Genomic DNA, 57,083 nt, shown 5'->3' on the forward strand with positions numbered 1-57,083 from the left:
TCCAACACCGATCCTCGTAAACACCTTCCTTGACATCGACTCGCTCGTTGCAAACGGCTTCATTGATGCCGGTACGGAAGCTGAACTGCGTCAACTCGATGCTTCTGAAACTGGTGCAGATGCCAACAACGGCACTGTCGATGTACAGATCCGTCGTCGTCTCGAAGAAGCTGGCGGTCGTCGTAACCTCGACGAACGTAATGCTTTCCGCATCGTAACCGGTGCACGTGGTGACATCACCGATTACCTGCAGTACGATGCGTACTACATGTATTCGCGTACACGTAACGCTAACATCCAGCAGGGTAACGCGTCTGTTTCGCGCTTCACTGCTGCGGTAAACGGCACCGGTGATACGCAGATCAACATTTTTGGTGCAGGCACGCTTACACCAGACATGGTCGATGTTTTCCGCATCCAAGCGCAAAACGGCGATATCTCTACTCTTGAAGTCGCTTCCGGCGTTCTCTCGGGTACATTCGGTGACTTCGCTCTTGGCGAAGCAGAGCCAGTCGCATTCGCGTTTGGTACTGAATACCGCGCTGTTAGCTCACGCTTCATCCCTGACGAGTTCCTCGCTTCGGGTGACGTTGCTGGCTTTAACGCTGGTGAGCCAACTGAAGGTGCTTACGACGTCACTGAATTCTTCGGTGAGGTTAACATTCCGTTTGAAACCGAAAGCGGTATCCGCTTTGAATTGAACGGTGCTGCACGTTATTCCGATTACTCGCTCGACACAGTCGGCGGTGTTTGGACATACGCTGGTGGCGCTCAGTTCCAGCCGATCCCTGACATCACGCTTCGTGGTCAGTATCAGCGCGCTGTTCGTGCACCAAACGTAGGTGAATTGTTCCAGGGTACAGCCATCGGCTTCCCAGGTGCCAACGATCCATGTGCGGGTGATGGCGGTGCAGGTAACGCTCCAACTCCTACCGGTGCGCTTCTCGCACTGTGTCAGGCGAACGGCGTTCCAGCTGGTAACATCGGTAACAACGCAGTTGTTCAGCCTGACGGCCAGATCGCTGCTTTGTTTGGTGGTAACCCGAACCTCGGTGAAGAAACTTCGGACAGCTACACCTTTGGTGTCGTGCTTCAGCCGTCGTTTATCCCTGGTCTGACGATCACAGCCGACTATTTCGACATCGTCGTAAAGGACGCGATCACCACGATCAGCCTCGAGCAAGCTTTGGACCTCTGCTACAACCAGGCACAGGATCTGAACGACCCGCGCTGCGCTACCTTCGTTGGTACACGTGACGCACAGGGTGCATTCAGCCGTGACAACCCACCTGTACTCGGTGGCGCGAACATCGCTGAATTCAGCACTTCGGGTATCGATCTTCAGGTGAACTACGGCACTTCGGTACCGTTCTCGCTGACTGGCGATGGCGACTCACGTTTCGACGTGTTGTTCCTTGGTACTTGGACAGAATCGAACGATACTCGTCCAGACGTATCGGATCCTACGATTGTTGATCAGTGTGCCGGTCGCTTTGGCCTGACCTGTGATGATCCACAGGCTTCGTTCAAGTGGACTTCGCGCTTTAGCTGGACTGACGGTCCTATGACCCTCTCGACCCGCTGGCGTCACCTGTCGGCAGTGAACGATGACACCGATGCGGACGACAACTTCGTCGAGCGTATCGATGCATATGACCTCATCGACCTTACACTGTCGTTTGATGCTTCGGAAAACCTGACCGTCTCGGCTGGTGTCAACAACCTGTTTGACACATTGCCTTCGACACCGATTTTCGATGCGAATGGTCAAGTGATCAACGAGACGAACACGCTTCTCCTCGGTGACTTCAACAACGCTGAGCAGTCGAACACATACCCGAGCACATACGATGTTCTGGGTCGTGACTTCTTCGTTTCGGCACAGTTCCGCTTCTAATCAGATTGGTGTCCCCGGCCTCGGTCGGCGACACAATCGAACAAAAGGGCGCCAGACTTTTGGTCTGGCGCCCTTTTTGTATTTTTATCAGATGTCCGAAATGCTTCGCCTACCTAACCGGCAAGGCAACTAGACCCTATTCAAAGCGCACGAAGTCCGCGAATTCTCTTCCGTTCTCTTCTTTTAGAGATCGTGTCTCAGCCAAGTTCAGGTTCTTTTTCGCAAAGTGATCTACAATGGTCTGGCGACCATCGGCGGTCGCGCAGGCCCCGGAAAGAGACTTGATCCGGCCAAGTTCATTCTTTGCGTGCCCTTCTATTGTGGCAATCGTTTCGACAATTGAACCAACGCCGGACTTACGCCCCATAAGGCAGGTCCTGCGGATCGCTTCGGGGATTTCCCACGCGGGAGACTGCTGACCGAATTTCTCGGCGCCTTTCTGCGCGATCTTTCCGGCGAACTCCGCCGCCTTGTCTATTGCTGAGGGGCCTTTCTTGAGGGCCGTCTTCACTTTACGCGCAACCGCTTTCTCTTTGAGCGGCCAAAGCAATTCATCACGCCGCTGACGATTGTGCTCAAGGATCGGCCCGTCGCCGCGGTGCATGATCAGGCCGACCTTGCCGCCTTCCGCAAGCACACGGGCAATCTCTGCCGTCACCCTGGGGACATCACCATATTCAAAGCCAAACTGGCTGACGACAGCATCAAATACGCTGGCCGCAAATGGCAGTTCTTCCATCGCAATGCCGCTGCGGGTTTCGGTTCCTGTTGGCGGCATGGGGAGCGTCGGTGAAAGATCGACGCCGGTTAACGCCAGATCGGGACGTTTGCTGCGCATCCATGCGAGAACGCGCCCGTCGCCGGTTGCGAGGTCCAGCACTTTTGCGCCTTGCGGCAGACATTCGGCAAGCTCGTGCCAGATGCCTGATTGCGCTTGCTCGATAGCAGCCCAGCGCTGCGGCAAGCATCCTCCGCCTTCGCCGCTTGTATTGCCGCGTGCATTCAGCGCCCAAAAATCGCCCCAAGCATCCTGCGATTGCCCGGCATTTGTTGGCAATGTGCTCATTTCAGGCGGGACTTTCTTTGGCTTACAACATCAAAGGCAACGGTCATGCGCTCTGACGAGGTGAAGGGTGTGGTTCCGTGATACAATGTACTCGGGAAAAGCGCGAGATGTCCGGGTATTGGCTGGATCGTCCTTACCGGATCAAGATCGAGGCTCAGATCAGGCGGCGGCCGGCCAACTTCGAGACAACCATTGTGTGCGCCCTCATCGGTGCTGTCTTCTGGTACGATCAGGTATAGCGCCGAGGATACGATCCCCTTTGGGTGGATGTGCGAGGTATGAAAATCGCCACCTCCGGTCAGCCGTACCGACCATGAACCGTCAAATTTCCATGCAGCTTTGCTGTGGCGAAGCAGCGGGTGCTTTTCGTCACGCTTGGGCAGGTTTTCGCGATAGGATTCCATTGTGCGCGCAATGGCATCGCGAAGCTCGCGGATCACCGGCTCCATACGGTGGAATAGGATACCCCGTGTCTGAGTGCCCCCGCGGAGGCTTTGACCGAGCGGCATGGCCGAATGCGTATGCAATTCGCGCAAGAACGCGGTGCTGCGCTCGATAAGACCGTCTGCCCCTTCGAGCGGGAGGAATTGGACCAGCCCGTCTTGCGCATGCAGCCACTCGGCACGATCATCGCCGGCCAGCCGCCACACGATCCCGCGCAGCGCCCACGCCGCTATGTCCCACTGGTTCGCAATCAATGCCTTGTCGAGCAGATGCTCTGCGGCCTCAAGATCGTGCTTTCTAAGCCTGTGCCGCGCTTCATTGAGAAAGCGCAGCGGACTTTCATTAATCAAAGCCGCAAATATCGCCTCGGCGCGGTCCCAATCGCCTGCTGTCCCGCTATGCACGGCCTCTAGCAGGGCGAAGTGGTCGATCTGAGGAAACCGTTTGCGCGCCTGTGCCGCAATGTCAGCGGCCTCGTTTGCCCGGTCCAGACCGGACAGGACATCGCAATGCGCGGCGGGAATATTTGGGTCTTGGGGGAGTTTCGCTGCTGCGTCGGCAAAATGCGCGGCAAAGTCGGCATCGCCAGCCGCCAGCCGCATTTGGGCCAGAAAAGACTGGCCCGGAAGATAGGCGGGGCCTTGCTCTGCGATCTGACTCGCAACAGTCATCGCCCCTTTCGTATCGCCAGACACGTCCAAAGCGTTCGCCTTACCCAGCCAGATATCCGCGTCTCCTGGGTTTACGGAAATGGCCTGATCGAATCGGAGCAGCGCGTCAGCTTCGCCGCGCTCCAATGCTATTCGTGCGCGTCCATGCAGAGCGCGCGGGTGACGCGGATCAAGCGATAACGCCGAGTCATACCATTCGGCGGCCTCGTCAAGCTGGCCCAGCTCCTTATGTGAAAGGGCGCGGATGCTGGCGTATCGTATCACATTTCGACCAGCGTCCTCGTGTTTGCTTAGACGATCAACAACATCATCATGCCGGCCAAGTTGTTGCAGGGCGATAGCGTGATCGAGCGTGTAATCGAGGTGGCCTGGCACGCGCTTGGCGGCGGCTTCAAAATGCTTCGCTGCGGCTTTCGCATCGCCTGCCTTCAGCGCCAGATTTCCGCTCGTGTGGGCTAGGGCTCCGTCGCGTGGATTGGCGCGAAGCGCTGCTTTCGCAATCGCGCGGGCCTCTTCGAGATCGCCTGATTGCATCGCCATTTGGATACGCGACTGCACTTGATGCGGGGAAAGCCCGGCCTTCATTGCGAGCGCAGCCACCCCGTCACAGCCATTCGGCCAACCGGAGCGAAAGGCGGCACATAGCTGACCATGTGGGATTGCGGCACGCGGAACAGGTTGAGGGCGTTGAAACGCGGGCGGAACCCTTCAACCACGTCGCCATCATCATCCAAAAACAACAGATAGCCACCCCAATCCGGATGCCAGTCAGGCGGGGCAAAGTTCAGCACATAGGCAACTTCCCACCCTTCGGCGACATGGCTGTCAATATGGCGGCCGAGATAGTGATTGCGGGCAAACAAGGTTGCTTGGCCATCGGCCTTCACCAAGGCATCGATGCCGGTTACATCGCGGGCAAGGCCGAGGAAGTCCGGTGCATTTAGGTGCTCAATCAACACTTCATGCGGGCCGCCGGGATCAAGGCCTTCCTGAACAGCGGTCAAGATCGGGTAATGCGCAAAGCGAAAACCATATTCGCCGCGAGACGAGTTTCGCGCAGCCTCATTGGCCGCCTCGTTGATTTCTTGCTGACCCTCCGGCGTACGCATCGCTTCTACGGGGAAACTTTGGCGGTTTTCATCGCCTGCACCTGTCGCCATGCCCCACGGTGTTTCGTTGGTAAGCACGTTCAGGATTTCTTGCGCGGCTTCTTGCGTCAGCACATCGCGGACCTGCACGCGGCCCGTCTCTGCAAATCGTTTTGCGAGCGCGGCGCGGTCAAGCGCGGGATTGAGTTCAAACAGGGTCTTCATTTCGCCATCATCCGTAGCCAGACCATACGGGAATAAGCAAGCCTTTGGGAGAGTCATAGCTTGCCGTAACGGCAAGTTGCACCGGCCTGCATTGAGCAGCAATTCACCCATTGATTTGCCACGCGCGCTCACATAGTCAGTGGCAAAGAGCAACGTTTACGTAAACGAGAGGATACCCCAAATGGCCACAGCCTATATCGTCGACGCCGTGCGTACTGCTGGAGGCCGCCGTGGTGGTCGTCTTGCTGGCGTTCACCCAGTCGACCTGCTCGCCAAATCGCTTGATGCGATTGTGGAACGTAGCGGAGTCGATCCGGCTGCAATCGATGATGTTGTTGCAGGCTGCGTTTCGCAGGCTGGTGAACAAGCCGGACAAGTAGGTCGAATGGCCGTTCTCGCATCGAAACTTCTTCCCCAATCGACCCCGGCGGTTTCAATTGATCGCCAGTGCGGTTCTTCGCAGCAGGCGATCCAGTTCGCCGCGCAAGCCGTGATGAGCGGCACGCAGGACGTTGTCATTGCGTGCGGCGTGGAAAGCATGTCTCGCGTGCCAATGGGCAGCAATATGACGCTCCACATGAAAGAGGGGCTGGGCAATTACATGTCGCCCGGCGTTATGGAGAAGTATCCCGGCGTCCAATTCAGCCAGTTTATGGGCGCACAAATGATCGCCGATAAGCATGACTTTTCAAAGGATCAGCTCGACGCTTTCGCATTCGAAAGCCACAAACGCGCAATCGCCGCCACCGAAGCGGGCGCATTTGCCGACGAGATTGTGCCGGTTGAAATCGAAACGCCTGAGGGTACAGAGATGCACACAATCGATGAAGGCATCCGTTTCGACGCGACGCTTGAAGGGATTGCGGGCGTGAAGCTTCTCGCGCCCGATGGCAAGATTACAGCCGCCAGCGCCAGCCAAATCTGTGATGGATCATCGGCGGTGCTGGTTGTGTCCGAAGAAGCGCTGAAGAAATACGGCCTTACCCCGATGGCGCGTATCCACAACCTGACAGTGACGGCTGGCGATCCCGTGATCATGCTCGAAGAGCCTCTGTTCGCGACCGATAAAGCGTTGGAGCGGGCGGGCCTCAAAATCGACGATATTGATTTGTATGAGGTCAACGAAGCGTTTGCGCCGGTACCGATGGCTTGGCTTAAACATACCGGAGCCGATCCGGAGAAACTCAACGTGCATGGCGGCGCGATTGCGCTGGGCCATCCGCTGGGCGCATCGGGCACGAAATTGATGGCGACTCTGGTCCACGGATTGAAACGCCACGGCAAGAAATACGGCCTGCAAACGATGTGCGAAGGCGGCGGCGTCGCCAACGTGACTATTGTCGAGTCGGTCTAAACCCAATTCAAATCTGAGAGGAAAACCCCATGGAAGTATCAGCAAACACTCCGGCCGTCGTCACTGGCGGCGCATCCGGCCTCGGCGCGGCAACCGCACGCGCATTGGCAGCGAAAGGCGCGAAAGTCGCGATCTTCGACATGAACGAAGAAAAGGGCGAAGCCATGGCTGCCGAAATTGGCGGCGTGTTCTGCAAGGTCAACGTGACCAGCGATGAAGACGTGGATGCAGGCTTCGCCAAAGCGCGCGAAGCCCACGGACAAGAGCGCATCCTTGTGAACTGCGCCGGTATCGGCAACGCGATCAAAACCGCCAGCCGCGACAAACAAACCGGCGAGATCAAGCACTTCCCGATTTCGGCATTCGATTTTGTCATTCAGGTCAATCTGATCGGCACATTCCGTTGCATCGCCAAATCGGCGGCTGGCATGATGAGCCTCGATCCGATCAACGAAGAAGGCGCACGCGGCGCAATGGTCAACACCGCTTCGGTGGCAGCTGAAGACGGACAAATCGGCCAAGCGGCATACTCTGCATCCAAAGGCGGCGTTGTCGGCATGACCCTGCCAATCGCGCGCGATCTGATGCGCGAAGGCATCCGTGTGAACACCATCCTGCCGGGTATCTTTGAAACCCCGCTGATGAACGCTGCACCGCCGCAAGTGAAAGAAGCGCTGGCCGCGTCGGTTCCATTCCCGAAACGTCTGGGCAATCCGGATGAGTATGCGAAGCTCGCGATGTGCATGATCGAAACCGGATATTTCAACGGCGAAGACGTGCGTCTCGATGGTGCTATCCGCATGGCGCCGCGGTAAATTTTTCAGGGCCGCGCTTGGACAAAGCGCGGCCTTTCCAGCATCCAATCGGACGCTGGACACGTATTTGCTTGAGCAATCAAGCAACCAATCGACCCTCTAGGAGAGAGCCCCATGAACCTTGAATTCACGCCTGAAGAAGTGGCGTTCCGCGAGGAAGTTCGCAGCTTTATCGAAGCGAACTATCCCAAGCATCTCGGCGATACCGGTATGCGCGAAGACCTGTCGCGCGAAGATTTCGTCGCGTGGCACAAGGTTCTTGGTGAAAAGGGCTGGTCAACGCCTGCATGGCCGGAAGCGTATGGCGGCACCGGTTGGACCCCGACGCAGCGTTATATTTGGTCAGAAGAAAACGCCCGTGTGAACGCGCTTATGCCGCTGCCATTCGGCGTTTCGATGGTCGGCCCCGTGATTTATACATTCGGCAATGAAGAGCAGAAAGCCCAGCACCTGCCGGGTATTCGCAGCGGCGAAACATGGTGGTGTCAGGGTTATTCAGAGCCGGGCGCCGGTTCCGATCTCGCCTCGCTCAAGACGACAGCCGTGCGCGATGGCGATCACTATGTGATCAATGGCCAGAAAACATGGACCACGCTGGCGCAGCATGCCGATTGGGGTTTCTTCCTGTGCCGCACCGATCCCGATGCAGCCAAGCCGCAAGAAGGCATCAGCTTCATCCTGCTCGACATGAACACGCCGGGCGTTGAAGTGCGCCCGATCAAGCTGATCGACGGCGGATACGAGGTCAATGAGACGTGGCTTACCGACGTTCGCGTTCCGGTCGAAAACCTTGTGGGTGAAGAGAACAAGGGCTGGACATACGCCAAATTCCTCCTCGCGCATGAGCGCAGCGGAATTGCCGGTGTTGCCCGTTCCAAGCGCGGCGTTGAAAAGCTGCGCGAGATTGCAGGATCCGAAATCCTCGATGGCGAACCGTTAATGAGCGATTTCGATTTTGCGCGCAAAGTCAGCCAGCTTGAGATCGATCTTGCCGCACTTGAAATCACCGAACTGCGTACGCTCGCCGGTGAACAGGCCGGTAAAGGTCCGGGCCCGGAAAGCTCGATCCTTAAGATCAAAGGCACCGAGATTCAGCAGCGCCTGACGGAACTGACACTGGAAGCTGTCGGCAGTTACGGCACGCCGCTTTATGGCAATATCGCAAACGTGCCGGGCGATGCCGGGTCAAACCAGTATCCAATCGGGCCGGAATACGCGCAGCATGCCGCGTCCACCTATTTCAACATGCGCAAGACATCGATTTATGGCGGATCGAATGAAATTCAGCGCAACATCATCACCAAGATGATCCTCGGCCTCTAAGCCGTAAGCGAAACCGGAGAACATACGTGGATTTCAATTTCACCGAAGAACAAGACATGGTTCGCGACGGCCTTACCCGAATGGTCCGCGAAAATTATGACTGGGATACGCGCCGCGGAGTCGTGGCCAGCGAAGCGGGATGGCGCCCCGAGGTATGGGCGCAGCTTGCCGAGCTTGGCATTCTGGGCATGCCTTTCAGCGAGGAAGATGGCGGTTTTGGCGGCGGTGCTGTCGATTCCATGGTTGTCATGGAAGAATTCGGCAAAGGCCTGGTGGTTGAGCCATTCGTGCCGACCGTGGTTTGCGCCGGCGGCTTTCTGAAACACGCAGGTACCGCAGCGCAGAAAGAAGAACACATTGGCGGGATCGTTGATGGGAGCCGCATATTCGCATTCGCATATGCAGAACCGCGCGGCCGGTATGACTACGCCAACCTCGAAACCACGGCTAAGAAAGACGGCGGCGATTATGTGCTGAACGGGCACAAAGCGGTCGTCATCGGCGCGCCATGGGCAAGTCATCTGATCGTAACCGCGCGCACTTCGGGCGAGCGGACGGACAAGCAGGGAATCTCGGTGTTCGTGGTCGACAAATCGGCGGACGGCGTTGTCACTCGTGATTACCCGACCATCGACGGGCGCCACGCTTCCGAGGTTTACTTCGAAAACGTCACCGTTTCCCCAGAGGCCCTAATCGGTGAAGAGGGCAACGCTCTGCCACTGATCGAGCGTGTAACGGATGAAGCGATTGCTGCGCAGTGTGCGGAAGCCTGCGGCGCGATGAAAGTCGCCCACACGATGACGGTCGAATACTCCCGCCAGCGTAAGCAGTTTGGCGTGCCCATCGGTAAGTTTCAGGTGCTCCAGCACCGCATGGTCGACATGTACACCGAGTATGAGCAATCGGTTTCGCTGACTTACCTCGCCACATTGCGCCTCGATGCGGATGAACGGACGCGCCAGCTTGCCGTTTCGGCGGCAAAGGCCCGGATCGGTCAAGCGGCGCATCATATCGGTCAGGAAGCGATCCAGATCCACGGCGGCATGGGCATGACCGATGAGCTTGCGATTGGTGCCTACTTCAAACGTCTGACGATCTTTGATTCCGAGTTTGGCAATGTCGATCACCATATGAAGCGGCACATCGCGCTTTCATAAGCGGAGCAATTGATAATGTTAGAGAGGGGCGGTTCTGCGGAGCCGCCCTTTTCTATTGGGGTGCGAAGAGTGTTTGTTTGAGCGGCAGCGGCTGGCCTGTCTGCTGGATGATCATACCAACCCATTGCGCGACTTGAGCAATCTCTTCGGACAGCGTGTCTGACAGTCCTGCTTTGGATTGGGGCTCGCTACCATCGAAGCCGCCGCCGAGCTTGGAATGGGTGGCAAATGCCGGCCCGTTCACTGCGTCTGCGATGTGCGTGTCTGCGTGCTCTACGCCTGCGAATTCCAGCACCGAACCGATCGTCACTGCGCGTTCTGCGTTGAAGATATCGCCGTCCAGCACTCGCAGTCTCGGCCCAAATGCGCTGCTGGCGAGGGCGTGGAAGTAATTCTGGTTCAGGAACCAAGCGAGGCCCGCCGCCTGCATATCGGACATGCAAAACAGCTCGCGCTCGTCCATCCCGAAATCCATTCCGGCATAACTCTGCATTTCCAGCAGCAGGTTTCGCGCCCATCTGCGGCCATGCATCCCCTTTCGCGCAACGCTTTCCAGAAAGGTTTCCAGCGGATTGCTCATCAGGATTGACCGCGCATCCCCGCATGACTGGAGCAATTGCGGGATCAGCCGGTTGGAATGGTTGGTGGGTTTCACAAACACGGCCTGCGCATCGCTGCGTTTGCGCGCCAGCAGTCGCATGATCGGTTGCACCAGCGGAGCAGCCTGATCACCCGCGCCGGACAGGTTCGCAAAGATACCCGGCTCACTCATTCCAACGGACACGCTCGGAATATTCAGAGCTTTGCTGAGCAGGGTCGAGCGGCAAAACGCGGTGTGAAAAATGAAATGCAGAGGGCCGGACTCGACCTCCATTGCCATCACTTCATCAACGCTCGCTGTGGCTTTGTCCTGTGTTTGGTAGTCCGCCAGAAAGCCCGGCTTGGTAAATTCACTGCCTGGAATCTGTAGAAACTCTACCTGCCGCGCGTTCCAATCCACGCGGTGCGGTATCCAGTCGGGATTAGAAGCGATGTCAGCAGGGGATATCATAAGCCCATCCTATCCACTGGCTCGCGATGTGTCAGCCACGCTGATGTGCAAAACGGCGGACGCAAATCGGAAGTGCGGGGTTTTCTGTCGCAAACCAGTGTGTCAGACACGGTTTCAAGGAGAGACTGATATGACCGACTACACGCAAATTCTTGTCGAAAAAGCTGATGGCATTGCGACCATCACGTTGAACCGTCCTGAAAAAATGAACGCCTACACGCGGACTATGGGCGCGGAGATTATGGCAGCGATGGACGATATCGATGCAGATGACGGTGTACGGGCAGTGATCTTTACCGGCAGCGGTGATCGGGCGTTTTGTGCGGGCGCTGATCTGACACCGGAAGGGGGAGGGCACGTTTTCTCAGATCCTAACGAGGTCGACGATCTTTCGGACGAGCGCGTGCGGGACGGCGGCGGAATGCTCACTTTGCGATTGTTTGAAAGCAAGAAGCCGCTGATCTCCGCATGCAACGGTGTCGCAGTCGGCGTGGGCGCGACGATGCAACTGGCAATGGATATCCGGCTGGCAAGCGATAATGCACGTTACGGTTTTGTATTTGCGCGTCGCGGTATCGTGCCAGAGGCCGCATCCAGCTGGTTTTTGCCCAGACTTGTCGGCATCAGCCAGGCGCTAGAATGGTGCTATTCCGGCCGTGTTTTCGATGCGGAGGAGGCGAAGTCCGGCGGCCTGATCCGTTCGATTCACACGCAAGGCGGCTTGATGCAGGCGGCCCGCGAGATTGGCCGGGAAATTGCCGACAACACTTCTGCTGTATCGGTCGCTATGACCCGGGCGATGATGTGGCGGTTGATGAACACCGATCACCCGATGGAGGCGCACAAGATCGATAGCCGCGCAATCTACCGTCTATCGCGCGGCGAAGATGCGAAAGAGGGTATCGCCAGTTTCCTGGAAAAGCGGAACCCTGTTTATCCAGCAAAAGTCAGCGAAGACATGCCTGATTTTTATCCGTGGTGGGATGAACGACCCTACTCCTGACCCGGCGGGGGCTTGCAAATTGCGATGGTTTCATGGGAAACCATTCTGATGAGCAAGACTGCAAACGACAATTCAGAGCATTCGCAGGCCGATTGGCGGCTCGCCGAGTTTCTACCGTATCAGCTTTCGATCACATCGAACGCTGTCAGCGACCTGATGTCCGAGCGTTATCGCAGGCGCTTTGGCCTTAAAGTGCCAGAATGGCGGGTGATGGCGGTGCTGGGCGATAGCGACACTGATTCTGCTACGCAGCAAGCGCTCACCCAGGCGACGTTGATGGACAAGGTAGCGGTGAACCGCGCCTGTAAAGTGCTTGAGGAACGGGGCCTGATCGAACGCGTGCCCAACGAAAGCGATGGCCGTTCGCACCTTCTCGAACTCACAGAAGAGGGGCGGGCCATCCATCGGGAGGTCATGCCTCTCGTCATTGCAAGCGAAAGCGAGCTGTTCGAGGGTTTTACGCCGCAAGAACGCCAGCAGTTCCGCGAATTGCTTGGCCGGATGCGCCAGAGGGCTGCGGCAATTGGCGAACTATCCGTTTAATCTTTCCGTATGTGCAAAGGGGCCGCTCAAGCGAACTTGAACGACCCCTTCGTTTTTTGCGAGTAATCGTGCCTCGATTTACTCGTAACTCTTATTCCTTGTTGATCAGAGCATCGGAGATCGAGCAGGCCGCAGGGCCGAGGATCACGATGAAGAGAACAGGAAGAATAAACAGAATGAGCGGAACCGTCATAATCGCCGGCAGACGCGCGGCTTTTTCTTCGGCGCGCATCATACGCTCGTTACGGAATTCAGCGGACAGCACACGAAGCGCGGATGCCAGCGGAGTACCGTAGCGTTCCGTTTGAACCATGGTGGTTACCACGCCTTTGACCGCTTCGAGATTGACGCGGTAGGCAAGGTTGTTGAATGCCTGACGCCGCTCATTGAGGAACGACAGCTCAATCGCGGTAAGCGCGAATTCGTCACCCAATTCAGGGTAAGCCCGGCCCAATTCTTTCGCCACACGGTTAAACGCTGCGTCGACAGTGAGGCCGGCTTCGGCACAAATCACGAGCAAGTCGAGCGCATCCGGCAGACCCTTTTGAATCTCCAATGTCCGCTTGGACGACTTGTTCGACAGGAAGATTTCCGGGCCCTTGTAGGACAGGAACAGGATCGCAGACATCGCGCCGAGGCGTTTGATCGGGCCCCAGTCAGGGAAGAAATCGATCCAGTAAATTACAAGCGCGCCGAGAATGCCGAACACAACGGGGAGCACCGCACGTGCACCAATGATGTACACGGCCAGCTCTTTATTGCGGATACCGGCGTGGGCCAGCTTTTGCTGGATCACTTCAAGCTGGCTCTCCTGCAGCACTTTCATGCTGTCGAGCCGCTCTTTCATTTTATCGGTGCCGTCGGTTTTACGCACCAGGCTTGCGCGCTTTTTCGTACCGGCGGTGATCACGCCAGCTTTCAGCTCGTCACGGCGGGCCTCAAGTGATTTAACGCGCTTGGCCATCGGATCTTTGATCGTGACCGCGGCATAGATTGCCATGATCACAGCAAAGGCGGCGAGGCCTGCCAATATGGTGCCTACGATGACGACATCGAAGCCGAGCAGCGTTGGTCCTGCGGGTTGTTCAAACATTGTTTTATCCTTCCCGCGTTAGATTTCGAAGTTGACCATTTTGGCCATGATAAAGACCCCGATGCTCATCCAGACGAGCCCGCCAAGGCCGGCGATGATCAGTCGGTCTTCGTAGAAGAAGCCGCCGATATAGCTCGGGTTGATCATGTAGATCAGGCCGAACACGATGAAGGGCAGGGAGCCAACGATGTAGGCAGAAGCTTTCGATTCCGAACTCATCGCTTTAATCTTGAGCTTCATCTGAGACCGTTTGCGCAGCACGTCTGCGAGGTTCGACAGCGTCTCAGCGAGGTTACCACCGGTTTCGCGCTGGATCGCAAGCGTGATGCAGAAGAAGTTGAACTCCGGAATGCCGAGGCGGTCAGCCGTATCCTGCAGCGCGTCTTCCATCGTTTTACCGATCTTGATGCGCTCCACGATGCCTTTAAATTCGATCCCGACAGGGCCATCAACCTCTTGAGCAACAACGCCCAGAGTTTCCGTAACTGGCAGACCGGAACGCAGACCGCGCACCAGCAGTTCGATGCCATCAGGGAATTTGTTATTAAAACCGGCAGTCCGTTTGTTGATGAAGAAGCCTACAACAAGGTGCGGTAGGCCGGCACCGATCACCAGACCCACTCCGAGAGAGAGCAGGATCGCACCGCTTTGCATAAAGATGCCCATGGCAATAACCAGAGCGAGCCCGAGAGAAGCGTAAACGTACTGTGTGATGGTCCAACCTTTGCCGGTCCGGTCGAGCCGAACAGCCAAGGCTTCCAACCGCGAGCCAGAACCCGCGACATGGTGCGATTTTGGCTTACGCGCGGCGATCGCTTTCTTCAGCTGCGACTCCATTTTGGTGTCGGCATTTTCAGAATGGCGATAACGCAATGCGTCGAGCCGGCGTTTTTGCGCAGAGCCGACAGCCGGACCGCTAAAGGCCGAATAGCCTAAGACGATCACGGCAAAAATGCCGACAGTAATGAGCAGGGTTTGGGTAAAGTCCATTATAGCATCCCGCCTGGTTCAACACGTTGCGCTGCGCGGTTCGCAGCATTGCCTTTTCGGGCCGCAGAAACGGCCCGCCGCAGTCGGACTTGCCCGTAGTGGCAATGCCCGACCGCGAGGGAAGAGTGGCTTATTCAGCTGGCTCTTCCACTGGCGTTTTGTCTTTTTTCGCGAGCAGCGATTTGAGATCGAAACCGCCAAGCAGCGACTTCTTCTCTTCGGTGATTGAAGACAAATCGTCTTCGCTCGCGCCTGTGATACGCTCGGCAAGCTGGCTGATCGCAGCCGTTGCCTTGCTCGATTTGTTGGCTTCGACGAACACCTGACCCAGCTTGGCAGCATTGGCTGCTGCCTTCGCATCGTAAGGTACGACAACGTCAATCTTACGCTCGATCGAGGCTTCGAAATCAGACTTGCTGATTTCAGCCACGCCCGGCTGCACTTTGTTGCATACGATCATCGGATGCGCATGCGGTGCGTTCGTTTTCAGCCATGACAGGATACGGATCGTATCGCGTGCCGATGCCAGCGTCAGATCGCAGGTCAGAACCACAAGGTTCACGTCTGCGAGCAGATGCGGGAAGTTGATCAGCATGTTGCGCGGCATGTCGATGACCGTCATCTCAAAGGCAGAGCGGAACTCTTCTTCAAGCTGCACAAAGGCAGAACCATCGGTCATCAGCGGTTGGCTGATAGGAGCCTCTGCCGAGAGGATCGAGAGCTTTTCATGAGCGCGCGTCATGGCGCGTTCGATGAACAGCCCGTCAATCCGGCTGGGGTTGTCGATTGCGTCTGTCAGACCGCGGCCCGGCTCCAGATCAAGCGCAAGCGCGCCTGTGCCGAAGTGAATGTCGAGATCCAGCAGAGCTGTGGGCGCATCGTGCTCGCCGCTGAACAGCCATGCGAGTGACGTTGCCAGCGTCGAAGCGCCAACCCCGCCGCGTGTACCCACGACTGCCGTTGAAATGTGACGTTTGACTGTCTCGCCATCGCCCGCTTTCGGGGATGTGAAGACGGCCAGCGCCTGATTCAGCGAATCGTGCAGCTGCTGTGCGTTGAGCGGTTTCAGCAGGTAATCGTGGATGCCGCTCGCGACGAGGTCGCGGTAGAGGCGCACATCGTTCACCTGACCGATTGCGATCACAACGGTGCCAGGCTCGCAAACCTCGGCCAAAGCGTTGATATCGTTCAGCGGGTCACCGCTTTCCGAAAGATCAACGACAAGGATGGCCGGACTAGCGCTGACAGACAGCGACTGGATCGCGTTGCGAAGGCCGCCTTTGTTGCACTTTTCTGGCTGCCAGCCCATTTCGATGACCACCGGACGCAGCACGTCCAGAGCAGCATCGTCACAGATATAAGCCGCAAATGCGTCGCGATTGCCAGGTAGACCTGATTTCCATGGAGCATTCATAACTTACTGTCCTCCGTCGCCTTGAGCGTTCTGCAGGCCACCGGCACCGGTGGGGGTTGCTTCACGATATGTGTCGATAGCTTTTGTGCCGGTCACGATGACTTGTTCGCCTGAACCTTTTTGGCCTTCGAGAAGGTCTTCAGGATTGGCGACCATGGCAGCCAGGTTGCTGTTCACACCGCAACCGTAGCCTGGGCTACTGGCGTTCATGTAGTTTGTATCCGACTTGGCCGACCAATCTGGGCAACCCGGGACCGATGCGGTCGATCGGGTGATGACCACGCGGGCCTGACCTGGATTGAGATAACCCGAAGTCGCCGGTGCAACCTTGCTGACGATGATGCCATAACGGCCCGCCAGATCGTTGACCGCGGTTGAAACAGCGGTGCTGTTCGCCGGATCTTCGATAGTGACACGGTCACCATAGCGAAGGTCCATCGCTTCAAACCAGCCGTTCAGTCGTGATTGCTCGCCAATTGGCAGGCCCGACGCGTTGGTTTGTACGTCGAACGTGAAGTTCGTGCGTTCCACCACCGCTTGTTTGGTGCTGTAAAGCGAAGTGTTTGTCGCAACACCGCCGCAGCCTGCTGTTACCAGACCGATCGAGAGTGCGAGAGCCCCCGCGAGTTTGCCTTTTTGTGCAATGAGCATTGTTCTCACCTTTCTCGATTAGAGGCTGAAGCCGGGGGCCGCGGCATCTGCTGTGCGGCCCTTCTTCTTGCGATTTTGCTTGTCCGCGCTGCGCGGTTTCTTCGGAGCATTGGTCGGGACAATCGCCGCCGGATCAGCATTGCTCACATCAGGAAGCGGTGCTTCCTCATCGGCAGCGCGTGGTCCCGGACGGGTTTCACCCGAAACACCGTCATGCTCTTTGTTCAACAGCAACTGCTGAAGCTCAGTTGACGAACGGTATCCGTCGGTCGGCAGCTTGATGTCGCTGGCATTGACCGGCTTCACCAGGAACGGCGTGACAACAATAACCAGTTCGGTTTCGCCGCGACGATAATCGCGTGAACGGAACAGGTTGCCGAGGATTGGCACATCGCCAAGGCCAGGGGCCTTATCCAGCGCATTCTGCGAGCTGTTGCTCATCAGGCCAGCGATCATGAAGCTCTGGCCGGAGCCGAGTTCCACAGTCGTTTCAGTCCGGCGAATTGTAAGCGCAGGAACTTGGAAACCGTTGAGCGTGACCGAACCCTGCGTCGAAAGCTCGGAAACTTCCGGGCGAACCCGCAGAGAAATCCGGCCATTCGAAAGAACGGTTGGTGTGTAAGCAAGGCTAACGCCGAAATCGCGATATTCGATAGCGACATTGCCCAGACCCTGACTAATCGGGATCGGGAATTCGCCGCCAGCGAGGAACGTGGCTGTCTCACCAGAAAGCGCAGTCAGATTTGGCTGCGACAGAGTGGTGATAAGACCAAGACGTTCGGACAGATCAAGCGCACCCAGTACATCGAGGCCGAAGAGACGACCCAATCCGCCGAGTGTCGTGTTGCCGGCTGAATTGACGCCGGGGCCCTGGATCGTGATGTTTTCACCGGTTACCGGATCAACGCCCACGATAAGGCCTGGGTTTTGTACGCCGTTGCCGACCGCTAGCGGTCCATCAAGACGAAACTCACCGTTGCCGAGTGCGCGCCCTGTACCGACTGCACCGCGGAAACCGCCGGTCGAGAAATCGTAAGTGGACAGATTGCCACCGATCTCACGGACGAGGCTGCGGCTGACTTCGGCAAACTTCACTTGCAGGTTAACCTGCAGCGGGGTTGCTGTCTTCAGACGGGTGATGACATTGGCATCTTCACCAAGGAATGCTTCGACAAGCCGCTGCGCTTCGGCGGCGTCTTCAGGCGCACCGACTGTACCGGTAAGCAGAACTGTGTTGCTGCCCATGGTCGCCACGTTGATGCTGGCATCCGGCATAGCAAGAGCCATCATCTGATCGATGCTGCCGATATTGTTGCCGACACGGATATTGGCAGCAAATACGACATCACCGCGAGCGTTGCTGGCATAGATGGTTGTTTCACCGCCAGCTTTGCCGAACACGTACAGTTGACGCTGTGATTTGACCTGAACGTCTGCGACGTTTTCATTGGCGACAAATACATCGGCCATTGAACCAGGTATGGTTACGAGCTCGCCTTTACCGATCGACAGGACAATTTCCTGCGATGGTTTGACGACCTGCTGGGCTGTGGCGGTGGCCACTGGCACCGCTGCAAGCGGCGCTGCGGCGATACTCGCAAGCAGCAGTTTGGCAGTAAGTTGGCGCTTCATTTTGCGGCCCCCCATGGGTTTCCGTTTATCCGTCAAGACGGATTTCGAGCTTTGTGTTTTGAGAAACATGTGTTGTCCCCTCAGCGCACGAGTTGCGGCGTTGGACCGCCATTCGAGCTAGACCGGCGAAGCGAGCTGTTGTTCGCGCCGCGAGCCGTGCTTACGGGCACTTCGCTAGTGGCTTTGCCGCGTGTCACGCGGACCGTTGGGCCGCTGCGAACGGGTGCACCGCTAGCCGAAGACGAAACGCCAATGGCAGGAGGAGTTGGCTTCATTGCCTGCAATTGTGCTTTGGCTTTGGCCTCTTCCTGACGGCGGAATTTCGATACGTCGAAAGCAGTCTGGTAGGTCTGCTTGCCATCAACTGGACGCGTTACCGCAGCACGAAGGAGACGCTCTTCCTCTTCAGGCGATGCGCCCTCTGGGATTTTGATGTCACCGTTTGCGATTGCGCGATCAAGCTCGGCCTGATTGTCCGCAAGCGAACGCAGAACCAGGCTCAAGGTGCCCATCGTTTGCGCAACCGCGATCTTCTCGGCCAGCTTCGGAGTAACTTCGAGCGTTACCGTGCGGAAAGCGCGAACAACTGTCTTGCCTTCTTCATTAGTAACAGTCTCAGTCGACTGGTCAGTGGCGAGAACGCGGAGGTTGCGAAGAATGGTTTCCGCGCCTTCAAAATCTACGTCAGTGACTTTGTTTTCGTATTTCTGCGTAAGCAGCAGGTCAACGCGGTCACCCGGGAATACAAAGCCGGCAACGCCGGTACGGGCGGACACTGGAACTGTCACAGCGCGCATGCCAGCGCCCAAAGCCGCAGCAAGGAAGCCGCGATCGCCAGGGCTAACCAGCGACCCTTGGGTCACAGGCTCACCAGCGGTAACAGGAAGACGGACAACAGTACCGATCAACTGGTTCACATCGGATTCGCCTTCAATGAAGTAGGCGTCCTGAACGAGTTCTTCTGGCCATTGCTGATATCCCAGCGCGTCGGCTGTGATAATCGTGCCCGCGGGTAGACCGCGATTGGCGACCAGAACTTTCGGGCCTTCTGGCACAGGGGCCGCGAGGACCTCTGGCGCAGCGCCTTCTGCGAACATGCTCCGCGCAGCAAAGGCAGTACCGACCGCGATGATCAGTGCTCCAAGCAGCAGAACCAGTTTCTTCCTATCCATGGCTTCTTAGCCCCCTAATTAATGCCCCAAAACGGTTGTTGGGCGGGTATGGTTTAACTGCATACGACCTGATTGGTTAAAATCAGGTTCACGCGATGCTTGCCGTGTCCGGCATGTAATTGACGACCAGCACCCAAAGACCGCCAAATGCGATGGCCACGCCGTATGGAATGGCGAGGCGTTCTTTTTGTTGCTGAAGGAAATGCCAGGCGCCCATGACGATGGTCAGGACGCCGCCTGCGATTGCCATGATGACAAGCAGTTGAAGAAATGCGCTTGGTTCAATCCAGAGCGCGAGCGCGGTCAGCAGCTTTACATCGCCGCCGCCCATCATATTCAGCGCGAACATTCCGGCCAGAACTGCAAAAGCTGCAGCGGCAACGCCGACTTGCATCGCAATGTCCGGCCACAGGGCAAGACCGCTGCTCCACCAGAAAGCTGGCGCAAATACCGCGATTGCCAGATTCAGCTTGTTGCTGATCTGACGGCTGCGGATATCTGTGAACGCGGCAAAGAGCAGCGCGATTGCCAAGGCAATCAGCAGACCGTAATGAACGTACATCGTAAGCATGAATGCCCCCAAAGGTGGCCCGCCGGATTGTCCGGATGGACCGATTGAGGGTGTTGCTACAGGTGAGTGCTTACCAAATAGTAACCAAACCTTGAGGCGTGAAATTATCCAAGTGAGTGAAGCACAGTCCTCAACCAAACAAGCATCCGGCGACGTGATTAATCGCCGGGCCATTCCGCCAATGGCCACCGAAACAATCTGGCATGCGCCGGATGGCCACGCAGTGCGCCGGATCGATTGGCCGGGCGCAGCGGAGAAACCGCGCGGATCAATCCTGTTTCTGCCCGGACGGGGCGATGCCTATGAGAAATATCTTGAATCGCTCGAAGAGTGGCACCGTGCCGGTTGGCGCGTAACCGGAGCAGATTGGCGCGGGCAGGCTGGCAGCGGCCGCTTGGGCGGTGATGCGGTTACCGGACATATCTCTGACTTCAATGTCTGGGTTGAAGATCTTGCCGCGCTGTGGGCCGATTGGGTGGCAAAAACGCCGGGCCCGCACGTGCTCGCCGCGCATTCGATGGGTGGTCAGGTCGTACTGCGCGCTTTGGTCGAGAAACGCGTTGATCCTGATGCTGTGTTCTTGAGCGCTCCGATGCTGGGCATGTCAGGCCCGCCTTTGCCGCTGTCAGTGCTTCACGGCGTGGCAAAGATGATGACCCGGGTGGGTGATCCAAAGCGGCAGGCATGGAAATGGAGCGAGAAGCCGGGCGAGCTGCCGCTGGGCCGCGCGACCTTGCTCACCCATGACAATGACCGTTACGAAGACGAAGGCTGGTGGCGCGACAAACGCCCCGAACTCGTGATGGGGCCGGCAAGTTGGCACTGGGTAGAGCGCGCTTATGCTTCGTGGCGGGAGCTTGAAGAGGAGGGCGCGCTTGAAAGCGTGCAAACGCCGGTGCTGATAATCTCCACTTCTTCGGACAAACTCGTCAGTCACGAATCCAATGTTCGCGCGGCGCAGCGCCTGCCCAATGGCGAGCTGATGGAACTTGGCAAAGAAGCGGCGCATGAAGTGCTGCGCGAAGTTGATGCGGTGCGTGATCCAATCATGCAGAGGATCGCCGATTTTCTTGCGTCCCATGCTCCGGCCAAAGCCCACTGATACCACATGACTGGCACCGTCTACGATTTCGCGATTGTTGGCGCAGGGATGGCGGGTGCAAGCCTTGCCGCCGAACTTGCTCCTTTTGCGAAAGTACTGGTGCTCGAAGCCGAAGATGTGCCGGGATACCATTCAACAGGCCGGTCCGCTGCGTTCTGGGAGGAATGCTACGGAGGGCCCGGCGTTGTTCCCCTGACGCTCGCATCGGGGCGCTATCTGCAAGAGAACGGTTTCCTAAGGCAGCGCGGCGCGCTGTATGTCGGACGCGCACAAGACCGCGCTCAAATGGATGATTTCGTTGAGACCTTCAACGGCACGGGTGTCACGATCGAGCGGCTGGACAGCGGCGGCCTGAAAGAGCGCGTGCCTGCGATCCGCGATGAATGGTGCGATGCGATTTGGGAGCCTGCCTGCGCAGATATCGATGTGGCAGGGCTGCACCAGCATTACCTTAAACAGCTAAAGGTTGAATGCGCAGATCTGGTATGCCGTGCGCGTGCCGGCTCTTTCAGCAGGACTGACGGTGTCTGGACTATCCAGACCGAAAGCGGACAGGAATTCCGCGCTGCCAACATCGTGAACGCGGCTGGAGCTTGGGCGGATAACCTCGCGCAGCTCGCCGGTGCCAAACCAATCGGGATTACTCCCTATCGCCGGACGGTGGCACAATTGCGGGTTTCGCCCGAGGCACCAGATGATCTGCCGCTGGTGCTCGATATCAACGGCGATTTCTATTTCAAATCTGATGGTGGCCGTCTTTGGCTTAGCCCGCATGACGAAATTCCGACACAGCCTTGTGATGCCGCGCCTGAGGAGATTGACGTCGCGCTGGTTATCGACCGGTTCCAGAAAGTGACAAACTGGCACATAGAGGCGGTCGAGCACCGCTGGGCTGGCCTTAGAAGCTTCTCGCCTGACCGGCTGCCGGTTTACGGAGCCGATCCGCAAGTTGATGGCTTCATCTGGTTTGCGGGGCAGGGCGGTTTTGGTATCCAAACCGCACCGGCGGCTGCGCGGCTGGGTGCTCAGATCATTCTCGGTAGCAAACCGGACGGGCTGACCAGCGGGATTGATCGCGCTCCCTACGACCCGTCTCGATTTTTTACATCTTGAGACCCGGCGAAACTCTAGCCAAGCGCCAGCCGATATGTAACAAACTGGCCAAAGCCCAAACACCAATCACGGGAGATTAACGATGGCTCACAAGTTCGAAATCTACAAAGACAAAGCCGAAGCGTTTCGTGTTCGCTTTAGCTATAATTCTGAAGTGATGTTCTCGACGCAAGGGTATTCGAGCAAAGCATCTGCACAGAACGCGATCGATTCGATCAAGAAAAACAGCCCGGGCGCTCCGGTTGAAGACAACTGCTAAGGCAGTGATGGACCTTTGGTCCTTAGCGGGCGTGCCCTTTGCGGGGCGCGCCCGTTTCTATTCAGCGTCCGGTTCGGCCGCCGCGATTTCTTCGGCTGCATCGCTGGCCAGCTTGTCGACACGCTCGTTTTCCGCGTGGCCCGAATGGCCTTTGACCCAGTGCCAGTCCACTTCGTGACGGGCCACAGCTGCGATTAGCTCGTGCCAGAGATCTTCGTTGCGGACGGGTTTTTTGCTGGCTGTGACCCAGCCTTTGCGCTGCCAGCCATCGACCCATTTGGTGATGCCGTCGATCACATATTTGCTGTCGGAATAGATATCGACCTGACACGGTTCGATCAGTGCGCCGAGGCCTTTGATCACCGCTGTCATTTCCATGCGGTTGTTGGTCGTATCGTCCTCACCGCCTGACAGTTCTTTTTCGTGCTTGCCCATGCGTAGCAGAGCACCCCAGCCGCCGGGGCCTGGATTGCCCTTGCAGGCGCCATCTGTGAAAATTTCGACTTTCTTCATGGCTCGCTCCATGCCGCGATACGTGGAATCACGCAAATAGCTGGGCACCGTAATCATCATAATAGTGCCAACGAGAGACGAATTGCATTGGGTCCTTGCGTGTCACCAATGCATCATCGGGTGTGTCGAGCCAGTCTTCTGCGCGGCTCGCAACAAAGCGAAGCGCGGTGCCTTTTGCGATTCCGGGAAGCAGCGCGCGCTCGTTTGTTTCGAGAGGACGTACACTCTCATATCCGGCGATGATCGCGCTGCCCACATCGGCGCGGTATCGGCCGCGATCATCGAAGCTCCACGCCGCATGTGTCGTTGCGAGATCAAGCGCCATTGCCCCGGTGCATGCGAAGTAGAAATCAATCAGGCCAGTCACTTTGCTGCCAAGCATCAGCACATTGTCCGGAAACAGATCCGCGTGGATGTTGGCTTGGGGCAGGCTGCCAAGGTCAAGCTCTGCCGCTTTGCGGGCAGGTTCCAACATCGCAGGCAGGGCGGGATTGATTGAGGCTAGACCGGTTTCTCCACAAGCCTGGAGCACCCGAAGATTGTCGGCAAAGCCCATCGTGTTTGCGCGAACCAGCCCAAAATCACCGCTCGCAAGATGTAGCCGCGCCAAAACCTCGCCAATCGCGCTGGCCTGCTCAGGCGTTGGCTGGGTCGGAGAAACCCCGGGAAGAAACTCGATCAAGGCAACAGCCTTGCCGTGTTCCATCCGGAACGCGTCGCCCGCTCGGTCATGGATTGTACGCGGAACGGGGCAGTCTTTGGCCGACAAATGATCAAGCAGGCCGAGGAAATAGGGCAGATCGGCCAATTCGATCCGACGTTCATACATCGTCAGGATGTAGCGCGCGCCTTTGCCGTTAGGGCCCGTGGTTTCGATCAGCCAGTTTGAATTCGAAATGCCTTCTGCAATTCCCTTCGCAGAGACCAGTTCGCCGACGTCATAATGCGCGATCAGCTCCGCAAGCTCTTCAGCGCCAAGATGGGTGTAGACAGCCATGCCTGTGCGCGAGCCGTATTACTCGGTGAGCTCACGAGGCAGCTTGAAGACCATTTTTTCGGTCGCCGCTGTAATGGTTTGCTCTTTCACATCGCGCAGTTCGCCAATCGCATCGACCACTTCGCGCACGAGCACTTCGGGAGCGGAGGCCCCTGCGGTCAGGCCAAGAGTCTTCACGCCTTCGAGCCATGCAGCGTCAATCTCATCCGCACGCTGGATCAACTTGGCTGGGGTGCCGAGTCTTTCGGAAACCTCGACAAGGCGAAGCGAATTGGACGAATTCGGCGCGCCGATCACGAGCACCAGATCGCAATCTGGCGCGAGGTCTTTTACCGCAGCCTGACGATTGGAAGTCGCGTAGCAAATGTCTTCTGCTTTCGGCCCTTTGATATTGGGGAAACGCCATTCCAGCGCCGCGATCACTTCTGCGGTGTCATCCACCGACAGCGTGGTTTGCGTGAGATAGGCGAGCGGCGTGTCGCTATCAAAGGGAAGCTTGTCGACGTCTTCAATGTTCTCAACCAGCGTCATCTGGCCCGGCTCAACCTGACCCATAGTGCCGATCACTTCGGGATGGCCTTCATGGCCGACGAAAATGATGTGACGCTTTTTCTCGATCTGGCGCTCTGCCTGACGGTGAACTTTGGACACGAGCGGGCATGTCGCGTCGAGATATATCATGTTGCGGCGCTCCGCCTCGGCAGGAACCGATTTGGGCACGCCATGCGCGCTGAATACAACCGGCGCGTCTTCGGGAACCTCGTCCAGTTCCTCGACAAAAATCGCGCCTTTGGCTTTCAGCCCTTCGACAACATATTTGTTGTGGACGATTTCATGGCGAACATAGACCGGCGCACCGTATCGATCGAGCGATTTCTCGACGATTTCGATGGCACGATCGACCCCTGCGCAAAAGCCGCGAGGAGCCGCGATCAGGAGGTTGAGTGGCGTGCGCTCTGTTTGAGCGTCTGATTTGTTAAAGGGCGCGTTCATATCCCACCCTCTAGCGCTTTGCTGCGCGCGCCGCTAGGGCGAGTGCAACAGCTGCGAAGAATGTTTTGCAGCACATTGGATCGATAATTCGAGGACGTGTATTTCATGGCTTTTCGCACCCGTGTTCTTTCTGTCGCTGCACTTGCTGTAGGCTTGGCAGGGTGTGCCAGTGAAGGTGAACTGGTGGTGGATCAGGGCGTCGGCGTTACCGCCGTGCTCAGCTCTTGTCCTGCGGTCGGCATCCCTGACTATACCGGCGATGTGACGGCTTTCCGCACAGGGGGCGATGTGACGCTCGGCAATCTCGACATGACGGCATCAATGACCAACCTGCGTTCAACCTGCAATGACACGGGCGCGAAGGTGTACAGTGAGGCGACGTTCGATGTGCTTGCCCGCCGGACCGATGTGCGCGGTGCGCGGTCAGTAACGCTGCCATTTTTCGTAACCGTTTTGCGCGGCGGCAGCGCCGTTGTGACCAAGCGTGTTGGCGAAGTCACAATCAACTTCGCTGATGGACAAGAACGCGCCAGCGGCACCGGCAAAGCCGGATCGTTTGTCGATCGCAGTGCCGCGACATTGCCGGAGGATATTCGTGAGAAGATCACTCGGAAGAGGCGCGCCGGCGATGTAGATGCGGCGCTTGATCCGCTGACCGATCCCGAAGTGAAGGCCGCAATCGCGCGCACCCGCTTTGAAATGCTGGTGGGTTTTCAGCTAACCGAAGATCAACTAGCTTACAACGCTACGAGGTAATCCGCTTTCGGGCTGGCAGTCCAAACGGCGCGTAGTGCCGCAAGGGCGACCGCCCGTCCGCAGCGACGCGATCTTTGATCGCATGAGCGAGGAAATCGCGCGCCGGATGGCGTGCGGAAAACAAAGACAATGACAACTAACACCACTCTTTATGCTGCTTACGCGGCCATCGTTGAAACCGCACTTTCGCAGCTTGCGAGTGAGGGCGTGCTGCCTGCCGATGCCAGCTTTGCCAATGTGACGGTTGAGCCGCCGCGCGATCCTTCGCATGGCGATCTTGCGACCAACGCCGCGATGGTATTGGCGAAACAAGCCAAAACGAACCCGCGTGCGCTGGCTGAACAGATCACGGCGAAACTCGAAGCCGTTGATTCGATCACAAGCGCGGAAATCGCCGGGCCAGGTTTCATCAACTTGCGGCTTGATCCTGCGGCGTGGCTTGATGAATTGACCGCAATTGGCCGGATGGGCGGCGACTATGGCCGTTCTACGATGGGTTCTGGCCGCACGGTCAATGTCGAGTATGTCTCAGCCAATCCGACAGGACCCATGCATATGGGGCACTGCCGCGGCGCGGTGGTTGGCGATGCGCTTGCAAGCCTGCTCGAATTTGCCGGTCACAACGTTATTCGCGAATATTACATCAACGATGCTGGCGGTCAGGTTGATGTGCTCGCCCGCTCTGCGCATCTGCGGTACCGCGAGGCGTTGGGCGAAGATATCGGCACGATCCCCGAAGGGCTCTATCCCGGCGACTATCTGAAGCCTGTTGGCGCTTCGCTTGCGCAGGAATTTGGCGATAAGCACGCTGCCCAAGACGAAGCCGAATGGCTTCCAGTCTTCCGCGCTGAAGCCGTTGCTCGAATGATGGAAATCATCAAATCAGATTTGGCGCTGCTGGGCATCCATCACGATTTGTTTTCTTCAGAAGCCGCGCTGCATTTGGCGGGCAAGCCTGACGAAGCCGAAGCGTGGCTGCGCGAACATGATTTCGTTTATGACGGCGTGCTCGAAGCGCCAAAGGGCAAGGCACCTCCAGAGGATTGGGAGCCGGTTGAGCTGCCGCTGTTCCGCTCAACCAAATTCGGCGATGATCAGGATCGCCCGATCAAGAAATCGAACGGCGCGTGGACGTATTTCGGGGCCGATCTCGCCTATCACATGCAGAAAGCCGCCAATGCCGACGAATTGATCGACATTTGGGGCGCGGACCATGCTGGCACAGTAAAACGGATCAAGGCCGCCGTCGCCGCTCTGTCCGAGGGGCAGGGCAAACCGATGCCGTTCGATGTGAAGCTGGTTCAAATGGTTGCGCTGATGCGGGACGGTGAGCCGATCAAAATGTCCAAACGTTCGGGCAATTTCATCACGATCGCCGATATGATTGAAGAAGTGGGCAAGGATGTGGTGCGTTTCACCATGCTGACCCGCAAACCCGAAGCGCAAATGGAGTTCGACTTCGCCAAAGTGGTCGAGGCTTCGAAGGACAATCCGGTGTTCTATGTGCAATATGCGCATGCCCGGATCCGTTCGACTTTGCGTAAAGCGGCCGAGGCCGGATTTGCGCCCTCAGGCGATGCCCTTGCGCAGCTTGGCGATGAGGAAATCGCGCTTATCCGCAATGCGGCGCAGTTTCCGCGCATTATCGAAGCCGCGACAAAAGCCAGAGAGGCGCACCGCGTCGCGTTCTATCTTTACGATCTGGCTGCCGATCTGCACGCATTCTGGAACCTGGGTAACGATAATCCGCAAAAGCGGTTCATCGTGGAACAGGACAAGGGTTTGTCGCAGGCGCGGCTTTTCCTTGCGCAATCAATCGGGCAAGTGATCAAAAATGGCCTCGCTGTGCTAGGGGTTGAGGCAGTCGAGTCTATGTAACCAGCCTAACGCGGTGCGTGCGTGGTTGGATGTAAGGGGTGATGATCCGTGGTTATGGAACCTGAATTTGGTGAAGCTGAAGGCACCGCAGACGCGGGCGATGAGCTTGATCTGTCGGAATCCGACAGTCTCCCATGGCTTGAAGCTGACGAAGAAGACGATGAAGGCGGCCTCGATATGGCGCAGATCATCGGCTTTGGCGCGGTGCTCATTGCGCTCTTATTAGGCATTGTGGGCGCAATCTATCTGATTTCGAACAGCGCACGTGATGATGCGCCGATTGCCGATGGCAGCACGATAGAAGCTCCTGAAGGACCGATCAAAGAGCGTCCTGACGATCCCCAAGGCAAAGAATTCGCTGGGACAGGCAATGTTGCACCGGCAGTTGGCGAAGGTCAGACCCGAGAAAGCCAGATCGGTAGCGGCAATGCCAATGCCGGTGGTGATTCCGCAAACGGCGACGCCGCCAATGGCGGTGCAGCGTCCAGTGGTTCTAACGCTGCTGCGGCGTCTTCAGGCGACGGAGCCGGTTCGGCCTCCGGTTCGTCCACATCCGGCGTCGGCGTTCAACTCGCGGCTTACAGTTCACGCGCGCGCGCCGAGCAGGGATGGTCTCAGCTGGTTCGCCAGACAGATGCGCTTTCGGGTGTGCGGTACCGCGTCGTCGAAGGTGTCGTGGATAGCGGCACCGTCTACCGGCTTCAGGCAGTAGCAAGCGACCGCGCAGCCGCCGATGCGCTATGCCGGGCGATCAAAGCTGATGGACTGGACTGCGCCGTAAAATCGTGAGGTTTGCGGCCCAATGCGGCTGCAAAACACAACCTGTCGTCCCCATGGGCCGTTTTCCCCCACAATAGGTGGTGAACGCGCTTGCCTGACTGTGCCTCTGCTGTAACATTTTGGGCATGATTCCAGCGATCTTTGGATGTTCCGGCCACACATTGACGGCTGATGAGCGCGCTTTCTTCCGTGATGCAGATCCGGCGGGTTACATTCTGTTTGGCCGCAATTGCGAAACGCCGGAACAACTGCGCGCACTGACCGATGAATTGCGGGCGCTGCATGGACGGGAGCGTCTGCTGATCTCAATCGATCAGGAAGGCGGCAGGGTTGCGCGCCTGCGCCCGCCGCATTGGTCTGCTTATCCAGCTGGTGAAGCCTTCGACAAACTCTACGCCTTTGCTCCGGCCAGCGCGATCGAAGCGGCGCGGGCAAATGCGCACGCCATGGGTCTTGAGCTTTCGGCGATGGGCATCACGGTTGATTACCATCCTCCGCTCGATGTGCGTCAGAAAGGCGCGCATGATGTGATCGGCGACCGTTCGCTTGGCCATGATCCCATGCAAGTTGCAGCGATTGGGCGCGCGCTTATCGAAGGGCTGGCGTCGGGCGGTGTCACCGGGTGCATCAAACATATGCCCGGCCACGGTCGCAGCATGGTCGATACGCATAAAGAGATGCCGACAGTGCATGCGAACGCAGAGGAACTGGAAACAGACCTCGCACCGTTCCGCGCGCTCAACTCCGCGTTGATCGGGATGACGGGCCATCTCGTCTTCCCTGCATGGGACGCGGACAATCCAGCGACTCTTTCGGAAACCGTGATTTGTGACATCATCCGGGGCGAGATCGGTTTCGACGGTCTGCTGCTGACCGATGACATCGATATGGAGGCGCTTGACGGCACCATTCCAGAGCGTTCGGCGCGTGCTCATGCTGCGGGTTGCGATATCATCCTCAATTGCTGGGCAAAAATGCACGACATGCAGGGCATCTGTGAGGCACTGCCGAATATGTCTGATGATATTGCGCAACGCCTTCATCGCGCTCTCGAAGGGACACGGGTCGCTTCTGCAATCGCTGACGAACAAGCTGAACTGCTTGCCAAGCGTGACGCTTTGCTGGCCCTGCAAGAGGAGGCCGCATGAGCGAGACCGACCAGCAGGGAAACGAGGTCAAAGCCGATATTGCGGCAAAGGCAGAACCGGCACAGGGCGGCTTTATGCTGACCGGCGGCGCGCTGGGCGCTTCTGAACCGACCACAGATATGAATGCTGCTTGGCCGCAGGATGAAGCCGCGAAGCAAGGCGCGAAAGCAGGCGACAAGGCGCTCTACTTGGAGCTGGACGGATGGGAAGGCCCGCTCGATCTGCTGCTCGATCTAGCCCGCCGTCAAAAGGTTGATTTGCGCCAGATTTCGGTTCTCTCGCTGGTGGATCAATATATCAGTTATATCGAGCGCGCGGAGGAGATGCGGCTGGAACTGGCCGCCGATTATCTCGTGATGGCGGCTTGGTTGGCTTACCTCAAATCCGCGCTGCTTCTGCCCAAGGAGGAACAGGAAGACCCGAGCCCCGAAGAGCTGGCGCTGCGTCTGCAATTGCGGCTCGCCCGGCTTGGCGCGATGCGCGAAGCGGCCGGGCGTCTGATGGGACGCGACCGTATCGGACGCGACATTTTCCTACGCGGCGCTCCCGAAGGTCTGCGGATTGACCGCAAGAGAATGTGGAAGAGCGATGCCTATTCGCTGATCCAGGCATATGGGCAGGTGAAGGCCCGTACTTCTCCGCGTATTTATCACGTCGCAGACCGTCCCGTTATGACGCTGGACAGCGCGCTGGACCGTGTTTCAGCGATGCTGGGCGTGACGTTGGAATGGATGGAAATCCGCGACTTTCTCCCCGCACATGCCAATGCGGAATTGCGCAAATCGGCACTCGCTTCCAGCTTTGTCGCGGCGCTTGAACTGGCGCGGACGGGCAAAGCAGAGCTGGCGCAGGATGAGGCATTTTCACCGCTCCGCATTCGGCGGTTGAAGCAGGGGGCGGCTGCGTGAGCGATGAAATTCGCGAAGACTGCGTCCCTAGCGACGATGTGGCGTCAGATAGTGCTGCGCCCGTTATGGCGGCGGACGAGATTGAGCGCGCGCTGGAGGCAACTCTGTTTGCCTCCGAAGAACCGATGAGCGTGGATGCCTTGGCAAAACATCTGGGCGGGCTTGCAAACGGCGATGTGCGAGACGGGCTAAAGTCCCTGGCTGCGCAATATGAAAAGCGCGGTGTCCATCTGGTCGAGCGCGGCAAGCGCTGGCATTTTGAAACGGCGGCTGACCTTGCGCATCTACTCCGGCGTGAACGCGAACAGGTTCGCCGATTGAGCCGCGCCGCGACCGAAGTCTTGTCGATTATCGCCTATCATGAGCCGGTCAGCCGCGCAGAGATCGAGTCGATCCGCGGCGTTCAGACGAGTGCAGGCACTCTTGATGTGCTGATGGAGGCCGGTTGGATCAAAATGGCCGGCCGACGTGAAGTGCCTGGGCGTCCCGTAATTTACGCCACGACACTCGAATTCCTTGATCATTTCGGCCTCGAATCGCGCCGCGACCTGCCGGGAATGGATGAATTGCGGGCCGCTGGCTTGCTCGATCCGGTGGATGATGCGCTTGAGGAGGCGATGGATAGCGCTGGCAGCAGTGACCCAACTGGTGATCATGGTGATGATCAAGAGCCTGAAGAAGCGGGGGAGGAAGACATCTAAGGCGGCTGATTGCGGCTTCTTTTTGCTGGAAATGCCGGGATGACTGGCGCAGCGGGCCGTTCGCCCCTATATTGATACGGTAATTTCAAGAGAGAGACACCTCATGGGTATTGGCTGGCCGCAGCTCCTGATTATCGCGCTTGTCATCCTCGTTCTGTTCGGACGGGGCCGGATCGCTGATATGATGGGCGATTTCGGTAAGGGCATTTCAAGCTTCAAGAAGGGCATGAACGAGGAAGTTGACGACAAACCCTCCTCTAAAGGTCAGATCGAAGCGCCTGCAAAAGACCCCGCCACCGACACCAAAGCGAGCGAAAAAAGCGATTCGCCCAGCTGATTGAACTCCCCCGTGCGCTTCGTCAGAAAGCGAGGCCCGCGCGGATAGAGGTAAGCAATGTTCGATATCGGCGCCGTTGAACTTCTGGTTATTGTGATTGTCGCGATCCTTGTGATCGGGCCAAGCGAGATGCCGCGCGCCATGCGCACTGCAGGCCGTTGGATCGGTCAGGTGCGCAAAGTCTCCGCCCATTTCCGCACAGGCATCGATACGATGGTGCGAGAGGCGGAACTGGAAGATATGGAAAAGAAGTGGAAGGCGCAGAACGAGTCGATCATGAAGCGTTCCGCTGAAAAGGCTGAGCACGAAGTCGGCGAGCCAGTTATGACAGGCCCGCCGCCCATCGCGGATGATGGCGGTTCCGATCCCATGGCTGACGATCCGCCTCCATCCGCACCTGCGCCGGCGGCCGCCCCGTCTGATGATAACACCGCGCCCGAGCTGCCGCTCGATCCCGCAAAGTCACCGAAGGACTAGACGCGGGCCATGGCATTCGAAGTCAAAGATATTGACGAGACCCGCGCGCCGCTGCTCGATCACCTGATCGAACTTCGCTCACGACTCGTGCGCTGTGTTCTGGCGCTTGCCTTGGCTTTCGGCGTTTGTCTCTACTTTGCCGATCCGATTCTCGGCTTTCTGGTTCAGCCGCTGAAAGACGCTTTTCCCGATGGGGAGGGGCAGTTGATCTTCACAAAGCTGCCGGAACTGTTCTTTGTTGATTTGAAAGTCGGCCTCTTCGCAGGCTTTATGATCAGCTTTCCGATTATCGCGAATCAGCTTTGGGCGTTTATCGCGCCGGGCCTGTATGCACGCGAGAAGAAGGCGTTTCTGCCATTCCTGATTGCGACGCCGGTGCTGTTTATTGGCGGCGCATCGCTCGCCTATTTCGTGGTGATGCCGACGGCGTTTCGCTGGTTTCTGGGGTTTGGCGGCGATGCTGGCGGTCTTACGGTTGAGGCTTTGCCTGCAGCTGGTGAGTATCTGAACCTTGTGATGCAGTTCATCCTCGCGTTTGGATTGACGTTCCTGTTGCCCGTCTTGCTGATGCTCTTGCACCGGGCAGGCATTGTTACGAGAGCCCAGCTTGCCGGAGCGCGTCGTTATGTGATCGTCGGCGTGGTGGCTTTGGCGGCGATTGTTACGCCGCCCGACCCTGGTTCGCAGATCATCCTTGCTCTGCCACTATTGCTGCTATTCGAAGGGTCGCTGATCCTGATGCGCTTTCAGGAAGGCGCTGTGGCCCGCGATGCTGAGGCTGCGGCCGACGCAGAGGAAGCCGATAGTCCAGCCGAGACTTCGGCAGACTGATCCGGTTCAGAAGGCCGCGACCCTGCCCTCCTATATTTAGCCATTCCCGAATGCAGACGGCTTCACGCAGGATAAAGCGCCAAACCTTGGCCGTGATCATTCCGAAATAGCGTGAGTATCTATCGCAGACAAAAAAAGGGGCCCGCGAACGGACCCCTTCAAAATTCGTTTGTTCAGCCGTATTATGGGCTGGTTGGAAGGTCTTCACCATCATCGCTAGCGATGACAATGATACCAGCAATCACAGCTGCTGCTGCGAGAAGAGCGATAAGAATACCGTTCTCACCTGATAGCTCGCTCTCTCCTTCGACCGGTGCAGAAGCGCGGTCAAAAGCAGCTTCAGCGATAGCAGGCGATGCAGCGAGAGATACTGCGGCAGTTGCCAGTGCGAGATTACGGAATTTCATCGAATCGTCTCCTAATTGAGCTCTTAGTTAATTTCGTTCAGGTGCTTACTACTCAAACGGTCCTGCTGTGACAAGTCTTAATTTGTATCATCCTGTCATCGGCGGGGTCAAAAGAATAGTTTGCATTCAACATCTTACACGGTTCGTCGCGCAGATCGGTCGGGTTGTCTCAGCCCTCAGGCTCACATTCTTCTCGCAGTTGCACAATTGCAACTTTGGGCTTCGGTGCGTCTTTAAGCATGATTCGCGCCCTACAACCTCTGAGCGCTCGTGGGCCTATTGCCGGGTGTTGGTGACTGAAATATGAATGCGCGACGTAAATCAACGCTCTAGGGATGATTACGTATGCAACACGACCGCTGAGTTTAGCGCATCCGCTTTCCGCCAACCCAAACTTGCAGGATTTCGGTTTCGCGTATGGCGCTGGGCGATGCGAGCATTGGATCGCGGTCTACCAGTAAGAAGTCGGCACGTTCCCCAGCGATCAAACGGCCAAAATGGCCGTCTGCAAAACCGGCATAGGCAGCATCAGATGTGAACGCCTTTAAGGCGGCCTCGCGGCTCACAGTCTCGCTCGGCAGCCAGCCGCCAAAGGGCTGGCCATTGGCGTCGGTGCGGCTGATCGCGACAGCGAAGCCTGCGAAGGCGTCCGTTGGCTCGACGGGAGCGTCAGAGCCGAAGGCGAGCTTTCCGCCCACCCTAAGGACACTGCGCCACGCATAGGCACCTTCTAACCGGTCAGGGCCGAGACGCGCTTCTGCCATTGTGCGGTCGGACGTTTGATGAAGCGGCTGCATCGAAGCAATAACGCCGTGCTTTCCGAATTCCGCGAGCTCGGCCGGATCAACGACCTGTGCATGCTCAATCCGCCAGCGCCGGTCACCGGTGTATGTGTCAGACAATTCCTGGATGGCGAGCAAGACATCAGAATTGGCCGCATCACCGATCGCGTGAATAGCGGTCTGGAAATTGTCGAGCGCCGCGCGGCTCATCGTATTGCGCAGCTGTGCCGGGGTCATCAGCGGCAAGCCGCGTGTCTGCGGCTCATCCGCATAAGGCTCCTTCAGAATTGCGCCGCGCGATCCAAGCGCGCCATCCAGATACAGCTTGATCCCACCCATCCGCAGCTTGTCATCATAAAGCCACGGGGTCGGGCCGGGGCCCGCGATCAATTCCATTGTATCGCCATCGGTCGCGTAAGACATGATGCGGACATTCAGCGCGCCCCGGTCACCCGAACGGCGGAACGTCTGCCAATCCTGAATGCTCGTACCCATATCGGCGACGGCGGTGATGCCATTGTTAAGCAGGATTTCCTGCGCCTTCGCCAAGGCGGCATCGCGGTCTTCGGGGCGCGGCTCTGGCACGACTTTGTTCACGAGCGCTTCGGCTGCATCAATGAAAACGCCTGCTGGTGCCCGGCTGCCGGCCTTGCGGATTATGCGGCCGCCCACAGGATCATCATTCGCTGCTGTGACGCCAGCGACTTCGATTGCCTTGCTGTTGGCCCAGCTCGCATGGCCGTCTACCCGTTGCAGCCAGACAGGACGGTCGGAGATGATCGCGTCCAGCTCCTCGGCAGTCGGGAAGCGTCCAAGGCCCCATTTCTCCTGATTCCAGCCGCGCCCGAGAATCCACGGGCGACCAGGATTGTCTTTGGCGAACTGGTCAATCTTGGTGAGGGCTTCCTCCAGCGAGTTTGTGTCCGAAAGATCGAGCAGCAGAGCGCCAAAGCCGATTCCCATCACATGGGCGTGCGCATCGATCATGCCCGGCAGCATTACTCGGCCTTCGCCGTCCAGCGCAAAATCCACATCGGTAGGACGGTCATCGCCGCGCTTCAGCAATTCGCGAACCTTACCGTCATCATCGAAGACAAGGCCCGTGAACCGGACAACATCGCCGCTTTCATTGACAGTGATACCGTCAACATTATCGACAAGGGTGTCAGCAGCGGCGGGGGCCGCAATCAAGGCGGCGACAGCTGCCAATGTGCAGGAAACAAAACGCATTCAGTTTATCCTTGGTCAGAAGTTTTTCGCGGAAGGCGGGTGATCAGCGCGCTGGTATCGCGCCTGCCTCCTCCGGCTGATTGAACATCAGCGTAGAATTGATCGACGAGGGCCGAGACGGGTGAGGACAGACCCAGCCGCTTTGCCTCATCAAGAGCGTAGCCGAGATCCTTGCGCATCCAGTCTATCGCAAATCCGAAGTCGAATTCGTTCTTAGTCATGGTGGCCCAGCGATTGTCCATTTGCCAGCTTTGAGCCGCGCCGCCGGATATCGCTTCATATGTTCTGTCCAGGTCCAGACCCGCAGCCTCGGCCAGACGGATCGCTTCGGACAGGCCGCCCAATATGCCAGCGATGCACATCTGGTTGGCCATCTTGGCTGTCTGGCCTGCGCCGGTCGGGCCGACATGGACAATAGCTTTTGAATAGCAGTCCATCACTGGCCGTGCGCGTTCCACGGCTGCTTCTGTCCCGCCGCACATCACCGCAAGTTGGCCGTTTATCGCACCTGCTTCGCCGCCACTGACGGGAGCATCGACTGCCTCCACGCCCCGCGACTGCGCCGCCTCTGCGAGACGTCGGGCCATATCCGCGGAAACTGTGGTGTGATCGACAAGCAGAGCTCCGCTGCGCATCGCGGAAAGCGTGCCCTGTTCGCCTAGCGTAACTCCGGCAAGGTCTTCATCATTTCCAACACAGACAAATACGATGTCGGCATCCTGCGCCGCAGCGGCGGGTGTATCTGCAAAAGCAACTTCAAGGTCTTCATCGGCCCACATGCCACGCCATTTTTCGGCGCGCTCGGGTGAACGGTTGTAAGCGGTAACATGATGCCCGGCGCGGGCGAGGTGGCCGGTCATCGGCCCGCCCATCACGCCTAGGCCAATAAAGGCGACAGATTTTGGTGCAGTCATGGCTATGCGTCCTAATCCGCTTTCCCTGATATGCCAATGCGCCGAGACGCCGATCTTTCCTGCAAAGAATTTCTTGTGACGAGCCCCGCAAATCGAATTGCCCTTACGTCGCGGACGGCCTAACCCGCCTGTCACTATGACCAGCGAGAATGCATCTGCGGCTCTCAAGAGCCCGACCGAAGCCGGCCCTGACGCGCTGACCCTCGACACCATTCGTGCGGCAGCCGCACGAATTGAAGGGGCGGTTGTCAAAACGCCGATGATGCATTCGATTACGCTGTCGGAGATTACCGGCGCTGAAGTCTGGCTGAAGTTTGAAAACCTCCAATTCACCGCTGCTTATAAAGAGCGCGGCGCGCTCAACGCTTTGCTGCATCTCACCGAAGAGCAGAAAAAGCGCGGCGTTATCGCGGCATCGGCTGGCAACCATTCGCAGGGACTTTCCTATCATGGCACCCGGCTAGGCGTGCCTGTCACGATTGTGATGCCGAAGACCACGCCGACTGTGAAAGTCATGCAGACTGAAAGCGTTGGCGGGAATGTGGTTCTGGAAGGCGAAACTTTTGACGAAGCCGCTGCCCATGCCCGCACGCTTGAAAAAAAGCTGGGCCTCACTTTCATTCACCCGTTTGATGATCCTCTGATCGCAGCGGGTCAGGGCACGGTTGCTCTCGAAATGCTGGAAGTGAAGCCGGACCTTGATTGTCTTGTTACGCCTATTGGCGGCGGCGGATTGATCTCCGGCATGGCCACGGTCGCCAAATCAACGAATCCCGACATCGAAGTTGTCGGCGTGCAGGCTGCGCTGTTCCCGAGCATGTTCGACAAGATCAAAGGCGAAAGCCATGATTGCGGCGGCGATACTCTTGCCGAGGGGATCGCGGTGAAGAAGCCGGGCAAATTCACGAGCAAGGTCATTGCCGAGCGTGTCGATGATATTCTACTGGTGGGAGAGCCTGCGCTTGAAAAAGCCGTTTCGCTGCTGCTCCAGATTGAGAAGACTGTCGTTGAAGGCGCGGGCGCTGCCGGTCTTGCCGCAGTGCTCAGCAATCCGGAACGGTTCAAAGGCAAGACAATCGGTCTGGTCCTGTGCGGCGGGAATATCGATACACGCTTGCTTGCAAACGTGCTGTTGCGCGATCTCGCACGGCAAGGGAGACTGGCGCGTTTGCGCGTGACTTTGCAGGATCGCCCTGGCGCGCTGTTTAAGGTGATGAGCCTGTTCGATCAGCACAACGTGAACATCATCGAGATTTATCATCAGCGCATCTTCACCACGCTTCCGGCGAAAGGTTTGATCACCGATATCGAATGCGAAGCACGCGATGCCGATCAGGTTGAACGGTTAGTGATTGCGCTGCGGGCGAAGAATTACGTGGTCGAAATGGTCGAACTGAACTGATCGCTTCGCCGCATCGTTAAACTCGCTGCCAGACCTGTCCCGATTTGCGCCGAAGTGGCGCAAGTTGGCCTGCCCAATTGTGTAAAGTAAGGGTTTATTCACCCTGAATCATAGTTAAGGGTCTTTTACCGCAGCGCCCAAGCAGGCATAACATTGTCTTAACAGGCATCGCGCCGATTCCCGCTAGAGAGGACCTAGCCGACCCGTGACGGCACCTATTCGCTTTCCCCGTTTCTTCGTGACGAGCCCCGCTCCGTGTCCGTATTTACCCGGACGCCAGGAGCGTAAGGTTTTCACAGAGCTGAAAGGCGAGCATGCGGATCAGCTGAACGAGGCGCTGGGCAGGATCGGATTTCGCCGCAGCCAGACCGTGGCCTATCGCCCCAGCTGCCTTGATTGTCAGGCCTGTGTTTCGGTTCGTGTGGCGGCGACCGAGTTTAAACCGTCGAGCACGCAAAAGCGCGATCTGAAGCGCAACAGCGACCTTGTCGTGACAGAATGCCGTCCATGGGCCACGGATGAGCAGTTCGAATTGCTGACCAAGTATCTTTCCGTGCGGCACCCCGATGGCGGGATGTCGGCGATGGACGAAATGGATTATGCCGACATGGTCGAGCATACGCCGGTTACCAGCAGCCTTGTCGAATATCGCGAACCGACGGAAACGGGCGAGCCGGGCAAATTGATCGGCGCCTGCCTAACGGACCGTCAGGGCGATGGTCTTTCAATGATCTATTCGTTCTATGATCCGGAACACACTGGCCGCGCCGGTCTGGGTAATTTCATTATTCTTGATCACATTCGCCGTGCTGCTGAAAGCGCGCTGCCATATGTCTATCTTGGCTATTGGGTCGATGGATCGCCCCGCATGCAGTACAAAGTGCGGTATCGCCCGCTCGAAACACTGACCCGTGACGGGTGGAAGCGGATGGAACGCGACGAGCAGAGCAAACTCATCGCCGAAGCGACAGCCCCCCGAGGTAAAAAGGGTGGTGCGGTAGCTGGAAACAGGGGTAAAGACGGACAACCCGTCAAGTTTCCTGCGAGCTAACTTTTTGCCTGATTTACAATCGAATATGGTTCTCACGGCTCGGCTGTGCGCTGCAAGCGTACTGGCCTTGGCGGGAAGCTATGTTCACGCACAAGAGGCCGGCAGCAGCGAAGAAACTGTGCAGGCCGAGCAGCCGAGCCCCCAGCCAGAATCGAAGCTCAATGATCTTTCGCTCGACGAATTGATCCCGCCTGATGCGGTGAACAATGCAGAGGGCTGGGCCGGGCAAGAGAACGCAGCAGCGGCGGTTGAAGCAGGTGTCGAAGACGTTTCCGATGCCGCAGAAGAACAGCTATCCAGCCCGACCGATCCGGCGGTTTCCGCTGCGCTCGACGGATTTGAAATTCCGGAACCTGCACGGCTTGAACCCGATCCGGAAGTCACCGCAATCGCCGAAATCGACGCGCCCGATTTGGTTGAACTGCCGGAGCTTGTCGAATTCGACGTGAGCAACGAACTGATTCTAGCCTTTCCAAACGACAATGACCGTTTTCCGGAACAGACAGAGTTCATCGATAGGTTCAAAGCCCTTTCGACAATCGAGACCCTCGAAAGCGGCGAGGATACCGTGCCCCAACTCGCAGCGCGGGCGCGGGCCGATGAGGCGCTCTTGATCGAGATGCTGCGCACTTACGGATATTACGACGGCGAGGTCGTACGCCAGCTTTCAGGCGGGCGACGCGGCGGCGATGATGATAGCGAGGCTGTCGATACCGATCCGCAGGTGCGTTTCGATGTTCTGCCGGGTGAGCGATATGCCTTCGGCGAAATCGACCTCGGCGCGCTCGACACGGCACCCGACTATGATTTGCTGCGGGAAAGTTTCGCGATCCAGTCAGGTGATCCGCTGCAATCTGACCGGATCATAGCTGAGGAAACAGATCTTCGCCTGACGCTTGGCGAAAGCGGCTATCCCTTTGCAGCTATTGAAGCGCCAAGCCTGCTTATCGACCACGCCCGCAATGAAGGCGATCTCTCCTTGCCCGTTCAGCCGGGCGGAAAATACGTGTTCGGCGGCATCGCGAGCGACGATGCGCGCTTCCTTTCCGGTAAGCACTTGTCGCGAATTGCCCGTTTTGAGAACGGCGATACTTATCAGGCCAGCCTGCAAGCCGATTTGCGCCGCGCCATTCTCGCAACCGGCCTTGTTTCCAGTGTCACAGTCCAGCCGCGCGAGATTGCACCGCCGCAGGATGGCGAGCCGGGTCAAGTTACGCTGGATGTGGATTTCGAACGCGCACCGCTTCGTACGATTTCAGGCGCCATCGGTTACGGGACCGAGGACGGCGTGAAGCTTGAGGCAAGCTGGGAGCATCGCAATCTTTTCCCGCCCGAGGGTTCGCTAAAGGTTCGCGGGATTGTGGGCACGCGCGAACAACTGGCGAGTGTGACGTTCAAGAAAAACAATTTCCGCGACCGCGATCAGGTTTTGACCGTGGATGCCTATGCCAGCGATATCGAAACCGAGGCGGTCGATGCGCGCACAGTGGCTCTGCGCGGATCGTTTGAACGGATTTCGAACCTGCTGTTCCAAAAACCGCTTAGCTGGCAGGTCGGCGCAGAAGTTCTTTACACTGACGAACGCAATAGGGTGATCGGCGGGATTGAGCGCCCGCGTCAGGAATACACCATTTTCGGTCTGTTCGGCAGCGCGACGCTCGATTCCAGCGATGATTTGCTGGACCCGACAAAAGGGTACCGCGTCACCGGCTTTCTGGCTCCGGAAGTCTCGCGCTCGCTCGGTGCTGAGACGTTCTACTTGCGCGCGCAAGGCGATGCGAGCGTTTACCAGTCTGTCGGAAGCACTGTGTTGGCGGGCCGCGTTCGGGGCGCGACCATTCAAGGCGCGGATGCCGGTCTGATCGCGCCTTCCCGCAGGCTCTATGCGGGCGGCGGCGGATCGGTGCGCGGCTATGGCTTTCAGGGGATCGGCCCGCGCAATGATCTGGGTGAGCCCACTGGCGGCGGATCGCTGGTCGAACTTTCGCTGGAAGCGCGCATTCAAACCGGTTTTCTCGATGGCGCGGTAGAGGTTGTGCCGTTCATCGATGCAGGCTCGGTTTCGCTTGGGTCGACCCCTGATTTCCGTTTCATTCAATACGGTGCGGGTGTTGGTGTTCGGTATAAGACAAGTTTTGGCCCGATCCGGGTTGATGTCGGTACGCCGCTGAACCCCACAGAGTTCGACGCGCCGGTCGTCGTCTATGTCAGCTTGGGTCAGGCGTTTTGATGGGCGACGATCACGCCATCGAAACGGCCGAAACAGGCGAAACGGTCGAAGCGGATACACCTGTTCGCAAACGAAAACGGCGCTGGCTAAAACGGCTCGGCTGGCTGCTCGCGATAATCCTTGCGCCGGTTTTGCTGGCCGCCATTTTCCTGAGCAGCCCGATTGGCAAGCGCTTTGTTGCAGACCAAATCGCTCAGGTCGCCCCAGCATCTGGCCTGCGATTCTCGGTTGGCCGCATCGAAGGCGATATCTACGGTCAGGCGGTGTTGCGCGATGTGGTGTTGAGCGATCCGAAAGGCGAATTTCTTGTCGTTCCTGAGGCGGAAATCGACTGGAACCCCCTCGCATGGCTTTGGAGCGGGCTTGATGTGCGCGAGCTCACCGCGAGGAGAGGGCGACTGTCGCGTCTGCCCGAATTGTTGCCGGGTGATCCGGATGCTCCGTTCCTCCCGGATTTTGACATTCGAGTGGATGAGCTTGCAATTGAAGATCTGATCCTCGCGCCGGGGATCGCTGGCGATCAGGCGCATAGCGTAAATTTCACGAGCCAGATTGATATCCGCTCCGGTCGCGCTTTGGTCGATGCCAAAGGCGCGTTCGGGTCGGAAGATCGCGTCGAACTCCTGCTCGATGCAGCGCCCGATGGTGACCGGTTCGATCTGTTTCTAGATTACAAAGCCGCCGCCGATGGCCCAATCGCGCAAATGGCCGGCTTGGATGCGGGCTATGAAGCGCGGATCGAAGGCGAGGGCACTTGGACCCGCTGGCTTGGCCATGCATTGGTGACGCGCAAGCCGGGCGAGGATGACGAAAGCCGTTTCGCCGCCTTTCAGCTCACCAATGACGCGGGCACCTATGGCTTGCTTGGGCAGCTTGATCCTGATTTCACGCCCGGCACCATTTTGCGCCGCGCCACGGGGCGCGCGCTGGCGCTCGTCCTTACAGGAACGCTCGCAGACAGCGAATTTGACGGCAAAATCAGAGCGGTCTCGTCCGGAATGGATGTGCGAGGCAGCGGCAAGGTTGATCTTGCAGGCAATGCTTTTGAAGGTTTCGATGTTGCAGCACTGGTGCGCAATCCCGCGATCCTTGGTGAGGCTGTGGAGCTTCGCGGGGCGCGGCTTTCCGGTGTGATCGACGGGCCGTTTCGCGACCTTGCGATCGAGCACGATCTGACGATCGGTGAATTGCAGGCGGGCACGACATTGCTTCAAAGTCTGGAGCATTCCAGCACAGCGCTCTTCCGCGACGGTATTTTCTCGCTGCCGCTGGATGCATCGGTAGAACGTGTTGTGACCGGCAACACCTCAATTGATCCAGAGCTGGTTGGCGGCATTCTCAAGGGCACTTTGACCTATGCCGGTACAAGCCTGACGACCGACGAAGCGCGGATAACCTTCCCTTCGCTCAATGCGGCCTTGGCGCTGCGCGGCGATACGGCAACGGGTGTTTATGCATTGGCGGGACCGGTCAACGCGCGGGCGCTGTCGCTCGACGGGATCGGGACAGTCAACGCCAATGCCAAACTGGTGGCCAGATTTGGCACGCAGACACCGTGGAGCATTCGCGCCAATCTCGCCGGGCGGCTCGACGATGTGACCAATTCCAGCGTTGCCAATGTCGCGGGCGAGCGACTGGCTTTCAAAGGCGCGTTCGGAATGGCTGCGAACGAGCCAATCGTGCTCCGTGATTTTGAGCTTGATAGTGAGCGGCTAACGGCGCGGTTCGACAGCAGGATCGTTGGCGATCGGACAAGCTTGGCGGGCAATGGCCGTCATGTGGATTATGGCCGGTTCACGGTCGATGCCGAATTGGCCGGTGACGGCCCGCGCGCAACCTTGGTTCTGGCTGATCCGTATCCGGCGGCGGGGCTGACCGATGTCCGCTTGGCCATCGCACCGAGTGGAAATGGGTTCGCAATTGATGCATCGGGAGGGTCGCTGCTTGGCCCGTTTGACGGGGCGCTGGGCCTCATCTTGCCTGCGGATGGTGCGACGCAGATCGTGATCGACCAGCTGCGGGTTTACCGAACCAATGTCACCGGTAGTCTTGCATTGGGCGATGCCGGTGTCTCCGGTGATCTGGCGCTCTCTGGTGGTGGTTTGGACGGCACTGTAGCCTTGGCTCCGGCGACAGGCGGCTCGCAAGGGTTCAATCTTGACCTCACCGCAAATCGGGCAAGCTTTGGCGGCGATACGCCGATTTCCCTCGCCCGTGCCGACATCGATGCGAATGGCACTTTCCGCGCCGGAAGCAGCCGGATCATCGCGGATATCAAGGGCTCAGGCTTTGAATATGGCGCGCTGTCCATTGCAGAATTTGCCGCCAAAGCAGAAGTGATTGACGGACGCGGTGATATCAAGGCTTCGATCGCCGGTCGCCGAAGTGACCGGTTCGCCCTTAAATTCGATGGCGACGTTACGCCTGAGCGGATCGCACTGCTCGCGCGCGGTGAATATGGTGGCCGTCCGATCACAATGCCGCGCCGCGCTGTCCTGTCCGCGCAAAGCGGCGGCGGCTGGATACTTGCGCCAACACAAATCGGATTTGCGCGCGGGTATGCCATCGTCGAAGGGGAACTGGGCGGAGCAGAAACTAGGTTGAAGGCGCAACTTTCGCGCATGCCGCTTCGCCTTGCTGATCTGATCGGCAGCGAATTGGGTCTGGGCGGGCGGCTTTCCGGCATCGTGAACTGGAACCAGAGCGGCAATGCTGCGCCGACGGGCAGCGCCCGAGTGCGGATTGACGATTTTACGCGGTCCGGGCTGGTCCTGTCATCAAGGCCGATGGACGTTCTGGCTGTTGCCGATCTTTCGGGCAGTTCGCTGACGGTCGGCGCACGTCTTCGCGAAGATGGCAATCGGCTGGGGCGGCTTGATGCGCGTGTTTCGCCTCTTGGCCGCGGAGGTGACTTTGCTACGCGGGTAATGAACGGGCGGCTGGACGGAAGCTTTGCCTATGATGGCGCAGCCAGCTCGCTTTGGCGGCTTGCGGCGATTGAAACTTTCGATCTGACCGGCCCGATCAGCGTGAACGCCAAAGCGGTCGGCACGCTCAACAATCCGCGTATCACCGGCGATCTCGCCAGCGATGATTTGCGGCTGCAAAGCGCGATCTCAGGCACCGACATCAATGATGTCACCGCGCGTGGACGCTTCGCCGGATCGACACTCACTCTAACCCGCTTCGCCGGTTCAACCCGTGGCGGCGGCAAGGTTAGCGGAAGCGGGACGGTCGACCTTTCTGCGATGAGCGGAAACCGCGGCCCGCGCATTGATTTGAAAGCTGCGGCATCAAATGCTCGTCTGCTCAATGCCAATGGTCTTGATGCGACAATCACCGGGCCACTTCGGATCGTTTCGGACGGTGTCGGCGGGACAATTGCGGGACGTGTTGCGATTGACCGGGCGAGTTGGGCATTGGGCATCGCGGCAGAAGATATGTCATTGCCAAACATCGCTACGCGCGAGATCAACCGCCGCGATGCAAACGGCGCGACAACACGCAGCGCAGCAAGCTCCTGGCGCTATCTGATCAACGCATCGGCCCCTAGCCGCGTGGCGGTCGATGGCCTTGGCCTTGATAGTGAGTGGGGCGTCGATATTGCCCTGCGCGGTACGGTGAACGATCCACGCCTTGGCGGGGAGGCACGCTTGGTGCGCGGCGATTACACGTTTGCGGGCACCCGTTTTGACATGACCGAAGGGCGCATTTCGTTTGACGCGAGCAGGCCCATTGATCCGCGTATCAATATGCTGGCGGAGACGAATGCAAACGGCACCGATGTGACCGTCGCGATTTCGGGTAACGCGCAAACACCCGAAGTGACATTCTCTTCCGAACCTGCATTGCCGGAGGAAGAAATTCTCGCTCAATTGCTGTTTGGCGGCTCAGTCACATCGCTATCGGCAACCGACGCGTTGCAACTCGGCGCAGCGCTTGCCTCTTTGCGCGGCGGCGGCGGCGGGCTTGATCCGATTGGCGACTTGCGCCGCTCCATCGGCCTTGATCAACTCCGCATCGTCAGCGCTGATCCTGCCCTTGGACGAGGAACCGGCGTTGCACTTGGAAAGAATATCGGACGGCGTTTCTATGTAGAGATCGTAACGGACGGGCGCGGTTACAGCGCCACATCCGTTGAATACCGCGTGACCGGTTGGCTGGCTTTGCTCGGGACCGTTTCAACTATCGGGCGAGACAGCGTGCTTGCAGAGATCAGCCGCGATTACTAGCGGCGATACAGCGCCATTTCGGCGCTCCGCCGCCGCACCAGCCCTTTAAGCACGCGCCCGCCCGCTTTGTTCCACCGCACAAATTCTGCCGCAGCGCCGCTAAAATCGCCCGCAATATGTTTCTTGGTAAGCGTCGCTCGGGCAATCGCGCCCGTGTTGTAGTGAAAACTGACCATGGCATCGAACTGTGTCTGCGTAGTCGGGGCTGCGCCAATCGCGCGCGATACATCGGCAGCATAGCGTTTCAGGTCATCTTCAAGCCGTTCATCGCATTGGGCCTGTGTCCAGACGGTGTCCGCACCGACAAATCCGTGAAGGCCGCCCCGCGTTGCACCCCAGCCAATCGTCCACGGAGCGCCGCCGGTGCCAGGATCGGGATAGGCGGAGACCAAGCCATCACGCTTAAGGCGCGCGCAGCCTTCAAATTGTTTGATCAAGGCGATGCCCTCCGGCCCGATTGAGCGTGGAGCATCGTTGGAGCTGGTGCGGCGGCGTTTGATCTTCGGCACGCCGGAGCCTTTGACGCAGTCTGTTACTGCAGTTTCTGGCGGGTCAATCACGACATCAAGCGCACCATCAATGGCGACCACTTCGGACTGGCGAAAGCCGCGCTTAAGAACTGCACGGACTGTATCGAAAAGGGGTTTTCGGCTCTGTGGCATCTTCGGGTCTCCTATTTGGGGGGAAGGGGGAGACCGGTTCAGTTGGCAGAAAATGGCGCAGTAGGAAAACGCATAGAAAGAAGGGCTTGAGCAAAGCCGCCTGCTTTGGCAGCAATGCGCCATGCCATTCTTCAAACCAAAACCGCCTATCACTCAAGACGAGTTTGATTGGTTGGTCGCGTGTTTCGCTTGGCTGCGCGGCGTGTTGGGCGATGCCCATATCCGGCCTGATTTTGTGTTGCCCGACCACCCCGATTTGCTTGCTGCCAAGACGGGCCCTCAACTGTTCGAGGCAGTGCGCGGTATTGCGGGAATGGAACAATGGCCGTGCCGGTTGCAAAAAGTGGATGTGGATGATCCGGCATCCTCGCCGCACATCACGTATGAGGGGAGCGCTGCCTGCGGGACGTTTTCGGTCGAGAATGGTGAGGCGATCATCCGGTACTCGTCACAGATGCTTCGCGATCCCGACGCGCTTACCGCGACATTCGCACATGAGCTTTGCCATTATCTGCTCGTAAATGCCGGTGATCCGCCGGGCGGAGCGGAATTGATGGAGCACGCAACGGATTGTGCGGCGGTCTATATCGGTTTTGGTGTCTTTCTAGCCAATTCAGCTCGCAGTTTCGAACAAGGCAACGACGGTGAAATTTCTTGGTGGCGATCATCGGCCAACGGGTACCTTTCCGAACAGGCGCTGGTCACTGCGACGGCCCTGTTCGCGGCCCTGCACGGTTACGAAACCGGCGCAGCGGACGAGGCTCTAAAACCCTATTTACGCCGCAGCATGACGAAAGCGGGCAAAGTGATCACGCATCGCTATCCCGATGTCGCAGCAGCAATGGATCAAGTGAATTTGCTCGAATGGAACTACGCCTAACGCCTTATGGGCTGTAAAGAGCTCTGGACATTATCCCCTTTGCATAGGTAATCGTTGACTCTCTGAAACGTGCGGCATAGCGTCGGCTTGCATTTTCAGGGAGTTATATGGTTGAGCCGGATCTAGTCTTACAGTTTGAGATAGAAAAAGGCCGCAGCCCAGATATTGAGAATGTGGCACGCGCATTGTTGGCGTGGAATGAGGCCGTTCAGGTGGCTGTCGCTGCTATAGACCCTAGTGCGCGAGTTAGGGTTGAACTATCTGGTGTCGAGCACGGTAGTCAACGCTTTAAACAAATTCTCCGTTTCTTAGAGGATGGCGCAGAGGCGATTGAGGAAGGGGGGCAGGAATACCCTCTTATCTTCAAGCAGGTGAAGGCGCTTGCAAAGCTCATTGGCGGCGGCATCCTAATGGCTGTATTGCTGGGTGAAGTCGTTCCGGACGAGCATCAAAAGGTGCTTGAAGAAATTCGTGATTTGCTTCGCGATAGCCCTGAGATGCGCAGGCATAGCGAAGAGTTTTTCGATACGCTTCAAGAGGAGCCCGCGATAGCCAGCGTTGAGCTATACGAAGGGAATGCCGACAAGCTGATATACTCGGTACCTAGGTCTGAGTTTGCGCAGAAGAGTGGACTATTTCAGGTCGTCGATGACAATCTTCCAGTCGAGCGTATTGAGCAGCGGCTTGCGACATGGGATGTCGTTCTAATACGCCCCGTACTGGTCGCAAAGCCAAGGCGTTGGACATTTTCGAAAGATGGGATCGAGTTTAGCGCAGAGATGGTAGACAAGTCCGTTCTTGCAGCGATCCGCGACAAGACAATCGCGATCCCATTCGCTGAGGGTGTGATGATGAAGGTTGAAGTTTCCTACAATGAGGAGTTTGACGGGGCTGTATGGAAGCCAATCGCCAAATCACGCAAAGTCACGAGAGTTTTATCCCCTCGTGTCGTGCTTCCGCCTGGCGCGCTGTTTTCTAACACCGGCTGACCACAGGAACGCGATTAAAGCTACCAAAACGCCGCTCGATATGATTAGCGTCCATTTGAGCGAAGCAAAGGCGAAGCCTACGAACGCGACAATAGTCGCGACAATCACGACTAGTCCCGCCAACCAATCACGCAGGGTTTCTGGTCGTTTTTCGGTCTGTGACATTGCGCTCCCCATATGATAGAATCGCATGATGACTACCCTAAAGCAAGCTCTAGAGAGCGGAAAATTGGATCATTTCATCGCAGAGCGCAAAGGCGAAACCGGAGATACGGACGCCTTCGATGCTACGCTCCGTTCAATGGCCGAAAAGTCGAAAGAAGTTCCGGAAGCATCTGCTCCGGACGATGGCGACGATTGAAGCGATACTCAGCTTCTTTCGCATACTTCCAAAGGTGTTTACCGCTCACATGAACGTGAGTGCCGTTGATCGACCGCTTTAGCTGCGACCAAAAACCTTCGATTGTTTGAACGTGCGTGTTGCCGCGCACCCATTCGTCTTGATTATGGTTCACGGCTTCGTGACCGTATCCCATCGCTGGCAGGTTACGGTAGGTATGATTCTGGTCAGTGTGGACGTGTGTGTCTGGAAGCACGTTGGCTTTGATAACGGGCAAGAGCGAGCTTTTGCGATTGTTGGGCACGATCTTGGTCACAACGTCACCGCCGCGCTCTACCATGCCTAGAACGACAGTTTTGTTGATCCGGTAATTGCCGCGACCGCCGCCTTTGGTCGCACCGCCAACCAGCGTTTCGTCAACTTCGACTTCCTTACCTTCGCCGCCGATCAGAACGTCGCCATCCACATCAGCCATATGCTCACGGATTTTGTCAGCCATGCGCCATGCTGTCTTATAGGTAACACCAAGCTGGCGCTGTAATTCCTTCGCAGCAACGCCGTTGCGCGTCGTGGTGAAGAGAAAGATTGCGTAGAACCAAAGCTGCAACGGAGTGCGGGTGCGCTCAAACGGCGTTCCAACAGTAGGGTGCAGGTGATGTCCGCACCACTGGCAGGAATAGGCGCGCTCGGCTTTGATCCGGAACCACTTACTATCACGCTCACATGAAGGACATTCAAAACCCTGACCGAAACGAACCTCGAAAATGTGATTGAGGCAGGTTTCATCGTCGGGGAAACGGGCAAAAAATTGGGCAATGGTTTGTGGCTTCGTCATGCCCATTATATGCCACAAATTCTTACGTATGTAAAGGGGATAATGTCCAGAGCTCTTGACTGACAAGAAGTCTTTACAGTAAAGAGCTCTTTACAGGCACGAATCAGCCTGCGCAAAGAGAGGCTCGATAGGTTTGGAAAACCGGTTGAAACACCACCGCGAAATGCATGGCTGGAGCCAGGGCGAACTGGCGAAAAGATTGGGTGTGTCCCGGCAGACTATCAACGCGGTCGAGACCGATAAATACGACCCGTCGCTCCCTCTCGCATTGCGCATGGCGAAACTGTTCGAAGTGAACGTGCCCGATCTGTTTATTGATAATTGGGAGCCCAAGGCATGATGACCAAAGCCAAAGAGAAAAATGAAATCCCGTTCATGCGCAAATTGGTAATCCCGATAATTGCTGGCGGATTGACCGGATTCGCCGCCTCGGTTGGCGTCGTGAATTTCATGGATGGCACGTTCGGCGATGATATATCCACGTCGCGGACGATCGCGGCGATCGTTGGCGCGTTGTATATGATCATCGCAATAGGTGTCGGAATAGGGGCCGCTTCCCCGGCATTGGGCGAAAAATTCCTCAACACAGAAGATGCCGACGAAATTCGAGAAATGCGATCCGTGCTGATTTATTCGGCCGCTGGCATGATATTGTGGGGTGGGGCTCTGACTATCCTCGCCTTTGCTGCGCCCTCTGGCCCAATGCCCGCTCAGATCGCATTGATAACGACTGCTCTCATGATGGCCGTCGGTTCTTGGTTCGGCTGGAAATCACACAATGCCTCGGACGAGCTGTTTGCGCGCGTCAATATGGAAGCGACAGGCATCGCCTATGTTGGCACCATCGTGATCGGAGGCGGATGGGCTATGCTGGCGCATCTTGAGATGGCTCAGTCATTGGCGCCGCTCGATTGGCTTACGCTCATCTATGTTGCCGGGCTGGCCGCCGCATTCATTGCCGCTGGTAAGCGCGGGATGCTGAAACTGAAGTGATGTTTCCGCCAGCTTGCCCGTCATGCTAGTCATAGCGCGGGGAGGGCGATTGAATGAACACCGTCGAAAAACAACTGGCCACAATGCTGGCTAATCTGCCTGAGAAAACCGGAATGCCGCTAGATGAGTGGTTGAAGGTTATCGCGGCGGAAAGCCTGGAGAAGCACGGGCAAATTGTGAAATTTCTCAAAGGTAATCACGGTGTCACGCACGGTTTCGCCAATCTCATCGCGAGCGAGGCTTTGAAAACTGACGAGCCTGCAGATCCCGTTGCGGATCAGTATTCTGGTGCAAAGGCCGCGTTGAAACCGATCTATGATGCGCTTGCCGAGTACGCCCAAAGCCTTGGCGATGATGTCGAGATTGCTCCGAAGAAAGCGAGTGTGAGCCTTCGGCGCAAGAAACAGTTTGCCCTGATCACGCCCGCTACAAAGACTCGGATCGATCTGGGCCTCGCGCTGAAAGGTGATGAACCGGCGGGCCGGCTCGAGACATACAACGCCATGTGCAGCCACCGCGTGAGGCTGGAATCCATCGCCGATTTCGACGACGAAGTGCGCGGCTGGATGGCCGATGCGTATGCGCGTGCGGGGTAATAAATGTGGATCGTTGGAAACAAACAGCAGGTTCCCCTGTTATAGTTTAAACCTTTGAAAGCAGTCAATTTGCTAAAGAATCCAACACGTTTGATTCCCGTTCTGTTTCTCGCCGTGATTGCGGTCGGAACGGCGCTGCTTTTGCTTCCGATTGCGCGGGTCGAAGACGGCGGCGCTCCTTTTATGACCGCTTTGTTCACCTCAACGTCGGCTGTGGCCGTCACGGGCCTGATCGTCGAGGATACGCCGGTCTACTGGTCGACATTCGGTCAGGTCGTAATTCTACTACTATTCCAGATTGGTGGCTTTGGCATCATGACTGCGGCGACGCTTTTGGGCCTTGTCGCTGGCCGTACGTTTGGACTCCGCGATCGTATGGCGACGCATGTCGAGCGCAGCAGGCTCGATATTGGCGATGCCAAATCGGTGCTGAAGCTTGTCCTAGGCATTACAATCGCGGTCGAGGCAGTCGTTGCAGCGATCCTTACTCTGCGGCTGCGTTTTCATTACGATCAGGATTGGAGCGAGGCCCTGTGGCACGGCGTGTTCCAGTCTGTAAGCGCGTTCAACAATGCGGGTTTCTCGAGCTATTCGGATAGCATGATGGGATTTCAAAGTGATGCTGTCATTTTAGCTCCGATCATGATTGCTGTCGTCATCACTGCACTCGGTTTTCCCGTGATGCAGGAATTGCGAGCCCGGCCTCTCGATTTCAGGCGCTGGACACTGCATTCCAAAATTACCGTGACTGGTACAGTGGTGCTGTTGGCGGCCGGCTGGACTGGTTTGATGATCGCCGAATGGAGTAATCCGGATACCCTGGGCCCGATGAGTGTCGCAGACAAATCGCTCAATGCCGCATTTCATTCCGTCATGCCGCGCACTGCCGGTTTTAACAGTCTGGATGTCGGCAGCTTTCGCGATGAAACGCTGATGGGCAATTATCTGCTTATGTTTATCGGCGGAGGCAGTGCAGGAACCGCTGGTGGAATCAAGATCACGACCTTTGTTGTGCTGCTCGCGATTGTCGCTTCACAGGTGCGCGGGCAGCGCGATGCAGTGCTGTTCAATCGCCGTGTCGGCCAGAATGTCGAACGCCAAGCGTTGTCGGTTATCATTCTTGCACTCATGCTGATTTCAATCGCGACGGCGGTCCTACTATTTATCACGCCGCATTCGCTGGCAGATGTTTTGTTTGAAACAGTTTCGGCATTTTCGACCGTTGGCCTGTCGACCGGTATCACCGGCGATCTACCACCGCTGGGTCAGTTGGTAATTATCGTTCTAATGTTTGTAGGGCGAGTTGGCACGATCACTGTGGCGACCGCACTTGCGCTGGGCGCAGCACGGCGCCCTTATCGCTATCCAGAGGAGAATCCGATTGTCGGTTGATAGTAAGAAACCTATTTTGGTGATCGGGCTCGGCAGATTTGGCCAGTCGGTTGCGCGCTCTTTAGATCGCATGGGGCATGAGGTGCTGGGCGTCGATAGCAACGCTGAATGCGTTCAATTGATGGCCGAGACGTTGACGCAATGCCTAGAGGCCGACGCTACCGACAAAGGTGTTTTGGAGCGGCTTGGCGTTGGGGATTTCGAGGCGGCTGTGGTAGGCATCGGAACCGACATTGAGGCCAGCGTACTGACGACACTTGCGCTCGCCGATCTCGGTGTGCCACAAATCTGGGCGAAAGCCGTGAACGAAAATCACGGACGTATTCTAGAGCGGATTGGCGCTACGAGCGTCGTTTTTCCAGAAGCGCGTATGGGCGAGCGCGTAGCTCATATCCTAAGTGGCAAGATGATCGACTATATCGAGTTTGACGATGATTTCGCCATCGCCAAAATGGTCGCCCCCAAAGATGCGGTTGGCCAAACGCTCGGCCAGAGCAGGATCCGGTCGATGACGGGGATAACTGTTGTCGGCGTGAAACGTCCGACGAAGGATTTTGAATATGCACAGGAACACACGCAGGTAGAACTGGGCGATCTATTGATCGTGTCGGGAACTCGCGAAAATGTCGAAAAATTTGTTGCCGGAGAGAGCAACTAAAAAGGCCGCTCGATTTCTCGAGCGGCCTTTATTTTTGTTAAAGGACTCGGCGCTTACGCGCTGTAATACATGTCGAACTCGACCGGAGCCGGAGTGGTTTCGAGGCGGATGACCTCTTCCCATTTTAGTTCCATGTAAGCGTCGATCTGGTCTTTGCTGAACACGTCGCCTTTGAGCAGGAATTCGTGATCGGCTTCGAGCGCTTCGAGAGCTTCGCGAAGCGAGCCGCACACGGTTGGAACTTCCGCGAGCTCTGCCGGCGGCAGGTCGTAGAGGTTTTTGTCCATGGCTTCGCCCGGATGGATTTTGTTCTCGATTCCGTCTAGGCCCGCCATCAGCAGAGCCGAGAATGCGAGATACGGGTTGGCAATCGCATCCGGGAAACGGAATTCAACGCGCTTGGCTTTCTCGCCAGTGCCGTACGGAATACGGCAAGAGGCAGAGCGGTTGCGCGCAGAATAAGCGAGCAGAACCGGCGCTTCAAAGCCCGGGACCAGACGCTTGTAGCTGTTGGTGGTCGCATTGGTGAAGGCATTCACGGCCTTCGCGTGCTTGATGACGCCGCCGATGTAATAGAGGCAGTTTTCCGACAGGCCGGCATATTCATTGCCCGCGAAAGTCGGCTTGCCGTCTTTCCAGATCGACATGTGGCTGTGCATGCCGCTGCCGTTATCGTCCTTGATCGGCTTCGGCATAAAGGTCGCGGTTTTGCCGTATGCATGGGCAACTTGCTGCACGACATATTTGTACACCTGCACCTGATCAGCCGCTGTGGTGAGCGAGGAGAAGGTTATGCCGAGCTCGTGTTGGGCAGCGGCCACTTCGTGGTGGTGCTTGTCCATGTTGAGACCCATTTCCATCATCGTGGAAACCATCTCGGCGCGAATATCTACGGCGCTGTCGACCGGCGCAACGGGGAAGTAGCCGCCCTTTGCGCGCGGGCGGTGGCCCATATTGCCCATTTCGTATTCTTTGCCGGTGTTGGTCGGCAGCTCGATATCGTCAATTGCGAAGCCCGAACCGGCATAGCCGTCTTCAAAGCGGACATCGTCGAACATGAAGAATTCAGGCTCTGGCCCGACATAGACAGTGTCACCGATACCGGTCGAAGCGAGATAGGCCTCGGCGCGTTTCGCAGTCGAGCGCGGATCGCGCGAATAAAGCTGGCCATCGGATGGTTCAACGATGTTACAGAACACCGAAAGCATTGGCGTCGCCGAAAACGGATCGACATAGATCGCGTCCATATCCGGTTTCAGGATCATGTCGGATTCGTTGATAGTCTTCCAACCTTCGATCGAAGAACCGTCAAACATCAGACCGTCTTCAAACGAATCTTCGTCCATGACGCTGGCGGCCATGGTGAGGTGCTGCCATTTGCCTTTTGGATCGGTGAAACGAAGATCAACCCATTCGATTTCCTCGTCCTTGATCTGTTTCAGGACGTCTTTGATGCTTGCCATGATTCTAGTCTCCAGCTGATATTTTGTATGTGCCCCGCCGCGCAGGCGGGAAAATTTGAAAGCGGGTTAAATCGCGTCGTCGTTTGTCTCGCCTGTGCGAATTCGCAGAGCGCTTTCGATCGGACTGACGAAAATCTTGCCGTCACCGATGCGGCCCGTTTGCGCAGCAGCAGCAATCGCTTCAACCACACGCTCGGCCTGATCATCGGAAATGACAACCTCGAGCTTAACCTTGGGCAGGAAATCGACGACGTATTCAGCGCCGCGATACAGTTCGGTGTGGCCTTTTTGACGGCCAAAGCCGCGTGCCTCTGTAACAGTGATTCCGGACACGCCAATTTCGTGCAGCGCCTCCTTCACCTCGTCGAGTTTGAAAGGCTTGATGATCGCTTCGATCTTTTTCACGTGTGGTTACCCCACCCCTTGGTCCGTTTGTGACACACTCAATTCTATCAAGAATCGTGCCATATGATCCTACAGAGGACGGGGGCCGGTGCAAGCGCTGGAATCGCGTTTGGCGCTGCTTATTCTGAATCCAGAAGGTGCCTAAATTTTGGGCATATCGCCACTCAAAGGCGCAGTCCGGTCGTCTCTGACAGGCCGCACATGATGTTCAGATTTTGGATCGCAGCGCCGCTTGCGCCTTTGCCGAGATTGTCGAGCTGGGCGATCAGCCTTGCCTGTGCGCCGTCTTCGCTGGTGAAGACATGCAGGTTTAGACCGTCCCACGGCTCGGCATCCTTGCTCAGCAGCATTTCGGCTGGCGGCGCGCTATGGGCGTGGACTTCGACAACACCGTCTGTTCCGTAATGGCCGGTCAAAGCGCTTTCCAGAAATGCCGCCGATGTTGCGCCTTGCATGGCGGACAAGGGGAGAGGGACATCAACGATCATCCCGCGATGGGCGGGGACCACGCTTGGCGAGAAAACCGGTTCATGGACCAACCCTGCATATTTGCGCATTTCGGGCAGATGTTTGTGCGTGATCGCGAGGCCATAGGCCCTGAATGCGATGGAATTATCGGCTTTAAACCGGTCGATCAGAGCGTTGCCGCCGCCAGAATACCCGCTCACGGCGTTCACGGTGTAAGGCCATTCCGCTGGCAGAACTGCGGCTTTCACAAGCGGGGCAATCAAAGCCAGAAAGCCGGTCGGATAGCATCCGGGATTGGAGACAAATTGCGCCTCTGCAATGGCTTCGTGCCCGATCAGTTCGGGAAAGCCGTAGGTCCATCCATCCGCCACTCGGTGCGCGCTCGATGCGTCGATAATGCGGGTGTTTGAACCTTTGGCCAACGCCGCCGCATCGCGTGCCGCATCGTCGGGCAAGCACAGGATTGCGATATCTGCAGCATGCAAGGCATCGCGGCGCGCGGCTTCATCTTTGCGCTGCGCATCGGCGAGCACAATCAATTCAAATTCTTCGCGGCTTTTCAGCCGGTCGCGGATTTCCAGACCGGTTGTACCGGCAGCACCATCGATGAAAATACGGGTAGCCATGCGGGCACTTGTAGCGGCTTCAGTCGGCGAGACAATTGGCTTTGCAATATCCGCTGGGACCAGCGGGCCCTACGCAAATCCAGATCCAGTCGCCTGCCACATCCAGCACTTCGATTGCGGTGCCAGCGGTTAGGGTTTCTGTCGCGTCGCTGTCATCGCGCGGCACAAGGTGAAGTTCGATATCGGCATCGCCAATCGCACCAACGTGAGGGATAACATAGTGCGCAGCGAGATGCGTTCCGGCCAGCGCAACATGGGCCAAGTCACCGCGCAGCGGCAGTGTGCCGGGCGCAGGCTTTTCTACCGGGCCTTTCAGACCCAGTATCCCGCCTGGCACGGCGTAATCGCTCGCTTGCACGCCAGTATCGCTCATCGGATGGTGCCGCTCATTCGCGTAGGTGTCCTAAGTTCCCCGGTGGCGCGCGCTTAGCTGTAACTTACCAATCGGGCAAGTTAACGCCTGTAGAAACCCTTTACGCCCCGTAACGGCCCTTGAGCATGTGCCACGCCGCGCGCAGGCCATAGGCAGTGCCGCCTTTGGATCGGCCTGGCTTGGGATAGGGACGCCATGCGAAAGTATCGAAATGCACCCAGTCGATGTCTTCACCTACGAACCGGTCGAGGAACAGTCCCGCGACACTCGCACCGGCATACGGATTGCTCTGCGCGTTGACGATGTCGGCGATGTCGGATTTCAGATAGTCACGATACGCCTCAGGTAGGGGCAGTCGCCATGGCTCGTCATCATTGGCTTTGCCCGCTTCGATCAAAGCCTGAGCGGTGTCATCCTTGCGCGCCATCATGGCGGCATAGTCAGGGCCAAGCGCGACCCGTGCGGCGCCCGTGAGAGTGGCGAAATCTACGATCAGATCGGGCTCTTCCTCGCTAGCGCGGGTCAGGGCATCGCCAAGGATCAACCGCCCTTCGGCATCGGTGTTGTGGATCTCGACAGTTAGTCCTTTGCGGCTGTCCAGCACATCGCCGGGGCGGAATGCAGGGCCGGAGATGGCGTTGTCTACCGCAGGAACCAGCACGTTCAGGCGCACTTTCAAACCGGCTGCCATGATCAGACCGGCCAGCGCGATAGCATGGGCTGCGCCGCCCATATCTTTCTTCATCAACCGCATGCCGCCGCCCGGTTTGATGTTGAGACCGCCCGTATCGAAGCACACCCCTTTACCAACCAGCGCGAGGACCGGATCGCTTTCCTTGCCCCACACTAAATGCATAATGCGCGGGGCATGATGGCGCGCGGCCGCACGGCCTACGGCGTGAACCATGGGATAGCCTTGCTCCAGCGCATCACCTTTGGTCACATTCAGTTCGGCCCCGTGCGCCTTTGCCAGTTTTTCAAATTCAGCTTCAAGCGCGGCCGGCCCCATATCTTCGGCCGGGGTGTTTACCAGATCGCGCACGAGCATTTCCGCTTCGGCTTCGGCCATGTAGGTTGGCAATCTTCCAACCTGCTCCGTTAAAAGCACGCGCGGGCCGGTGGCGCTTTCATCATCTGTGTAACGGGTGAAACGGTAATGCGCGGTCAGCCAACCAAACATAGCGGCGCCTGCTTCCGCATTG

At 57.5% G+C, this 57,083-nt stretch carries 54 protein-coding genes (2 of these 54 only partly in view); 30 read left to right on the plus strand and 24 right to left on the minus strand.

The genetic code is table 11. The annotated features are described in order from the left end of the window. Positions 1–1,897 carry the 3' portion of a TonB-dependent receptor domain-containing protein gene (locus KCG46_RS06605; protein WP_218404485.1) on the plus strand. The gene continues 1,028 nt to the left of window position 1, outside the view, so 1,897 of the gene's 2,925 nt are visible here — the last part of the coding sequence; its start codon lies beyond the left edge, outside the window; its stop codon occupies positions 1,895–1,897. Positions 1,898–2,033: 136 nt separating this feature from the next. On the opposite strand, the gene KCG46_RS06610 is transcribed toward KCG46_RS06605, so the two are convergent. The 3 genes from KCG46_RS06610 to KCG46_RS06620 are packed head-to-tail and all read right to left on the minus strand — an operon-like array spanning position 2,034 to position 5,448. Next, a complete protein-coding gene (locus KCG46_RS06610; protein WP_218404486.1) occupies positions 2,034–2,963 on the minus strand; it encodes a class I SAM-dependent methyltransferase in 930 nt (309 codons plus the stop codon). Then, on the minus strand, positions 2,960–4,663 hold the full coding sequence (locus KCG46_RS06615; protein ID WP_218404487.1) for a tetratricopeptide repeat protein: 1,704 nt from the start codon (positions 4,661–4,663) through the stop codon (positions 2,960–2,962). Before KCG46_RS06615 ends, KCG46_RS06610 begins: the two co-directional genes overlap by 4 nt. After that, entirely contained in the window at positions 4,660–5,448 is a 789-nt protein-coding gene (locus KCG46_RS06620; RefSeq protein ID WP_255551807.1) for a 2OG-Fe(II) oxygenase, read from the minus strand. The genes KCG46_RS06615 and KCG46_RS06620 overlap by 4 nt, the downstream gene beginning before the upstream one ends. A gap of 124 nt (positions 5,449–5,572) precedes the next feature. On the opposite strand from KCG46_RS06620, the gene KCG46_RS06625 reads away from it, so the two are divergent. From KCG46_RS06625 to KCG46_RS06640, 4 genes are all read left to right on the plus strand, one after another. Continuing rightward, positions 5,573–6,745, plus strand: a complete 1,173-nt coding sequence (locus KCG46_RS06625) for an acetyl-CoA C-acetyltransferase (protein ID WP_218404488.1) — start codon at positions 5,573–5,575, stop codon at positions 6,743–6,745. A 29-nt stretch (positions 6,746–6,774) separates the two neighbouring features. After that, positions 6,775–7,560, plus strand: a complete 786-nt coding sequence (locus tag KCG46_RS06630) for an SDR family NAD(P)-dependent oxidoreductase (protein WP_218404489.1) — start codon at positions 6,775–6,777, stop codon at positions 7,558–7,560. Positions 7,561–7,674: 114 nt separating this feature from the next. Next, positions 7,675–8,883: an acyl-CoA dehydrogenase family protein gene (locus tag KCG46_RS06635; RefSeq protein ID WP_218404490.1), complete on the plus strand. Its 1,209-nt coding sequence runs from the start codon at positions 7,675–7,677 to the stop codon at positions 8,881–8,883. 26 nt (positions 8,884–8,909) lie between these two features. Continuing rightward, the gene (locus KCG46_RS06640; RefSeq protein WP_218404491.1) at positions 8,910–10,040 is read left to right on the plus strand and encodes an acyl-CoA dehydrogenase family protein; all 1,131 of its coding nucleotides are present in this window, start codon (positions 8,910–8,912) and stop codon (positions 10,038–10,040) included. Positions 10,041–10,092: 52 nt separating this feature from the next. On the opposite strand, the gene KCG46_RS06645 is transcribed toward KCG46_RS06640, so the two are convergent. Next, positions 10,093–11,091 carry a hypothetical protein gene (locus KCG46_RS06645; RefSeq protein WP_218404492.1) on the minus strand — a complete coding sequence of 333 codons (999 nt, stop codon included), beginning with the start codon at positions 11,089–11,091 and terminating at the stop codon, positions 10,093–10,095. Positions 11,092–11,221: 130 nt separating this feature from the next. Here KCG46_RS06645 and KCG46_RS06650 point away from each other — a divergent pair, with 130 nt between their 5' ends. Together KCG46_RS06650 and KCG46_RS06655 are read left to right on the plus strand one after the other, a co-directional pair. Further along, positions 11,222–12,094: a crotonase/enoyl-CoA hydratase family protein gene (locus tag KCG46_RS06650; protein ID WP_218404493.1), complete on the plus strand. Its 873-nt coding sequence runs from the start codon at positions 11,222–11,224 to the stop codon at positions 12,092–12,094. Positions 12,095–12,142: 48 nt separating this feature from the next. Then, complete coding sequence (locus KCG46_RS06655) at positions 12,143–12,637, plus strand: MarR family winged helix-turn-helix transcriptional regulator (RefSeq protein ID WP_218404494.1); 495 nt, start codon at positions 12,143–12,145, stop codon at positions 12,635–12,637. Positions 12,638–12,728: 91 nt separating this feature from the next. On the opposite strand, the gene KCG46_RS06660 is transcribed toward KCG46_RS06655, so the two are convergent. The 7 genes from KCG46_RS06660 to KCG46_RS06690 all read right to left on the minus strand — a co-directional run bounded on the left by KCG46_RS06660 (position 12,729) and on the right by KCG46_RS06690 (position 20,160). Then, positions 12,729–13,730, minus strand: coding sequence for a type II secretion system F family protein (locus KCG46_RS06660; protein WP_218404495.1), 1,002 nt, complete (start codon positions 13,728–13,730; stop codon positions 12,729–12,731). A gap of 18 nt (positions 13,731–13,748) precedes the next feature. After that, entirely contained in the window at positions 13,749–14,720 is a 972-nt protein-coding gene (locus KCG46_RS06665) for a type II secretion system F family protein (RefSeq protein ID WP_218404496.1), read from the minus strand. 130 nt (positions 14,721–14,850) lie between these two features. Continuing rightward, positions 14,851–16,134 (minus strand): pilus assembly protein CpaE, encoded by a 1,284-nt coding sequence (locus KCG46_RS06670; protein ID WP_218404497.1) that lies wholly within the window; start codon positions 16,132–16,134, stop codon positions 14,851–14,853. A 3-nt stretch (positions 16,135–16,137) separates the two neighbouring features. After that, complete coding sequence (locus tag KCG46_RS06675) at positions 16,138–16,785, minus strand: CpaD family pilus assembly protein (RefSeq protein ID WP_218404498.1); 648 nt, start codon at positions 16,783–16,785, stop codon at positions 16,138–16,140. A gap of 18 nt (positions 16,786–16,803) precedes the next feature. Continuing rightward, positions 16,804–18,417: a type II and III secretion system protein family protein gene (locus tag KCG46_RS06680; RefSeq protein WP_218404499.1), complete on the minus strand. Its 1,614-nt coding sequence runs from the start codon at positions 18,415–18,417 to the stop codon at positions 16,804–16,806. Positions 18,418–18,497: 80 nt separating this feature from the next. Continuing rightward, on the minus strand, positions 18,498–19,589 hold the full coding sequence (gene cpaB / locus KCG46_RS06685) for a Flp pilus assembly protein CpaB (protein ID WP_218404500.1): 1,092 nt from the start codon (positions 19,587–19,589) through the stop codon (positions 18,498–18,500). An 88-nt stretch (positions 19,590–19,677) separates the two neighbouring features. Beyond that, complete coding sequence (locus KCG46_RS06690) at positions 19,678–20,160, minus strand: A24 family peptidase (RefSeq protein WP_218404501.1); 483 nt, start codon at positions 20,158–20,160, stop codon at positions 19,678–19,680. Between the two features lie 112 nt (positions 20,161–20,272). Here KCG46_RS06690 and KCG46_RS06695 point away from each other — a divergent pair, with 112 nt between their 5' ends. The 3 genes from KCG46_RS06695 (at position 20,273) to KCG46_RS06705 (ending at position 22,634) form a co-directional block, all read left to right on the plus strand. Next, a complete protein-coding gene (locus KCG46_RS06695; RefSeq protein ID WP_369410174.1) occupies positions 20,273–21,262 on the plus strand; it encodes an alpha/beta hydrolase in 990 nt (329 codons plus the stop codon). A gap of 6 nt (positions 21,263–21,268) precedes the next feature. Next, the gene (locus tag KCG46_RS06700) at positions 21,269–22,375 is read left to right on the plus strand and encodes an NAD(P)/FAD-dependent oxidoreductase (protein WP_218404502.1); all 1,107 of its coding nucleotides are present in this window, start codon (positions 21,269–21,271) and stop codon (positions 22,373–22,375) included. Between the two features lie 82 nt (positions 22,376–22,457). Further along, on the plus strand, positions 22,458–22,634 hold the full coding sequence (locus KCG46_RS06705) for a YegP family protein (protein WP_218404503.1): 177 nt from the start codon (positions 22,458–22,460) through the stop codon (positions 22,632–22,634). A gap of 57 nt (positions 22,635–22,691) precedes the next feature. Here the strand turns inward: KCG46_RS06705 and rnhA are convergent, their stop codons facing one another. From rnhA to ispH, 3 genes are read right to left on the minus strand one after another with little or no spacing between them, the layout of a single operon-like run. Further along, positions 22,692–23,147 carry a ribonuclease HI gene (gene rnhA, locus KCG46_RS06710; RefSeq protein WP_218404504.1) on the minus strand — a complete coding sequence of 152 codons (456 nt, stop codon included), beginning with the start codon at positions 23,145–23,147 and terminating at the stop codon, positions 22,692–22,694. Positions 23,148–23,175: 28 nt separating this feature from the next. Next, entirely contained in the window at positions 23,176–24,144 is a 969-nt protein-coding gene (locus tag KCG46_RS06715; RefSeq protein WP_218404505.1) for a homoserine kinase, read from the minus strand. 18 nt (positions 24,145–24,162) lie between these two features. Beyond that, positions 24,163–25,137 carry a 4-hydroxy-3-methylbut-2-enyl diphosphate reductase gene (ispH, locus tag KCG46_RS06720; protein WP_218404506.1) on the minus strand — a complete coding sequence of 325 codons (975 nt, stop codon included), beginning with the start codon at positions 25,135–25,137 and terminating at the stop codon, positions 24,163–24,165. Between the two features lie 105 nt (positions 25,138–25,242). On the opposite strand from ispH, the gene KCG46_RS06725 reads away from it, so the two are divergent. From KCG46_RS06725 to tatC, 9 genes are all read left to right on the plus strand, one after another. Further along, positions 25,243–25,893 carry a hypothetical protein gene (locus tag KCG46_RS06725; RefSeq protein ID WP_218404507.1) on the plus strand — a complete coding sequence of 217 codons (651 nt, stop codon included), beginning with the start codon at positions 25,243–25,245 and terminating at the stop codon, positions 25,891–25,893. A gap of 129 nt (positions 25,894–26,022) precedes the next feature. Beyond that, positions 26,023–27,771 (plus strand): arginine--tRNA ligase, encoded by a 1,749-nt coding sequence (gene argS, locus KCG46_RS06730; protein WP_218404508.1) that lies wholly within the window; start codon positions 26,023–26,025, stop codon positions 27,769–27,771. A gap of 54 nt (positions 27,772–27,825) precedes the next feature. Continuing rightward, positions 27,826–28,560 (plus strand): SPOR domain-containing protein, encoded by a 735-nt coding sequence (locus tag KCG46_RS06735; protein WP_218404509.1) that lies wholly within the window; start codon positions 27,826–27,828, stop codon positions 28,558–28,560. 116 nt (positions 28,561–28,676) lie between these two features. Then, positions 28,677–29,699 carry a beta-N-acetylhexosaminidase gene (nagZ, locus tag KCG46_RS06740; protein WP_218404510.1) on the plus strand — a complete coding sequence of 341 codons (1,023 nt, stop codon included), beginning with the start codon at positions 28,677–28,679 and terminating at the stop codon, positions 29,697–29,699. Positions 29,700–29,818: 119 nt separating this feature from the next. Then, complete coding sequence (locus KCG46_RS06745) at positions 29,819–30,607, plus strand: segregation and condensation protein A (RefSeq protein ID WP_218405350.1); 789 nt, start codon at positions 29,819–29,821, stop codon at positions 30,605–30,607. Positions 30,608–30,672: 65 nt separating this feature from the next. After that, positions 30,673–31,308, plus strand: coding sequence for an SMC-Scp complex subunit ScpB (gene scpB, locus KCG46_RS06750; RefSeq protein WP_218405351.1), 636 nt, complete (start codon positions 30,673–30,675; stop codon positions 31,306–31,308). 103 nt (positions 31,309–31,411) lie between these two features. Then, entirely contained in the window at positions 31,412–31,645 is a 234-nt protein-coding gene (gene tatA / locus KCG46_RS06755) for a twin-arginine translocase TatA/TatE family subunit (RefSeq protein ID WP_218404511.1), read from the plus strand. Positions 31,646–31,702: 57 nt separating this feature from the next. Beyond that, entirely contained in the window at positions 31,703–32,122 is a 420-nt protein-coding gene (gene tatB, locus KCG46_RS06760) for a Sec-independent protein translocase protein TatB (protein ID WP_218404512.1), read from the plus strand. A gap of 9 nt (positions 32,123–32,131) precedes the next feature. After that, positions 32,132–32,953, plus strand: a complete 822-nt coding sequence (gene tatC / locus KCG46_RS06765; protein WP_218404513.1) for a twin-arginine translocase subunit TatC — start codon at positions 32,132–32,134, stop codon at positions 32,951–32,953. Between the two features lie 182 nt (positions 32,954–33,135). Here the strand turns inward: tatC and KCG46_RS06770 are convergent, their stop codons facing one another. The 3 genes from KCG46_RS06770 to KCG46_RS06780 form a co-directional block, all read right to left on the minus strand. Further along, on the minus strand, positions 33,136–33,360 hold the full coding sequence (locus KCG46_RS06770) for a hypothetical protein (protein ID WP_218404514.1): 225 nt from the start codon (positions 33,358–33,360) through the stop codon (positions 33,136–33,138). Positions 33,361–33,725: 365 nt separating this feature from the next. Continuing rightward, entirely contained in the window at positions 33,726–35,372 is a 1,647-nt protein-coding gene (locus tag KCG46_RS06775; protein ID WP_218404515.1) for an amidohydrolase, read from the minus strand. A 5-nt stretch (positions 35,373–35,377) separates the two neighbouring features. Continuing rightward, entirely contained in the window at positions 35,378–36,286 is a 909-nt protein-coding gene (locus KCG46_RS06780; protein ID WP_218404516.1) for an NAD(P)-dependent oxidoreductase, read from the minus strand. Between the two features lie 136 nt (positions 36,287–36,422). Here KCG46_RS06780 and KCG46_RS06785 point away from each other — a divergent pair, with 136 nt between their 5' ends. From KCG46_RS06785 to KCG46_RS06800, 4 genes are all read left to right on the plus strand, one after another. Further along, complete coding sequence (locus KCG46_RS06785) at positions 36,423–37,688, plus strand: threonine ammonia-lyase (RefSeq protein WP_218404517.1); 1,266 nt, start codon at positions 36,423–36,425, stop codon at positions 37,686–37,688. 205 nt (positions 37,689–37,893) lie between these two features. Further along, positions 37,894–38,739, plus strand: a complete 846-nt coding sequence (locus KCG46_RS06790; protein WP_218404518.1) for an arginyltransferase — start codon at positions 37,894–37,896, stop codon at positions 38,737–38,739. 25 nt (positions 38,740–38,764) lie between these two features. Next, a complete protein-coding gene (locus KCG46_RS06795) occupies positions 38,765–40,969 on the plus strand; it encodes an autotransporter assembly complex protein TamA (RefSeq protein WP_218404519.1) in 2,205 nt (734 codons plus the stop codon). After that, positions 40,969–45,201, plus strand: coding sequence for a translocation/assembly module TamB domain-containing protein (locus tag KCG46_RS06800; protein WP_218404520.1), 4,233 nt, complete (start codon positions 40,969–40,971; stop codon positions 45,199–45,201). The genes KCG46_RS06795 and KCG46_RS06800 overlap by 1 nt, the downstream gene beginning before the upstream one ends. Here KCG46_RS06800 and KCG46_RS06805 read toward each other — a convergent pair. Then, on the minus strand, positions 45,198–45,863 hold the full coding sequence (locus tag KCG46_RS06805; protein ID WP_218404521.1) for a lysozyme: 666 nt from the start codon (positions 45,861–45,863) through the stop codon (positions 45,198–45,200). The two genes, KCG46_RS06800 and KCG46_RS06805, sit on opposite strands and share 4 nt — an antisense overlap. Positions 45,864–45,984: 121 nt before the next feature. Here KCG46_RS06805 and KCG46_RS06810 point away from each other — a divergent pair, with 121 nt between their 5' ends. Together KCG46_RS06810 and KCG46_RS06815 are read left to right on the plus strand one after the other, a co-directional pair. Beyond that, positions 45,985–46,743 carry a hypothetical protein gene (locus tag KCG46_RS06810; RefSeq protein ID WP_218404522.1) on the plus strand — a complete coding sequence of 253 codons (759 nt, stop codon included), beginning with the start codon at positions 45,985–45,987 and terminating at the stop codon, positions 46,741–46,743. A 107-nt stretch (positions 46,744–46,850) separates the two neighbouring features. Next, the gene (locus tag KCG46_RS06815; protein WP_218404523.1) at positions 46,851–47,732 is read left to right on the plus strand and encodes a hypothetical protein; all 882 of its coding nucleotides are present in this window, start codon (positions 46,851–46,853) and stop codon (positions 47,730–47,732) included. A gap of 287 nt (positions 47,733–48,019) precedes the next feature. Here KCG46_RS06815 and KCG46_RS06820 read toward each other — a convergent pair whose 3' ends face one another. Then, positions 48,020–48,907: an IS1595 family transposase gene (locus tag KCG46_RS06820; protein WP_218404524.1), complete on the minus strand. Its 888-nt coding sequence runs from the start codon at positions 48,905–48,907 to the stop codon at positions 48,020–48,022. Positions 48,908–49,040: 133 nt separating this feature from the next. On the opposite strand from KCG46_RS06820, the gene KCG46_RS06825 reads away from it, so the two are divergent. The 5 genes from KCG46_RS06825 (at position 49,041) to KCG46_RS06845 (ending at position 52,546) form a co-directional block, all read left to right on the plus strand. Further along, positions 49,041–49,247, plus strand: a complete 207-nt coding sequence (locus KCG46_RS06825; protein ID WP_218404525.1) for a helix-turn-helix transcriptional regulator — start codon at positions 49,041–49,043, stop codon at positions 49,245–49,247. After that, on the plus strand, positions 49,244–49,900 hold the full coding sequence (locus KCG46_RS06830) for a hypothetical protein (RefSeq protein WP_218404526.1): 657 nt from the start codon (positions 49,244–49,246) through the stop codon (positions 49,898–49,900). Before KCG46_RS06825 ends, KCG46_RS06830 begins: the two co-directional genes overlap by 4 nt. 53 nt (positions 49,901–49,953) lie before the next feature. Beyond that, a complete protein-coding gene (locus tag KCG46_RS06835) occupies positions 49,954–50,496 on the plus strand; it encodes a DUF5655 domain-containing protein (protein WP_218404527.1) in 543 nt (180 codons plus the stop codon). Positions 50,497–50,565: 69 nt separating this feature from the next. Further along, positions 50,566–51,888, plus strand: a complete 1,323-nt coding sequence (locus tag KCG46_RS06840) for a TrkH family potassium uptake protein (RefSeq protein WP_218404528.1) — start codon at positions 50,566–50,568, stop codon at positions 51,886–51,888. After that, the gene (locus tag KCG46_RS06845) at positions 51,878–52,546 is read left to right on the plus strand and encodes a potassium channel family protein (protein WP_218404529.1); all 669 of its coding nucleotides are present in this window, start codon (positions 51,878–51,880) and stop codon (positions 52,544–52,546) included. Before KCG46_RS06840 ends, KCG46_RS06845 begins: the two co-directional genes overlap by 11 nt. A 53-nt stretch (positions 52,547–52,599) precedes the next feature. Here the strand turns inward: KCG46_RS06845 and glnA are convergent, their stop codons facing one another. The 5 genes from glnA to KCG46_RS06870 form a co-directional block, all read right to left on the minus strand. Then, positions 52,600–54,009: a type I glutamate--ammonia ligase gene (gene glnA / locus KCG46_RS06850; protein WP_255551810.1), complete on the minus strand. Its 1,410-nt coding sequence runs from the start codon at positions 54,007–54,009 to the stop codon at positions 52,600–52,602. Positions 54,010–54,075: 66 nt separating this feature from the next. Further along, positions 54,076–54,414 (minus strand): P-II family nitrogen regulator, encoded by a 339-nt coding sequence (locus KCG46_RS06855; RefSeq protein WP_218404530.1) that lies wholly within the window; start codon positions 54,412–54,414, stop codon positions 54,076–54,078. Positions 54,415–54,578: 164 nt separating this feature from the next. Further along, positions 54,579–55,508, minus strand: a complete 930-nt coding sequence (gene argC, locus KCG46_RS06860; protein WP_218404531.1) for an N-acetyl-gamma-glutamyl-phosphate reductase — start codon at positions 55,506–55,508, stop codon at positions 54,579–54,581. Positions 55,509–55,527: 19 nt separating this feature from the next. Continuing rightward, positions 55,528–55,881, minus strand: a complete 354-nt coding sequence (locus tag KCG46_RS06865) for a hypothetical protein (protein WP_218404532.1) — start codon at positions 55,879–55,881, stop codon at positions 55,528–55,530. Between the two features lie 100 nt (positions 55,882–55,981). Beyond that, on the minus strand, positions 55,982–57,083 hold the 3' portion of the coding sequence (locus KCG46_RS06870; protein WP_218404533.1) for a leucyl aminopeptidase family protein. The gene runs 284 nt beyond the window's last position; 1,102 of the gene's 1,386 nt are visible here — the last part of the coding sequence; its start codon lies beyond the right edge, outside the window; its stop codon occupies positions 55,982–55,984.

It is taken from the genome of Erythrobacter crassostreae, assembly GCF_019204045.1.
GTDB classification, from domain to species: Bacteria; Pseudomonadota; Alphaproteobacteria; order Sphingomonadales; family Sphingomonadaceae; genus Erythrobacter; species Erythrobacter crassostreae.

Excerpts from the sequence above, each read along its gene's own strand:
- KCG46_RS06785 (WP_218404517.1), top strand. The coding sequence starts at position 36,423 with ATGACCAGCGAGAATGCATCTGCGGCTCTCAAGAGCCCGACCGAAGCC.
- KCG46_RS06705 (WP_218404503.1), top strand. The coding sequence starts at position 22,458 with ATGGCTCACAAGTTCGAAATCTACAAAGACAAAGCCGAAGCGTTTCGT.
- KCG46_RS06680 (WP_218404499.1), bottom strand. The coding sequence starts at position 18,417 with ATGAAGCGCCAACTTACTGCCAAACTGCTGCTTGCGAGTATCGCCGCA.
- KCG46_RS06810 (WP_218404522.1), top strand. The coding sequence starts at position 45,985 with ATGCCATTCTTCAAACCAAAACCGCCTATCACTCAAGACGAGTTTGAT.
- rnhA (WP_218404504.1), bottom strand. The coding sequence starts at position 23,147 with ATGAAGAAAGTCGAAATTTTCACAGATGGCGCCTGCAAGGGCAATCCA.
- KCG46_RS06715 (WP_218404505.1), bottom strand. The coding sequence starts at position 24,144 with ATGGCTGTCTACACCCATCTTGGCGCTGAAGAGCTTGCGGAGCTGATC.
- KCG46_RS06610 (WP_218404486.1), bottom strand. The coding sequence starts at position 2,963 with ATGAGCACATTGCCAACAAATGCCGGGCAATCGCAGGATGCTTGGGGC.
- argC (WP_218404531.1), bottom strand. The coding sequence starts at position 55,508 with ATGGCTACCCGTATTTTCATCGATGGTGCTGCCGGTACAACCGGTCTG.
- KCG46_RS06745 (WP_218405350.1), top strand. The coding sequence starts at position 29,819 with ATGAATGCTGCTTGGCCGCAGGATGAAGCCGCGAAGCAAGGCGCGAAA.
- KCG46_RS06820 (WP_218404524.1), bottom strand. The coding sequence starts at position 48,907 with ATGACGAAGCCACAAACCATTGCCCAATTTTTTGCCCGTTTCCCCGAC.
- KCG46_RS06700 (WP_218404502.1), top strand. The coding sequence starts at position 21,269 with ATGACTGGCACCGTCTACGATTTCGCGATTGTTGGCGCAGGGATGGCG.
- KCG46_RS06800 (WP_218404520.1), top strand. The coding sequence starts at position 40,969 with ATGGGCGACGATCACGCCATCGAAACGGCCGAAACAGGCGAAACGGTC.
- KCG46_RS06865 (WP_218404532.1), bottom strand. The coding sequence starts at position 55,881 with ATGAGCGATACTGGCGTGCAAGCGAGCGATTACGCCGTGCCAGGCGGG.
- KCG46_RS06780 (WP_218404516.1), bottom strand. The coding sequence starts at position 36,286 with ATGACTGCACCAAAATCTGTCGCCTTTATTGGCCTAGGCGTGATGGGC.
- KCG46_RS06620 (WP_255551807.1), bottom strand. The coding sequence starts at position 5,448 with ATGACTCTCCCAAAGGCTTGCTTATTCCCGTATGGTCTGGCTACGGAT.
- KCG46_RS06670 (WP_218404497.1), bottom strand. The coding sequence starts at position 16,134 with ATGAATGCTCCATGGAAATCAGGTCTACCTGGCAATCGCGACGCATTT.
- KCG46_RS06630 (WP_218404489.1), top strand. The coding sequence starts at position 6,775 with ATGGAAGTATCAGCAAACACTCCGGCCGTCGTCACTGGCGGCGCATCC.
- KCG46_RS06650 (WP_218404493.1), top strand. The coding sequence starts at position 11,222 with ATGACCGACTACACGCAAATTCTTGTCGAAAAAGCTGATGGCATTGCG.
- KCG46_RS06655 (WP_218404494.1), top strand. The coding sequence starts at position 12,143 with ATGAGCAAGACTGCAAACGACAATTCAGAGCATTCGCAGGCCGATTGG.
- tatB (WP_218404512.1), top strand. The coding sequence starts at position 31,703 with ATGTTCGATATCGGCGCCGTTGAACTTCTGGTTATTGTGATTGTCGCG.
- KCG46_RS06830 (WP_218404526.1), top strand. The coding sequence starts at position 49,244 with ATGATGACCAAAGCCAAAGAGAAAAATGAAATCCCGTTCATGCGCAAA.
- scpB (WP_218405351.1), top strand. The coding sequence starts at position 30,673 with ATGGCGGCGGACGAGATTGAGCGCGCGCTGGAGGCAACTCTGTTTGCC.
- KCG46_RS06635 (WP_218404490.1), top strand. The coding sequence starts at position 7,675 with ATGAACCTTGAATTCACGCCTGAAGAAGTGGCGTTCCGCGAGGAAGTT.
- cpaB (WP_218404500.1), bottom strand. The coding sequence starts at position 19,589 with ATGGATAGGAAGAAACTGGTTCTGCTGCTTGGAGCACTGATCATCGCG.
- KCG46_RS06815 (WP_218404523.1), top strand. The coding sequence starts at position 46,851 with ATGGTTGAGCCGGATCTAGTCTTACAGTTTGAGATAGAAAAAGGCCGC.
- KCG46_RS06805 (WP_218404521.1), bottom strand. The coding sequence starts at position 45,863 with ATGCCACAGAGCCGAAAACCCCTTTTCGATACAGTCCGTGCAGTTCTT.
- KCG46_RS06795 (WP_218404519.1), top strand. The coding sequence starts at position 38,765 with ATGGTTCTCACGGCTCGGCTGTGCGCTGCAAGCGTACTGGCCTTGGCG.
- KCG46_RS06675 (WP_218404498.1), bottom strand. The coding sequence starts at position 16,785 with ATGCTCATTGCACAAAAAGGCAAACTCGCGGGGGCTCTCGCACTCTCG.
- ispH (WP_218404506.1), bottom strand. The coding sequence starts at position 25,137 with ATGAACGCGCCCTTTAACAAATCAGACGCTCAAACAGAGCGCACGCCA.
- glnA (WP_255551810.1), bottom strand. The coding sequence starts at position 54,009 with ATGGCAAGCATCAAAGACGTCCTGAAACAGATCAAGGACGAGGAAATC.
- KCG46_RS06665 (WP_218404496.1), bottom strand. The coding sequence starts at position 14,720 with ATGGACTTTACCCAAACCCTGCTCATTACTGTCGGCATTTTTGCCGTG.
- tatC (WP_218404513.1), top strand. The coding sequence starts at position 32,132 with ATGGCATTCGAAGTCAAAGATATTGACGAGACCCGCGCGCCGCTGCTC.
- KCG46_RS06615 (WP_218404487.1), bottom strand. The coding sequence starts at position 4,663 with ATGAAGGCCGGGCTTTCCCCGCATCAAGTGCAGTCGCGTATCCAAATG.
- nagZ (WP_218404510.1), top strand. The coding sequence starts at position 28,677 with ATGATTCCAGCGATCTTTGGATGTTCCGGCCACACATTGACGGCTGAT.
- tatA (WP_218404511.1), top strand. The coding sequence starts at position 31,412 with ATGGGTATTGGCTGGCCGCAGCTCCTGATTATCGCGCTTGTCATCCTC.
- KCG46_RS06735 (WP_218404509.1), top strand. The coding sequence starts at position 27,826 with ATGGAACCTGAATTTGGTGAAGCTGAAGGCACCGCAGACGCGGGCGAT.
- KCG46_RS06835 (WP_218404527.1), top strand. The coding sequence starts at position 49,954 with ATGAACACCGTCGAAAAACAACTGGCCACAATGCTGGCTAATCTGCCT.
- KCG46_RS06690 (WP_218404501.1), bottom strand. The coding sequence starts at position 20,160 with ATGCTTACGATGTACGTTCATTACGGTCTGCTGATTGCCTTGGCAATC.
- KCG46_RS06775 (WP_218404515.1), bottom strand. The coding sequence starts at position 35,372 with ATGCGTTTTGTTTCCTGCACATTGGCAGCTGTCGCCGCCTTGATTGCG.
- KCG46_RS06625 (WP_218404488.1), top strand. The coding sequence starts at position 5,573 with ATGGCCACAGCCTATATCGTCGACGCCGTGCGTACTGCTGGAGGCCGC.
- argS (WP_218404508.1), top strand. The coding sequence starts at position 26,023 with ATGACAACTAACACCACTCTTTATGCTGCTTACGCGGCCATCGTTGAA.
- KCG46_RS06660 (WP_218404495.1), bottom strand. The coding sequence starts at position 13,730 with ATGTTTGAACAACCCGCAGGACCAACGCTGCTCGGCTTCGATGTCGTC.
- KCG46_RS06725 (WP_218404507.1), top strand. The coding sequence starts at position 25,243 with ATGGCTTTTCGCACCCGTGTTCTTTCTGTCGCTGCACTTGCTGTAGGC.
- KCG46_RS06645 (WP_218404492.1), bottom strand. The coding sequence starts at position 11,091 with ATGATATCCCCTGCTGACATCGCTTCTAATCCCGACTGGATACCGCAC.
- KCG46_RS06770 (WP_218404514.1), bottom strand. The coding sequence starts at position 33,360 with ATGAAATTCCGTAATCTCGCACTGGCAACTGCCGCAGTATCTCTCGCT.